Source organism: Paraburkholderia sp. SIMBA_027, from assembly GCF_046535315.1.
In the GTDB taxonomy this organism is placed as follows: domain Bacteria; phylum Pseudomonadota; class Gammaproteobacteria; order Burkholderiales; family Burkholderiaceae; genus Paraburkholderia; species Paraburkholderia tropica.
This window is the reverse complement of record NZ_JAWRWY010000006.1, coordinates 397,725-455,395: the sequence shown is the minus strand read 5'-3', so window position 1 is coordinate 455,395 and position 57,671 is coordinate 397,725. Positions and strand designations below refer to the sequence as shown.

At 65.6% G+C, this 57,671-nt stretch carries 42 protein-coding genes, 1 tRNA gene and 2 riboswitches (2 of these 45 cut by a window edge); of the genes, 18 read left to right on the top strand and 25 right to left on the bottom strand.

Features of this window, described 5'->3' with window-relative positions:
• The 5 genes from SB764_RS14655 to flhD all read right to left on the bottom strand — a co-directional run.
• Window positions 1–137, bottom strand: the beginning of a protein-coding gene (locus tag SB764_RS14655; protein ID WP_065065597.1) for a response regulator. It extends 238 nt beyond the left edge of the window; the window shows 137 of its 375 coding nt (coding positions 1–137); its start codon is at window positions 135–137; its stop codon lies off the left edge, out of view.
• A gap of 58 nt (window positions 138–195) precedes the next feature.
• Entirely contained in the window at window positions 196–1,356 is a 1,161-nt protein-coding gene (gene motB / locus SB764_RS14650; protein WP_183038402.1) for a flagellar motor protein MotB, read from the bottom strand.
• 13 nt (window positions 1,357–1,369) lie between these two features.
• Window positions 1,370–2,230 carry a flagellar motor stator protein MotA gene (motA, locus tag SB764_RS14645; protein ID WP_074982811.1) on the bottom strand — a complete coding sequence of 287 codons (861 nt, stop codon included), beginning with the start codon at window positions 2,228–2,230 and terminating at the stop codon, window positions 1,370–1,372.
• A 317-nt stretch (window positions 2,231–2,547) separates the two neighbouring features.
• The gene (gene flhC, locus SB764_RS14640) at window positions 2,548–3,069 is read right to left on the bottom strand and encodes a flagellar transcriptional regulator FlhC (RefSeq protein ID WP_410863907.1); all 522 of its coding nucleotides are present in this window, start codon (window positions 3,067–3,069) and stop codon (window positions 2,548–2,550) included.
• A gap of 301 nt (window positions 3,070–3,370) precedes the next feature.
• Window positions 3,371–3,688, bottom strand: coding sequence for a flagellar transcriptional regulator FlhD (flhD, locus tag SB764_RS14635; RefSeq protein WP_065065249.1), 318 nt, complete (start codon window positions 3,686–3,688; stop codon window positions 3,371–3,373).
• A 597-nt stretch (window positions 3,689–4,285) separates the two neighbouring features.
• Between flhD and SB764_RS14630 the strand changes: the two genes are divergently transcribed.
• Complete coding sequence (locus SB764_RS14630; RefSeq protein WP_065065250.1) at window positions 4,286–5,353, top strand: glycosyltransferase family 4 protein; 1,068 nt, start codon at window positions 4,286–4,288, stop codon at window positions 5,351–5,353.
• 236 nt (window positions 5,354–5,589) lie between these two features.
• Here SB764_RS14630 and SB764_RS14625 read toward each other — a convergent pair whose 3' ends face one another.
• Window positions 5,590–5,886 carry an H-NS histone family protein gene (locus SB764_RS14625; protein WP_065065251.1) on the bottom strand — a complete coding sequence of 99 codons (297 nt, stop codon included), beginning with the start codon at window positions 5,884–5,886 and terminating at the stop codon, window positions 5,590–5,592.
• Window positions 5,887–6,171: 285 nt separating this feature from the next.
• Between SB764_RS14625 and aqpZ the strand changes: the two genes are divergently transcribed.
• Both aqpZ and SB764_RS14615 read left to right on the top strand, forming a co-directional pair.
• Window positions 6,172–6,888, top strand: a complete 717-nt coding sequence (gene aqpZ / locus SB764_RS14620; protein WP_074982813.1) for an aquaporin Z — start codon at window positions 6,172–6,174, stop codon at window positions 6,886–6,888.
• A gap of 125 nt (window positions 6,889–7,013) precedes the next feature.
• Window positions 7,014–7,688, top strand: a complete 675-nt coding sequence (locus SB764_RS14615) for a histidine phosphatase family protein (RefSeq protein WP_176079565.1) — start codon at window positions 7,014–7,016, stop codon at window positions 7,686–7,688.
• Window positions 7,689–7,801: 113 nt separating this feature from the next.
• Here the strand turns inward: SB764_RS14615 and SB764_RS14610 are convergent, their stop codons facing one another.
• The gene (locus SB764_RS14610; RefSeq protein WP_065065253.1) at window positions 7,802–8,626 is read right to left on the bottom strand and encodes a Cof-type HAD-IIB family hydrolase; all 825 of its coding nucleotides are present in this window, start codon (window positions 8,624–8,626) and stop codon (window positions 7,802–7,804) included.
• 153 nt (window positions 8,627–8,779) lie between these two features.
• On the bottom strand, window positions 8,780–9,664 hold the full coding sequence (locus SB764_RS14605; RefSeq protein WP_183713035.1) for a BadF/BadG/BcrA/BcrD ATPase family protein: 885 nt from the start codon (window positions 9,662–9,664) through the stop codon (window positions 8,780–8,782).
• A gap of 211 nt (window positions 9,665–9,875) precedes the next feature.
• On the opposite strand from SB764_RS14605, the gene SB764_RS14600 reads away from it, so the two are divergent.
• Window positions 9,876–10,514 carry a DNA-3-methyladenine glycosylase I gene (locus SB764_RS14600; RefSeq protein WP_321901597.1) on the top strand — a complete coding sequence of 213 codons (639 nt, stop codon included), beginning with the start codon at window positions 9,876–9,878 and terminating at the stop codon, window positions 10,512–10,514.
• Between the two features lie 151 nt (window positions 10,515–10,665).
• On the opposite strand, the gene rpsU is transcribed toward SB764_RS14600, so the two are convergent.
• The 7 genes from rpsU to SB764_RS14565 all read right to left on the bottom strand — a co-directional run bounded on the left by rpsU (window position 10,666) and on the right by SB764_RS14565 (window position 20,778).
• Complete coding sequence (rpsU, locus tag SB764_RS14595) at window positions 10,666–10,878, bottom strand: 30S ribosomal protein S21 (RefSeq protein ID WP_006401410.1); 213 nt, start codon at window positions 10,876–10,878, stop codon at window positions 10,666–10,668.
• A gap of 418 nt (window positions 10,879–11,296) precedes the next feature.
• The gene (locus SB764_RS14590; protein WP_065065256.1) at window positions 11,297–12,238 is read right to left on the bottom strand and encodes an aldo/keto reductase; all 942 of its coding nucleotides are present in this window, start codon (window positions 12,236–12,238) and stop codon (window positions 11,297–11,299) included.
• Between the two features lie 228 nt (window positions 12,239–12,466).
• Window positions 12,467–13,567, bottom strand: coding sequence for a UDP-galactopyranose mutase (gene glf / locus SB764_RS14585; RefSeq protein WP_110327870.1), 1,101 nt, complete (start codon window positions 13,565–13,567; stop codon window positions 12,467–12,469).
• A 13-nt stretch (window positions 13,568–13,580) separates the two neighbouring features.
• Window positions 13,581–17,138: a tetratricopeptide repeat protein gene (locus tag SB764_RS14580; RefSeq protein ID WP_410863880.1), complete on the bottom strand. Its 3,558-nt coding sequence runs from the start codon at window positions 17,136–17,138 to the stop codon at window positions 13,581–13,583.
• A gap of 346 nt (window positions 17,139–17,484) precedes the next feature.
• Window positions 17,485–17,784, bottom strand: a complete 300-nt coding sequence (fliT, locus tag SB764_RS14575; RefSeq protein WP_065065259.1) for a flagellar protein FliT — start codon at window positions 17,782–17,784, stop codon at window positions 17,485–17,487.
• Between the two features lie 20 nt (window positions 17,785–17,804).
• Window positions 17,805–19,391: a flagellar filament capping protein FliD gene (gene fliD / locus SB764_RS14570; RefSeq protein ID WP_065065260.1), complete on the bottom strand. Its 1,587-nt coding sequence runs from the start codon at window positions 19,389–19,391 to the stop codon at window positions 17,805–17,807.
• 157 nt (window positions 19,392–19,548) lie between these two features.
• Window positions 19,549–20,778 (bottom strand): flagellin, encoded by a 1,230-nt coding sequence (locus SB764_RS14565; RefSeq protein WP_065065261.1) that lies wholly within the window; start codon window positions 20,776–20,778, stop codon window positions 19,549–19,551.
• Between SB764_RS14565 and SB764_RS14560 the strand changes: the two genes are divergently transcribed.
• Window positions 20,777–21,028, top strand: coding sequence for a hypothetical protein (locus SB764_RS14560; protein WP_124262279.1), 252 nt, complete (start codon window positions 20,777–20,779; stop codon window positions 21,026–21,028). The genes SB764_RS14565 and SB764_RS14560 overlap by 2 nt on opposite strands.
• Window positions 21,029–21,207: 179 nt before the next feature.
• Window positions 21,208–23,340, top strand: a complete 2,133-nt coding sequence (locus SB764_RS14555) for a tetratricopeptide repeat protein (protein ID WP_410863877.1) — start codon at window positions 21,208–21,210, stop codon at window positions 23,338–23,340.
• Between the two features lie 111 nt (window positions 23,341–23,451).
• Here the strand turns inward: SB764_RS14555 and SB764_RS14550 are convergent.
• Window positions 23,452–23,527 (bottom strand) — tRNA-Arg (locus tag SB764_RS14550).
• Window positions 23,528–24,009: 482 nt separating this feature from the next.
• On the opposite strand from SB764_RS14550, the gene SB764_RS14545 reads away from it, so the two are divergent.
• Complete coding sequence (locus SB764_RS14545) at window positions 24,010–24,921, top strand: c-type cytochrome (RefSeq protein ID WP_410863876.1); 912 nt, start codon at window positions 24,010–24,012, stop codon at window positions 24,919–24,921.
• A 99-nt stretch (window positions 24,922–25,020) separates the two neighbouring features.
• Here SB764_RS14545 and SB764_RS14540 read toward each other — a convergent pair whose 3' ends face one another.
• Window positions 25,021–27,111, bottom strand: a complete 2,091-nt coding sequence (locus tag SB764_RS14540) for a UvrD-helicase domain-containing protein (RefSeq protein WP_410863874.1) — start codon at window positions 27,109–27,111, stop codon at window positions 25,021–25,023.
• Between the two features lie 361 nt (window positions 27,112–27,472).
• On the opposite strand from SB764_RS14540, the gene SB764_RS14535 reads away from it, so the two are divergent.
• The 8 genes from SB764_RS14535 to SB764_RS14500 all read left to right on the top strand — a co-directional run bounded on the left by SB764_RS14535 (window position 27,473) and on the right by SB764_RS14500 (window position 39,136).
• Window positions 27,473–28,534, top strand: coding sequence for an oxidoreductase (locus SB764_RS14535; RefSeq protein ID WP_110327866.1), 1,062 nt, complete (start codon window positions 27,473–27,475; stop codon window positions 28,532–28,534).
• A gap of 267 nt (window positions 28,535–28,801) precedes the next feature.
• Window positions 28,802–29,149 (top strand): hypothetical protein, encoded by a 348-nt coding sequence (locus SB764_RS14530; protein WP_065061739.1) that lies wholly within the window; start codon window positions 28,802–28,804, stop codon window positions 29,147–29,149.
• A 247-nt stretch (window positions 29,150–29,396) separates the two neighbouring features.
• Window positions 29,397–29,507, top strand: a riboswitch (glycine riboswitch).
• 56 nt (window positions 29,508–29,563) lie between these two features.
• Window positions 29,564–29,689: riboswitch (glycine riboswitch) on the top strand.
• A gap of 124 nt (window positions 29,690–29,813) precedes the next feature.
• Window positions 29,814–30,932 (top strand): glycine cleavage system aminomethyltransferase GcvT, encoded by a 1,119-nt coding sequence (gene gcvT / locus SB764_RS14525; RefSeq protein WP_183713023.1) that lies wholly within the window; start codon window positions 29,814–29,816, stop codon window positions 30,930–30,932.
• Window positions 30,933–31,002: 70 nt separating this feature from the next.
• The gene (gcvH, locus tag SB764_RS14520) at window positions 31,003–31,383 is read left to right on the top strand and encodes a glycine cleavage system protein GcvH (RefSeq protein ID WP_065061741.1); all 381 of its coding nucleotides are present in this window, start codon (window positions 31,003–31,005) and stop codon (window positions 31,381–31,383) included.
• A 97-nt stretch (window positions 31,384–31,480) separates the two neighbouring features.
• The gene (gene gcvP / locus SB764_RS14515; protein ID WP_410863871.1) at window positions 31,481–34,459 is read left to right on the top strand and encodes an aminomethyl-transferring glycine dehydrogenase; all 2,979 of its coding nucleotides are present in this window, start codon (window positions 31,481–31,483) and stop codon (window positions 34,457–34,459) included.
• A 366-nt stretch (window positions 34,460–34,825) separates the two neighbouring features.
• Window positions 34,826–35,827: an alginate lyase family protein gene (locus SB764_RS14510; RefSeq protein WP_231957661.1), complete on the top strand. Its 1,002-nt coding sequence runs from the start codon at window positions 34,826–34,828 to the stop codon at window positions 35,825–35,827.
• Window positions 35,828–35,928: 101 nt separating this feature from the next.
• Entirely contained in the window at window positions 35,929–37,317 is a 1,389-nt protein-coding gene (locus SB764_RS14505) for an L-serine ammonia-lyase (protein WP_074982832.1), read from the top strand.
• 88 nt (window positions 37,318–37,405) lie between these two features.
• A complete protein-coding gene (locus tag SB764_RS14500) occupies window positions 37,406–39,136 on the top strand; it encodes a thiamine pyrophosphate-binding protein (RefSeq protein ID WP_322003557.1) in 1,731 nt (576 codons plus the stop codon).
• Between the two features lie 141 nt (window positions 39,137–39,277).
• On the opposite strand, the gene SB764_RS14495 is transcribed toward SB764_RS14500, so the two are convergent.
• Both SB764_RS14495 and putA read right to left on the bottom strand, forming a co-directional pair.
• Entirely contained in the window at window positions 39,278–40,426 is a 1,149-nt protein-coding gene (locus SB764_RS14495; protein WP_065061745.1) for a branched-chain amino acid ABC transporter substrate-binding protein, read from the bottom strand.
• Window positions 40,427–40,518: 92 nt separating this feature from the next.
• On the bottom strand, window positions 40,519–44,460 hold the full coding sequence (gene putA, locus SB764_RS14490) for a trifunctional transcriptional regulator/proline dehydrogenase/L-glutamate gamma-semialdehyde dehydrogenase (protein ID WP_065062242.1): 3,942 nt from the start codon (window positions 44,458–44,460) through the stop codon (window positions 40,519–40,521).
• A 288-nt stretch (window positions 44,461–44,748) separates the two neighbouring features.
• Between putA and SB764_RS14485 the strand changes: the two genes are divergently transcribed.
• Window positions 44,749–44,898: a hypothetical protein gene (locus SB764_RS14485; RefSeq protein ID WP_167371403.1), complete on the top strand. Its 150-nt coding sequence runs from the start codon at window positions 44,749–44,751 to the stop codon at window positions 44,896–44,898.
• A gap of 49 nt (window positions 44,899–44,947) precedes the next feature.
• On the opposite strand, the gene SB764_RS14480 is transcribed toward SB764_RS14485, so the two are convergent.
• Together SB764_RS14480 and hemE are read right to left on the bottom strand one after the other, a co-directional pair.
• Window positions 44,948–47,305 (bottom strand): primosomal protein N', encoded by a 2,358-nt coding sequence (locus SB764_RS14480; protein ID WP_410863867.1) that lies wholly within the window; start codon window positions 47,303–47,305, stop codon window positions 44,948–44,950.
• A gap of 438 nt (window positions 47,306–47,743) precedes the next feature.
• The gene (gene hemE, locus SB764_RS14475) at window positions 47,744–48,835 is read right to left on the bottom strand and encodes a uroporphyrinogen decarboxylase (protein ID WP_065061747.1); all 1,092 of its coding nucleotides are present in this window, start codon (window positions 48,833–48,835) and stop codon (window positions 47,744–47,746) included.
• 309 nt (window positions 48,836–49,144) lie between these two features.
• Between hemE and SB764_RS14470 the strand changes: the two genes are divergently transcribed.
• Window positions 49,145–49,978 (top strand): transporter substrate-binding domain-containing protein, encoded by an 834-nt coding sequence (locus tag SB764_RS14470; protein WP_110327861.1) that lies wholly within the window; start codon window positions 49,145–49,147, stop codon window positions 49,976–49,978.
• A gap of 892 nt (window positions 49,979–50,870) precedes the next feature.
• On the opposite strand, the gene SB764_RS14465 is transcribed toward SB764_RS14470, so the two are convergent.
• Window positions 50,871–52,622 (bottom strand): AMP-binding protein, encoded by a 1,752-nt coding sequence (locus SB764_RS14465; RefSeq protein WP_183713009.1) that lies wholly within the window; start codon window positions 52,620–52,622, stop codon window positions 50,871–50,873.
• Window positions 52,623–53,087: 465 nt separating this feature from the next.
• Here SB764_RS14465 and SB764_RS14460 point away from each other — a divergent pair, with 465 nt between their 5' ends.
• Window positions 53,088–55,004 (top strand): hypothetical protein, encoded by a 1,917-nt coding sequence (locus SB764_RS14460; protein WP_410863865.1) that lies wholly within the window; start codon window positions 53,088–53,090, stop codon window positions 55,002–55,004.
• A 99-nt stretch (window positions 55,005–55,103) separates the two neighbouring features.
• On the opposite strand, the gene SB764_RS14455 is transcribed toward SB764_RS14460, so the two are convergent.
• The 3 genes from SB764_RS14455 to atpG form a co-directional block, all read right to left on the bottom strand.
• Entirely contained in the window at window positions 55,104–55,529 is a 426-nt protein-coding gene (locus tag SB764_RS14455) for a F0F1 ATP synthase subunit epsilon (protein ID WP_065061750.1), read from the bottom strand.
• Window positions 55,530–55,630: 101 nt separating this feature from the next.
• Window positions 55,631–57,025, bottom strand: coding sequence for a F0F1 ATP synthase subunit beta (gene atpD / locus SB764_RS14450; RefSeq protein WP_065061751.1), 1,395 nt, complete (start codon window positions 57,023–57,025; stop codon window positions 55,631–55,633).
• Window positions 57,026–57,111: 86 nt separating this feature from the next.
• A protein-coding gene (atpG, locus tag SB764_RS14445; RefSeq protein ID WP_065061752.1) for a F0F1 ATP synthase subunit gamma crosses the window boundary here: on the bottom strand, window positions 57,112–57,671 show its 3' portion. Its footprint extends 325 nt past the window's final position; 560 of the gene's 885 nt are visible here — the last part of the coding sequence; the start codon falls outside the window, past its right edge; it ends in the stop codon at window positions 57,112–57,114.

Genomic DNA, 57,671 nt, shown 5'->3' with positions numbered 1-57,671 from the left:
CGCTGCGCGAGCGCATGCTCGAGACCGTCCTCGCCGTCGTTGGCCACCGTGACCTCGTAACCCGCCGAGCCGAACGCCGCACGCAGGATCTCCCGCATGGACGCCGAATCGTCGATCGCCAGAATATTTCGGATCATCCGTTCCTCGTTCGCGCTTGCCACGCCGCCGTTGTCCCGTTGCTGTCGTTCCCCGGCCTCACGGCGCCTCCGACCTGGCGGGCAACGCAGGCGCCAGCTCGGGTGCGACCGCCGGTGCTACATTCGGCGCGGGCGGTGCGACGGCCGCCGCCGGCGCGAGCTTCGCAGGCGCGGCCGACAGCAGCGGCGGCAGCTTCTGCATCGCCGGCGCGCTGCTGTTTGCCGAACCGGCCGCGCCGCCAGCCGGGCCGCCCGACATCAGCGCGCCCGCAGACAGCGCCTTGCCGGAGCCCGCCGCGTCGTCGGACAGCGTGGTCGTGGTCGAGTCGTCGTGCATCAACGCCTCTTCCGACTTCTTGTTCAACACGATGATGCTGATGCGCCGGTTCTCGGGATCGAGCGGATCGGCCTTGTTCAGGTTCTGCGTCGACGCAAGACCCAGCACGCGCAGCACCTTCGCCTCGTCCATGCCGCCCGCGATCAGCTCGCGGCGCGACGCGTTCGCGCGGTCCGCCGACAGTTCCCAGTTGCTATAGCCCTTCTCGCCGCCCGCGTACGGCACGGCGTCGGTGTGGCCTTGCACGACGATGCGGTTGGGCACGTCGTTGAGCGTCTTGCCGATCGCCTGCAGGATGTCGCGCATGTACGGCTCGACCACGTCGCGCGCCGTCGCGAACATCGGCCGCTTCTGCGAGTCGACGATCTCGATGCGCAGGCCCTGCAGCGTCGAATCGATGCGGATCTGCTGCTTGAACTGGCGCAGCACCGGATTCGCCTCGATCGCCGCCATCAGCTTCACTTGCAGATCGTGCAGGCGCACCTGTTCCTGGCGCTCGAGCGAGCCTTGCTGCGTCTTCGAAGCTTCGTCGTCGTTGTGCTTGACCGTGCTGCGGTCGGTGCGCGCGGTCATGCCGTCGCTGCGGCGCGTGACGCCGTCGTCCTGCGAGGAGATGTCGCGCCCGCCGCCCTTCACGATCGACGAGTCTTCCGCGCTGCGATCGCCGCCCCACAGCGTGACCTTGAGCGGCTGGTTGAAGTAGTCGGCAATGCCCTTCAACTGCACCGTCGAGGCCGAGCTGAGCAGCCACATCAGCAGGAAGAACGCCATCATCGCGGTCATGAAGTCCGCGTAGGCCAGCTTCCATGCACCGCCGTGGTGGCCGCCCTTTTTCGGGGCGACGCGCTTCACGACAATGGCGCGGTCCTTGTTGTTGCTCATCGGGCCGCCCGCCTTATTTCGCCTTGACGCGGCGCACGTGTTCTTCCAGTTCGGAGAACGACGGGCGCTCGGTCGAGAACAGCACCTTGCGGCCGAATTCCACGGCGATCGCCGGCGCGTAGCCGTTCAGGCTCGCGAGAATCGTCACCTTGATGCACTGGAACATCTTGGTCGACTCGGTCACGCGCTGCTCGGCGAGCGAGGCGAGCGGGCCGATCAGACCGTACGAAAGCAGAATGCCGAGGAAGGTGCCGACGAGCGCCTGGGCGATCATCTCGCCGAGCACCGCGGGCGGCTTGTCGGCCGACGCCATCGTGTGCACCACGCCCATCACCGCCGCCACGATACCGAACGCCGGCATCGCGTCGCCCACCTTCGAGAGCGCGTGCGCGGGCGCTTCGCCTTCGGCGTGATGCGTTTCGATTTCCTCGTCCATGAGGCTTTCGATCTCGAAAGCATTCATGTTGCCGCCGACCATCAGACGCAGGTAATCGCTCAGGAATTCGACGATGTGCTTGTCGGCCAGGATCTTCGGGTACTGCGTGAAGATCGGGCTCTTCTGCGGATCGTCGATATCCGCTTCGAGCGTGAGCGTCCCTTCCTTGCGCGCCTTCGCGAGCAGGACATAGAGCAGCGCGAGCAGCTCCATGTAGACGTCCTTGTTGTACTTCGCGCCCTTGAAGAGCGTCGGAAGGACGCCGAGCGTGGCCTTGATGGTCTTGATGCCGTTGCCGAGAATGAACGCGCCGACGCCCGCACCGGCGATCATCAGCACTTCCACGGGCTGCATGAGCGCGCCGAGATGGCCGCCCTCCATCGCATAGCCGCCGAAGACCGACAACAACGTCACGAGTGTTCCCACGATAATCAGCACTGCCGGACCCTCACTGGAAGAATGCGCCGCGGACCGTCATTGGCCCGCGCCCTTAGTTGGGTTTACGGCACCAGTGCGAAAAACTTTGGGATTGGATCCGCACGCGACCCTCGCAGACGCAAACGCTGGAGGGCCGGATCGCCGGAGCGCGCCGCGCGGCGCGGGCGGCGAGGGGCAATCCGGCGCAAGGCGGCGGGGTGAAAGGCGCGGTGAAAAGCAGGACGCAAACCGCGACGGTGCCGGACGTGGCGTACAGCGGCAATCTGTCGCCCTTTCTGGATGCGCGGGATCGGGCCGAAGCACGCGCGCACCCGCACTCAGGAAGCGTGAACCGCTTCGGCGTTGCGGCGCGTGCGCCCTGCGCGCGAAGGCGGCTGGCACAGTCCGCAGACGAAGCTGCGTTGCGGATCGTGGGCGTGCGCGACGAAACGGCCGCCGCAGCGCGAGCACGACGTCAGCTGCAACAGACCGGAGGCGAAGTAGCGCACCAGCGTCCAGGCGCGCGTCAGGCTCAGCGCGGGCTCTTCGTCGTGCAGACGCATGTGTTCGAGATAGAGCCGGTAGCTCTTCACGATCGCGCGCACGGTGTCGCAGCGTCCCTGTCCGCTCATGAACAGAAACGTGTTGTAGAACAGCGAGGAATGCACGTTGGGCTGCCACGTCATGAACCAGTCGGTCGAGAACGGCAGCATGCCCTTGGGCGGCGATTCGCCCTTCACTTCCTTGTAAAGACGGATCAGGCGGTCGCGCGACAGCGAGGTTTCCGCTTCGAGCATCTGCAGGCGTGCACCGAGTTCGATCATTTCGATCGCCAGTGCGATTTCCTTGACCTCGAGCACGACACTGCGCGGCGCGCCGCGGCTTGCGCCCTTAGTGGTGCCCTTCGCCGCGCCCTTCGTCGCGGGTTGGGTGGACGGCTTCGCCGCGGGTGTGCCGCTGTCCTGCAGGGTGTCGCCGGTGCTGATGTTCGTATCCGCGGAACCGGCCGCGGAATCCAGCAGTGCGCAGGGCGCAGCCTGAGAGACCGCGCCTGCCGCGGCATGCGTCGCCGTTAGTGTCGCCATAGACCCCCGAATGGATCACGCGTGGATCCTGGATGGGCGCGGCGCCAGCGGGCCGCGAGGTAAGCCGGGCGGCAGGTCAGTTGACCTGCTCGACGCCCTGGCCGGCCATGAGGATGGCGGAATGCGTTTGCGCGGCTTTGCCCTTGTCGGCGAGTGCGCCAAGGATGGCGTGATCGTCGAAGCGGAAGCGGCACAGCAGTTGATTCGATGCGGCGAGGCGCACCGTCTGCGCGAAGGTGAGATTGGCCAGCACGTCGGCCAGCTGCTCCGAGATGCCCATACGGAACATGCCCGTCGGCCGGTCTTCGCGCAACAGACGTTGCGCGAGCAACAGGTACGACAGATTCACTTCCTTGATCTCGCTGAGCATGTCGCTTTGCGTCGTCGCGCTCATGGATACCCCCGAATTCGAAACGTAGCGGCTGGTCAGGCCTGGTGCGGAAACGTTTGCTCGTTCGACGCAGCGCGGACAGCGCAAGGCGAGGCGAACGGCCCGTTTAGTGGTCGTCCCCGCATTGTGGCTAGGGTGGCCCCAAATGAAAATCGGAAGGATGCCGCGACGCGATGCAAGAAAAACACCGCTTAATGTGTAGGTGTTTTTCTGACAAAGAAGCAAAAGGGGCGAGAGGAAGGGCAACTAACGATGTTATTGGCATAACCGCCGCATTCCTCTGGAGATTATAAAAGCGAATTCATTGACGCGTAACAGAGATATGCACGGTCATTCGCCTTTATTTCAGAGGGCCGGAACCTATTGATTTTTCGGGAATGCGGTTTGCTCATTCGCTGCGCCTCGCACGTCACGCTTTGCAACGCGTCCTTACAGCCGGTGTTTCCCGCTGTAACAACATTAAGGGATTGCAAAACAACTCGTCACGCGTTCTCAAATCTTCATAATCGGACTCAGGGATAACCCCAAACCGCATGACCACCGCAGTGACCGCGTTCACCAAACGCCTTTCACGCGGTCTTTGCCAAGGAGATCAGACCTATGCGAATCGCCCAAATTGCGCCACTTTACGAAGCCGTTCCGCCGAAGCTCTACGGCGGCACCGAGCGCGTCGTGTCCTATCTGACCGAAGCGCTCGTCGACCTCGGCCACGACGTGACGCTGTTCGCCAGCGGCGATTCGGTCACCTCGGCAAAGCTGGAGGCCGCCTGGCCGCGCGCGCTGCGCCTCGACCCGACCGTGCGCGACGCGCTCGCGCCGCACATCGTGCTGCTCGAACGCGTGCGCCGCATGGCCCACGAGTTCGACGTGCTGCACTTCCACCTCGACTACCTGCCGTTCCCGCTGTTCTCGACGCTCGACACGCCGTTCGTCACCACGCTGCACGGCCGTCTCGACCTGCCCGAATTGCAGCCGGTGTTCGACTCGTTCCCGCAAGCGCCGGTGATTTCGATCTCGGACTCGCAGCGCCAGCCGCTGCACCAGGCGAACTGGCTGAACACGATCTATCACGGCCTGCCGAAGGATCTGCTCACGCCGCGCACCGACAAGAAGCCCGAGTACCTCGCGTTTCTCGGCCGCATCTGCCCGGAAAAGCGCGTGGACACGGCTATCAAGATCGCCGCGCTCTCCGGCCTGCCGCTGAAGATCGCCGCGAAGGTGGACAAGGTCGACCAGGACTACTTCAAGACGGAAATCGAGCCGCTGCTTTCGCAGGCGCACGTGGAGTTCGTCGGCGAAATCAACGAAGCGCAGAAGCCCGAGTTCCTGTCCGGCGCCAAGGCGCTGCTGTTCCCGATCGACTGGTCGGAGCCGTTCGGTCTGGTGATGATCGAAGCAATGGCGTGCGGCACGCCGGTGATCGCGTTCAACCGCGGCTCGGTGCCCGAGGTGATCGAGCCGGGCGTGACCGGTTTTATCTGCGAAGACGCGCAGGGCGCCGTGGCCGCGCTGCAAAACATCGACTCGCTCTCGCGCGACACCATTCGCGCGGAATTCGAACGTCGTTTCACTTCGCACACCATGGCCAGTAATTATCTCGAAAGCTATTCGACGCTGATCGAAGCGGCTCGCCGTCCGATGTTGCGCCGTGTCGCCGCGGGAGGCTAATCAGGCTGCATGCCCCTTTCTGAGATAAATGCCCGGAAAGGGGAAGAAACCGCAAAGTGAATCGTTTGCGCACAGCGTAATTGCGATTTGCATCAACGATTGCCAACGAGCATTAGCATTGCTTTGCCGTCAGTCGAAAAAAGAGCCGCATGAATCATGCGGCTCTTTTTATTGGATAAGCAAATACGCGATGCGACGAAAACGACGCGCGCGCGGGCGACCGGACGCCCTCGCGATCAAGCGATCAGATATCGCTCGCGGTTCTTGCCCGCGATCCATTTCGGCGGCTTGCCGCGCCCGCTCCACGTGGCGCCGGACTTCGGGTCCTGATAGCGCGGCGGCAGCGGCGCCTTCTTGGGCGGGCGTCCGCGCCGGGCGGCCACGGCGAAGCCGAGGTCCTGCGCGGACAGGCCGTACTCCGCGATCTTCTCCCGGATCATGGTGATGACGTCCGAGATTTCGGTGCGCCGCGCCTCGTCTGCCTGCTCCTGCAGACGTGCGATCTGGGCTTTGAGTTCTGAATATTGCGACATTTTTCCCTCCCCCCTTCTTTGTCAATGTAACCGACTCGAACGGAGATTAGACGCAATGCGGCGAATTAGCAATCGCTATTAATACTGTTTTATAGCGATATTCGATAAATAGCCATTTGGCACTGTCGATGAAATTCGGAACGCATCTGTCGCAATAATGAGAACAATTACATCAGAATTGACAATCCTTGACACCCACACTTTACGCGACTGCCTAGAATCTGGCATTTCCTGGAGCCGGTGCAATAAGCGGCCCCATCAAATGACTTATTGAGGCGTCACACAATGCACTTATCCAAACGGCTTTTCGCCGAGATGTTCGGCACGTTCTGGCTCGTACTCGGCGGCTGCGGCAGCGCGGTGCTCGCCGCCAGCTTCGCCGGCCCGGTTCACGGTCTCGGCATCGGCTTCGTGGGCGTCGCACTCGCGTTCGGCCTCACGGTGCTCACAATGGCATTCGCCATCGGTCATATCTCGGGCTGCCACCTGAACCCGGCCGTCAGCGTCGGCCTCACGGTTGCGGGCCGCTTTCCGGTACGCGACCTCGTGCCGTACATCGTCGCGCAGGTCATCGGCGCGACCATCGGTGCGGCGGTCATCGCGTGCATCGCCTCCGGCAAGCCGGGCTTCGACCTCGTCGCCAGCGGTTTCGCCACCAACGGTTACGGCGATCACTCGCCGGGTCATTACTCGCTCACCGCTGCCTTCGTCTGCGAAGTCGTGATGACCGCGTTTTTCCTGTTCGTGATTCTCGGCGCGACCGACAAGCGCGCGCCCGCCGGCTTCGCACCGATCGCGATCGGCCTGTGCCTCACGCTCATCCACCTGATTTCGATTCCCGTCACGAATACCTCGGTGAATCCGGCGCGCTCGACCGGCCCGGCGCTCTTCGTGGGCGGCGAAGCCATCTCGCAACTCTGGCTGTTCTGGATCGCACCGATCATCGGCGCGGTGATCGCGGGCGTGGTGTATCCGCTGATCGCGGGTCGCCGCGACGCCTGATCGAACGCTGTCACGCCATGTGCGGGCCTGCGCCCGCACGCGACAATCACGGGCGCTGCGGCGCCCGTTTTCGTTGGCTCGGCTAGAATCGGACGACCCGATCACCCCGAAATCAAGGCGCCAGCATGACGCATTTACGATATTCGACGCTGGCGCACCGTGCGAAAAACTGCGCGATCGTCGCGGCCCTGGCTGTGACCGCGCTCTCGGGCGCACGCAGCGCCGAGGCAAAAACCGGCCAGGACGTCGAGACGCTGATTTTCGTGCGTCACGGCGAGAAGCCCGACGCGGGGCTCGGCCAGCTCAATTGCAAAGGATTGAATCGGGCGCTCGCGCTGCCCGCGGTGATCGCCGCGAAATACGGCAAGCCCGACGCCGTGTTCGCGCCCGATCCGGGCGAGCAGAAAGACGATCGCGGCCACGCTTATTACTACGTGCGCCCGCTCGCGACCGTCGAGCCAACCGCCATCCAGTTCGGCTTGCCGATTCAAACGCCCTACGGCCATTCGCACACCGACGCGCTCGAAAAGACGCTGCTCGATCCGGCGTGGAACAAACGCACCGTGCTGATCGGCTGGGAACATCGCGAGATCGAATCGCTCGTGCGCAAGATCGTGGCGGAGCACGGCGGCGAGGCGGCCGACGTGCCGAAATGGAAGAGCGCCGATTTCGACAGCATCTACGTCGTGCGTATCGACTGGAGCGGTGAGCAGCCGCGCGCGAGTTTCTCGCACGACCGCGAAGGTCTCGATGGACGCGCCGACGACTGTCCCTGCGCGATGCTGCCCGCGTCGCAATAACGGCTATAAAGGCGCCGCATTCTTCAACGCCGCGCCTTTACATCGGCAATGCCGACACCCGCGGAAATCGCGAAAAAAATAACGCGGAATGAACGCTGAAATGCGCGCCGGAATCAGCGCGCGATTTCGTCTTCGATTGCGAACAGCTTGCGCAGGTGATGCGCCACGCCCGCTTCGAAGTTATTGCCGATGCGCGGCACCTGCGGCAGGCGCGTGATCAGATCGGGATTCGCGTTGTTCATCATGAACGGATGACCCGCCGTTTCGAGCATGTCGATGTCGTTCATGTTGTCGCCGAACGCCACACAACGCGCGGCCTGCTCATTGAGACGCTCGAGCACCACGCGCAGCGCACGGCCCTTCGACACGCCGGCCACCATCACTTCGAGACAGTCGGGCAGCGAGTAGGTGATGTAGAGCGCGTCGCCGAACTCGCGCTCGAGGCGGCTGCGCACATGCGCGAGATCGGCCGGCTCGCCGATATACAAGGCCTTCGCGATGCCCGCGCTGCCGAGCGTGGCCAGGTCGTCCGTCACGCGGTACGTGAAACCCGAGTCCTGATGGAATGCGAGCAGCTCGCGCGCGTCGCGGTCGATGAACCATTCCTTGTCGGTGTAGAGGCTCACGATCACGCGGCCATGCGCGCCGACGGTGTCCGGCGCGACGAGGCGGCGGATCATCGGTTCCGGCAAATTGCTTGCGTGAATCAGCGCGTCGTCGGGAGCGTGCACACGCGCGCCGTTCGAGGTGATCAGGTACGCGGGCACGCCCAGCACGCCGCGAATGGCCGCGACATCGCAATAATGGCGGCCGGTCGCGATGATGAACCGGATGCCCTGGGCGTCGAGCGTTTGCAGCGTGGCAACCGTGAACGGATCGACCTGATGGTCGGCGTTGAGCAGCGTTCCGTCGAGATCGGTTGCGATGACCTTGTACATGGCGATTCTGGCGGAGAGCGGGGAAACCCTGAATGCTAGCACCTTGTGCCTGGCGGCGTGGCAGCGGCCCGGCGAGGCCCGGCACGCTGCACGCGCCGCGCGCTGAACCCGGATCGAGCGGATTCGACCCGATTCAGGCGCATTCCGGCGCATTCAGGCACGCCCGAGCCGAACCGCTTCGCGCTGCGCAAGCCGCAACGCGCCGCTCGCGGAGTCGGCCAGCGGCGCACGCAGACGCTCGCGCACGGCTTGCGGCACCCATTCGCGCAACGGCTGACCGAGACCGCCCGCAAGCGCGGCGGGCAGCGACGCGGCAGGATCGAGCGCACCGATCAGGCGCGCGATGGCTTCGCCGGCTTCAGCGAGCAGTTTGCGCACGAAAGGATGCTCGCGATGCGCGAGCACGACGGGCGCGAGACTCGCGTAGGCGGTCTGGTTGGCCGCGCACTGCCAGACGATCAGACTCTCGCGGTCGCGCGATTGCGTCTGCGCGAGCAGCGCCTGCGACAGCGCGTCGGGCTCGACGCGTCCGTCGAGCGACTGCTGCGCCCAGACGATCGCGCGCAGACCGAACCACGCGCCGCTCGCCTCGTCGCCCGAAGGAAAGCCGAAGCCGCCCGCGATACGGCAATCGCCGCGCGCGTCGAGCGCCGCCGCGATGCTGCCGGTGCCGAGCGCGACCACCACGCCCGGCTCGCCGCCGTGTGCGCCGAGCAGCGTGGTGTAGGCGTCGCTCTCGACAGCGAGGCCCGCAACCGGCGGCGCCGAGCCGAGAAACGCGGCGAGCCAGTCGGGATTGTTTACGCCCGCGAGGCCACAACCGAGCACGCAATGCGACCAGTCGAATGCGGCACCGGCCTGCGCAAACGCGCCGCGCGCGCCTTCCTCGATCGATTCCCACGCTCGCACGATACCGAGGCCCAGTCCCGACGGTCCCGCCGATGCACGCGCGACCTCCACGCCTTGTGCGTTGCCGAGCGCGACGCGCGTGCCGGTGCCGCCGCCGTCCACGCCGATCAACCAGGTATCTGTCTGCATAGTGTTTGCCGCGCCGCGCGCGCCGTTGAATGTCGAATCAAGGGTGAAGCGATGGACCGCGTCGCCGCAAAATCCCGCCGTGCCGCAGAGACTAACGGCTTGGCGCGGTTCGCACAATTAGCCGGACGGCCAGGTGGCGCGGCGAGCGCGATCCGCTATGCTTGGCGCGATCGGATATCACCGCACGCGCCACCGGCCAGGAGAATTCACCGTGACACACCGCTGCAACTGGGTGACGAGCGACGCACTCGCGCAATACCACGACGAAGAGTGGGGCGTGCCCTCGCGCGACGACCAGCACCTCTACGAAATGCTCATCCTCGAAGGCGCGCAGGCCGGGCTGTCGTGGTCCACGATCCTCAACAAGCGCGAAGGCTATCGCCGTGCGTTCGCGGGATTCGACGTCGACAAGGTTGCGCGCTTCACGCCGAAGCACGTCGAAACGCTCATGCAGGACGCCTCGATCGTGCGCAATCGCGCCAAGATCGAGTCGGCCATCCTCAACGCGCGCGCCGTGCAGCAGATTCGCGCGGAGCACGGTTCGCTCGCGCAGTTCATCTGGTCATTCGTCGACGACACACCCATTCAGAACGATCTCGCGTCGTATCGCGACGCGCCCACGTCCACGGATGTTTCGGACGCGCTCAGCAAGGCGCTCAAGAAGTACGGCTGCAAGTTCATCGGCACGACCATCTGCTATGCGTTCATGCAGGCAGTGGGCATGGTGAACGACCACGAACGCGATTGCAGTTGTCGGGACGCCTGCGCCGCGCTTGGCGGCGTAAAGAGCAAAGCGAAGGCCAAGAGCAAGGCCACACCCGCGAAATCGCGCGCGCAAGCCGGCACCTGAGCGAATTCCGGGCGTGACGGTTAACTAGCGGGGCAGATAAAGCGGCGGCGTGACAGCGCGAGAAAAACCGCGCAGAAATGCAAACGGCGGCGCAGCTTCTTGCGAAGCATGCGCCGCCGTCTGGCGGAACGCCGAAGCGTTGAAAAAGCTCTTAGTGGAGCTTCTTCGGCAGCATCTGGCTGCGCAGGCGCTTGTGCAGGCGCTTGACTGCAGCTGCCTTCTTGCGCTTACGCACGGCCGTCGGCTTTTCGTACGATTGGCGCTCACGCAGTTCAGCGATCAGGCCGTTCTTTTCGATTGCGCGGCGGAAGCGGCGGATCGCCACTTCAAACGGCTCGTTTTCCTTCAGAAGAATCGTCGTCATGTATTTCCTAACTCAAAACACTTGATATGTTCAAAGGCGCGAATGTCGAATGACGTTTCGCGCGCCGGCCCTCCGGTCGTTCGCCACGCTGGGGCGGAACGAGAGGCAAGGCGGCCACGGAGGCCGGAAAAGAGAAGTAGGGGGTTCACAGCGGAACGCGATCAGGTTGACCTTGCTGCAACACACCTGACCGCCGGTTTGCGGCCGCCAACAGTAACGAACACGGCAACAAAACAGGCAAAGATCTCAATTCACTCTCAATGATATCAGGAAAATATCCAGCAGACCACACTTTCTTGATTCTACTCAGTGACTTGCGTGGCGGGCGGCCTCGGGCGCGCCCGCCATGTCCGTTAGGACACCTGGATTAACCGGCCGGCGCGGCGCGCGCGGCTTTCGGCTCGGCACTGGACGGCCGTCAGGCGCTCGCTTCGTTGAGCGCCTGGATATCCGCCGGATCCAGCTTCAGGCGCACGGCGGCCACGAGGCTCTCCAGTTGCTCGAGCGACGTCGCGCTGGCGATCGGCGCCGTAATGCTCGGGCGCGCGATCAGCCACGCAAGCGCCACGGCCGCGAGCGTGCTGCCGTGGCGTTCCGCCACGAAATCGAGCGCCGCGAGAATGCGGATGCCGCGATGATCCAGATACTTCTCCACGCGCGAGCCGCGCGCGCTTTTCGACAGATCCTCGCGCGACCGGTACTTGCCCGACAGAAAGCCGCTTGCGAGGCTGTAATAGGGCACGACCGCAACCTGCTGGGCCAGCGCAACGGGTTCCAGATCGGCCTCATAGGCGGCGCGGTCGTACAGGTTGTACTCCGGCTGCATGATCTGATACTTGGGCAGATTGTGTTTCTGCGCGACGGCGAGGGCTTCCTCGATGCGCGCGCCCGTGTAGTTCGACGCGCCCGCCACCCGAATCTTGCCGGCCTCGATCAGTCGCTGATACGCGCCGAGCGTTTCTTCGAGCGGCACCTTCTGGTCGTCTTCGTGCGAGAAATACACGTCGATGTAATCGGTCTGAAGGCGACGCAGCGAATCTTCAACGGCGGCTTCGATATTCGCGGCCGACAGCCCCGGATGGCGCGGCCACTTGGCAACCTTGGTGGCGATCACGACCTTGTCGCGCTTGCCGCTGCGCGCGAGCCATTTGCCGATGATCGTCTCCGACTCGCCGCCCTCGTTGCCCGGCACCCAAGCGGAGTAGACGTCGGCGGTATCGATGAAATTCAGGCCCGCGTCGGTGAACGCGTCGAGAATCGAGAACGAGGTGGCTTCGTCGGCGGTCCAGCCGAACACGTTGCCGCCGAACATGAGCGGTGCGACCTGCAAGGCGGAAGTGCCGATCCTGCGTTGTTCCATGGTGGCTCCAGATTGAGGTGGGCAAACGGCTGCGGGCCAGCCGCGCGGGCGGACCCGAGACGGCTGAGCATACGCCGCCTTGTGTCGGCTTGCAGCGAGCCGTCGCACAACGCCTGGCACCGTCGCGCGGAGGCCATGACCGTCCGCGCCCGCGTCGATGCGCGCCGCCCGTGCGCTAGCCGCGCCTTGCGTCCTCACACCTCAACACGCGCACCGCCGCGCGTCCCATCAAGCCGAAACCCGGCTGCAAAACGCCAGCGCGGCCCCGACGATCTGGTGCATGTCGTAGTAGCGATACTCCGCGAGTCGTCCGCCGAAATGGACCTTGTGACCCAGCGCGTCCGCCAGCGCACGATAGCGTTGGTAGAGCCCATCGTTCGTGTCGTTGTTCACGGGGTAGTACTCGATCTGGCCGCGCTCCCAGGCCGCAGGATATTCGCGCGTCACCAGCGTCTTGTCGGCCTTCAGGCTCAGATCGAAATGCTTGTGTTCGATGACACGTGTCCACGGCACGGACTGCTCCGTGTAGTTGATGACAGCGTTGCCCTGAAAGTCGCGCACAGGGAGAATCTCGCGCTCGAAACGCAACGAGCGATACTCGAGCGTGCCCAATCGATAGTCGAAGAACGCATCGAGTGCGCCGGTGTAGATGACCAGGTCATACGCGCGCATCCACGCGTCGCGATCGGCGTTGAAGTCGACGCCGGTTTCCACCTCGGCACGTTCGAGCATCTTTTCGATGATGGCCGTATAGCCGCCGACAGGAATGCCCTGATACCGGTCATTGAAGTAGTTGTCGTCGAACGTGAAGCGCACCGGAAGCCGCTTCACCGCGGCGGCCGGCATGTCGCGCGGATGCCGCCCCCACTGCTTTGCCGTGTAGCCTTCGATGAACAGCGTGTAGAGCGTCGGCCCGATCGCGGAAAGACAGAACTCCTCCATATTCGCAGGGTTGTCGTTCGCCACGAGCTCGGCCGCGAGGCGCTCGCGCGCCGCTTCCGGCGTACGCGTGCCGAACACCTGGTACAGCGTCAGCAGATTGATCGGAAAGCTGTACAGCGCGTCGCCATGCGCAACCTTGACGCGATTGACGTAATGATTGAAGTCCGCGAACTGACGCACGTAATTCCAGATCTTCTCGGAATTGGTGTGAAAGATGTGCGCGCCATAAACGTGCTCATGGCAATCGGCGGCTTCTTCGTATCGCGTGAAGACATTGCCGCCAATGTGCTCGCGCTTCTCGATCACCTTGCACGTATGGCCTTGCCGACCCAGCTCATACGCGCAAATCGATCCATACAGGCCGGCGCCAACGATAAGAATATTCATCTGACGAGGTGCTTCAGGTGCGTGACTGTTTTTCGAAGAAGGCCGTCTTGACCTGCAGTGCGAACTCGTCCACTTCCAGCAGGACGCGCTGTCGATACAGCCGCTGCTTCGCGAAATGCTCGGCATGGCGGGCCAGCACCGTGGTGATCTTCGCGTGCAGCAGCCCGCTTTCGATGTCCTGTTCGCGGAACAGATAGAACGAATCGAGCGGATGATCCGCATAGCAGCTCGCGGCGCCGCGTTCGTGCAGGAACACCACCGCACCGGAAACGGCCGCTTCGCGCGGCACGCGATCCTTGCCCGGATGGTGGCCGAAGTCGATATAAACGGCGCACTGCGCGAGCGTCGCGCGGACCTGCTCGCGCGACATGTTCTGGATCAGCGCAAACGGCAGATCGGGATGCTTGCCGACGAACCGCGATGCCAGCGCGCCGCCTTTGCGCGGAAAGAGCCCGATAAGTTTTCGCGGGGGCGCCGACGCGCTCAGGTCCGCGTCCAGATAGTCGCGATTGATGAAGTCGAACAGCGGAAGAATTTCGCGTGCGCCGTGGCGTTCGAGGAAGCGGCGCGCGTAATCCGACTGGTAAAGGTGGAGGATGCCCGGCTCGCTCAGCAGCTCCGCGGCATAGGCCGGGTCGGCCAGTTCAGGTATCGAGCCGATCGCGTTATCCACCGACAGCCACCAGACGGCACGCTTCGCGCCGGGGAACTTGCGCGCGCGCGCGGCCTGGACCTCGGGGAAGATGATCAGCGTGCTGGGCGTCAGCGGCGCCTGTTTCAGCGGAGTCGGCGCATAGCGCGCGTAAGCGGCCTCGAATTCGGCGTTGGGCGCATAGGCCGCGCGCAAGACGCTGCCGTCCTCGATCAGGCTCGAGCCCTGACCGTAGTACGCCATCTCCGCGTTGCCGCCGTTGGCGTTGATGACATGGGCCAACTGGTGCAGCGCTTCCGGGCCGCCCGTGGTCACGACGGGGCACAGCACCACGACCTGCTCGTAGCACGGTCGCAGCGCCGCTGGCTGGCTGGCCGGAACGGCGCCCGCCTGAGCGATGGCCGACGTCGCGGCAATCGCTTCGGCGACGGCAGCGCCCTGCGCGCCCTCGGTGGACGTCGGACGCGCTTCGCGCGCGGGTGCGGGGACGGCCGTCGGCGCCGGGGCCAGTTCGGCCGGCACCGCCTCGACCACCATCGCAGCCGATGTCCGGTCGACTTGCGCCTCCACCTCGAAGTGCTCCGGCGCGAGGCCATCGCACCAGCGCTGCCACATGATGCGGAACGCCCGCGACGCGGCATGGGCGATCGCCTCCGCGTCGATCAGCACGGACTGGCGGCAATATTCGCGCAGCTCGCTGCGCACGATCGCGAGCGCGGTCGGGTCCGCGGCCAGCGCGGCGCACTTGCGCACGAAGTCGTCCTTGTCCTGCGCGACGAACGCCGCATCGAGACCGAGCAGCGAAAGCCAGCCGGTGCTGCTGCGGCTCGCCATCGAGTCGCCAGGCAGCGTCATGGTGGGCACGCCCATCCACAGCGCCTGCATGGTCGTGGTCGAATTGCCGAACGGGAACGTGTCGAGACTGACGTCGATCAGATTGTGCTGCTGCAGATAGGTCGTGACACCCGCGCGCTTCAGGAAGCTGATGCGGCTCACCTCGATGCCTTCGTCGGCGAACATCTGCGTCAGTTTGATCATCTGATCCTTGGCCGCCACCGCGCCGATGATCATGCGCGAATCCGGCACTTCGCGCAGCACGCGCGCCCAGAGCGCCACGACGTCATTGCTGATCTTGACGATCCGGCTGAAGCTGCCGAACGTGATGTAGCCGTTTTTCAGGGCCGGCAGTTCATTGACGTCCGGCGCGTCAGGGTGCGGCTTGAACGGCGCGAGCGCCGGCAGGAACACGAGCTTTTCCGAGAAACAACGCTCGAACGACTCGAACGGCGTGACGAAGCGGTCCGACAGATAGTAGTCGACGGAATCCAGACCCGTCGTCGACGGATTGCCGATCCAGCTTGCCTGCACCGGTGCCGGCTTGTGCGCGAAGGCGACCAGCCGGTTGCGTCCGGTATGGCCGGACAGATCGATCAGGATATCGATGCGATCGTCGCGGATTTTTTGCGCCACCGCCTGATCGTTCATGCCGAACACTTCGGTCCACGTCTGCGCGTGGCGGCGAATCCGGTCCGTGAACGCATCCGTCATCAGGTAATTCGAGTAGATGTGCAGCGACAGGCTCGAATCGCGCGCCAGATGCTCCAGCACCGACAGGAAAAAATACGCAACGGGGTGGTTGATCAGGTCGCCCGACACGAAGCCGATCCGGAGTTGCCGCGCCGGATCGCGATCGTTGGCGTGCGGGACGCGCTTGCCGAGCAGCGGCGCTTCGTGACGCGCGGCGAATTCGCGGAACTCCGCAAACAGGCTGGCTGCGTCGAAGTCGGGCTTGTGCATCAGATAGAACAGCAGGTTGCTGTGCGTCGACGCCTGCATCGGCGCCAGTTCGAGCGCGCGGCGATAGGTGGCTTCCGCTTCGTCGAACAAGCCGTGCTTGCCCAGCGCGGTCGCGAGCGCGTCGATTTCGATGGCATTGTTCGGCGCAAGCTCGACGGCGCGCCGCAGTTCGGCGAAGCCTTCGTCGATCCGGCCCAGTTCCAGCAACGCGGAACCCAGGTTGCGATGCAGCGCCGCGTTCTCGGGATGCTTTTCGAGCACCCGCTCACAGTGCGCCGCGGCGCGGCCGTACTGACGCGCCACCACCAGCCGGTCGGCCAGCACCAGCTGCGCGGCGAGATGATTCGGCAGCAGGCGGGCGGCGTGTTCGGCCGCCTCGACGGCCTCGCCATAGTGGCCCGTGCTCTGCAAAATGCGCCCCAGTTCGATCCAGCAATCGCCGTGCGACGGGTATTGCTGCGTCAGGCGACGTCCGGCCTTCAGCGCCGCGTCGAGCTTGCCGCTGCTGACGAGTTGCTGGAACTGGCGAATTTCCTTGGCGCTCGCGCGGCGAACGTCGAGTTTCACGCGCTTGTCCGCTTCGTCGGACTCAGGCGCGGCTTCTTCGGATGCGCTTTCGGCCACCGCCTCGGGCGCGCCCTCATCGTCGGCGCTCGCCTCGGCCTCGACGGCGGTATCCGGCGCAGGCGCAGCCGCGACCGGCGCTTCGTCTTCCCCTTCGATGCGCGCACGCAGCGTCTGCACGGCCGGCTCGGGCAAACCGTGCTGCCGCGCGAGTTCGAGCGCCATGCGCGCCGCCTCGGTCTGCTCGCTGGCAACCAGGGCGTTGATGTAATAGACCCAGATTTGACCGTTCTTCGGCACCTGCCCGAGCGCCGCCTCGAAATGCGGCACGGCATCGGCGGGGCGCCCCGTTTGCATGAGCAGCACGCCGAGGTGATAGTGCGCGTCGGCGTAATCGCCCGCGATTTGCAGCACGGAGCGATAGAGCGCGGCGGCCGCGTCGTACTGCTGCTGGCGATGATGTTCGATCGCGCTCTGCATGGCGAGCGCCACGTCGCGATTGTGCTGCGCTTCGGCCGCAGGCGAGGCCGGGCGATCCGGAGTAAGGAAGGCGGTCATGACAAAAGGCGCACGTGCGTCGGAAAGTCGGAACCGTCAAATTATGAGGCGGGGGTTCGCGCGTCGATGGGCCGAGCTAGCGCCAAAACGGGCGCTAATTTGCCCTCCAGGCGCGTTTCGCGCGAGAAATCCGGCGAAAACACGCGGAGACCGAAGAGAATTGGGGAACGCCAGATGGCGGGCAGTCGCGACCCGCTTTTCTGCCGCGCCGGGCGCGCGTGCGGGCGGCTCCCGGACGGCACGAAAAACCCGCCCATTCACGACGGACGCAAAAAAGCCCGCGCAAGGCGGGCTCGATGACGATGCGTGCGCCGCGCAGGGCGCAGCGGGCAGCGCTTCAGTAATGTCAGTAGCGCGCCATGCTCAGATAACGCCCCGCATTGCGGCTTGCCTGCATGCTCGCCTGGTACTCGCTGCCGAGCGCGACCTGCGCGGAACGCGCGGCTTCGACGATGCGTGCGTCGATCTCGTGGATCATCCGCAGACGCGCCATGAATTCCTGCGGCGGCTGCGCGCCGAGCGACATCAGCAACGGGGAGCGTTCCATCGCAAGCTGCGTTGCACGTTCCCACTCGCCGACGGCGGCCGCCTGCTCGAGGTCTTTCGTCATCGCCCAGATGCGCTCGATCGTGCTTGCGTTCTGCATGGTTCGCTCCCTGCCGGGCGTTAGCTCTTGTTGGTGGCCAGCGCACCTGCGCTGTTGGTGCCGCCGAACAATTGCGTGAGGTACTGCGAGTTGTTGTTCATCGTCGCCATCAGCGTGTCGAGCGCGGAGAACTTCTCCGTGTACATGCTGGTGAGCTGGGCCTGCCACGAGGTGAGCTGCGTCTGCTGGTTCGTGAGGCTCGTCAGATCGGAGTTGATGGCGTCCGTCCGGTTCTGGATGATACCGCCGGCCGAGGTGTAGTTCGTGATGCTGTCGTCGAGCTGCGCGGCGATGCCGGTCGTCGGATTGAACAGCGACGCCACGACCGACTGGTTGTTCTGCAGCGCGTCGCTGAGCGTCGTGTCGTCGACCGACAGCGTGCCGTCCGCCTGCAGCGTGATGCCGATCGCGGCCAGCGTCGACTTCGCCGTGCCGGTGCCCACGCCGCTGCCCACGATCTTCGCGAGCTGATTCTGGATCATGTTGACCGTCGAATCGCCGAGCAGCACGCCCTGCGAAGTCGAGGTCGACGAGTACGCCGTCAGCGAGTTCACCGTCGTGACGAGCGTGTTGTAGAGCGTGACGAAATTGTCGATCGCCGCGGATTCCGCGCTGGTGTCCTGCGCGATCGTCAGCGTCTGCGTCGTGCCGACCGCCGCCGACGTGAGATTCACCGTCACGCCGGTCAGGGCGGACTTCACGGCATTGGTGTCGCTGGTCACGCCCACGCCGCCCAGCGTGAAGTACGCGCTCTGGGCGGCCTGCGTCTGGGTCCAGCCCGAACCGGAAATGGTCGACTGGCTGGGGTTGTACGTCTTGCCGCTGCCGTCCGTCGCGGTGAGGTCGCTGGCGCTCGAAATCGTTCCGCCGGCGGTCGTCGTCACGGCGAGGTTGTTCAGCGCGTCGGCGTTGCCGCTCGAATCGGTATTGGTGTCGTTGACCTTGATGCTGATGCCGTTCGACGCGCCGGTCGAGGACGATTGCAGCACCAGGTGGGCGCCGTCCGAGCCGGTCACCACGGTGGCGATCACGCCAGGATTGTCGCTGGCCGAATTGATCGCCGACGCGATGCCCGCGATCGTGCTGTTCGAGCTGGTCAGGTTGATCGTGCTCGACTTGCCGTTGACGGAGAGCGTCATCGTCGCCGGGCCGGATGCGAGGCTCGTGGTCGCGGTGTAGCCCGCCGAGGTGAGCACCTGGGTCGTGGCGACCTGCGAAACGTTGAGCGAGTACGAACCCGCGATGGCGCCGGTGGTCGCCGAGGCGGTCACGCCGGTGCCGCTCAGCGTGGTGGAGAACGTGCCGAGCGTCGCGCCGTCGCTGAGCGGTTCGACGGCTGCCTGCAACGCGGAAAGTGCCGCGGAGAGCGTGCCGTAGGCCGAGATCAGCGTGTTGTCCTGCGTCTGCGTGGCGGCGATGGTCGCAGCCTGCCCCGCAGTCTTCGCATTGACGAGCGCGGTCACGAGCGAATTGGTGTCCATCGACGAATTGGTCGAGCCGCTGATGATCGACTGGGCGGCTGACTGCACCGTTGCGTTGGCGGCGGCTGTCGTGGTAGCGACGGCACTCGCGATCGCGCTGGTGGTGGATCCGGTTACGGTGGACATGAAAAGGCTCCGTGCGTCGGCAAGGCGGGTTAGCGCGGTTTAACGTGCGGTTTGAAAACAGTAATGCTGGAAACGACAATCGGGAGGCGAGCCTCCCGACGGGTGCACGGCCGGCGCGCATCAAACCGCGCGCCGGGTGCCTGCAGCCGGAAGCGCCTTACTGGAGGAGCTTCAGGATCTGCTGCGGCTGCGAGTTCGCTTGTGCCAGCACCGAGATACCAGCTTGTTGCAGAACCTGTGCCTTGCTCAGGTTGGCGGTTTCCTGCGCGAAGTCCGCATCCTGGATCGACGACTGTGCGCTTGCCAGGTCGGTCGACTGAGCTTGCTGCGTCGAGCCGATCGCGCTGAAGCGGTTTTGTGCCGCGCCGAGCGTTGCCTGCAGGTTGTTCAGCGTGGTCAGCGCGTTGTCGATCGATTCCATCGCCATGCTTGCGCCGCTTGCGGTGCTGATGTTGATGTCCGAAACCTTCGACGTCGTGTTGAGGTAGTCGATCTGTGCGCCGACTGCGTCGTCAGCTGCCGACGTGAAGCCGACGCTGGTGCTCGCACCCGACATGGCGGTGTCGATAGCCGAAGCGAACGTCGAACCTGCTGCACCTGCCGAAGCTGCGCTCGAATCGATGACGGCGTTGCCGTTCGCATCCGACGTGACGCCTGCGCCCGAGAACGCAGCCGAGACGTCCGCGTAGCTGACAGCCTGGTTGTTCTGGTCCGTCAGGGTGAAGCCGCCGCTGCCGTCCGACAGAACGTTGATCGTCGTGATCGTTGCCGGGCCAGCCGTCGTTGCGCCGCCAGCGTCCGAGCTCAGCGCGCCGGTCGAGTCGAGCGACAGGTTCGTGAACGAACCCAGCGTGTTGCCAGCTTGCGGAACGCCCGTGCCGAGGTTGGCCGACGACATGTCTTGCGACAGGTTCAGCGTGATCGACTGACCGACGTTTGCGCCGACCTGGAACGTGACCGTGCCCATCGAGCCGTCGAGCAGGTTCATGCCGTTGTACGTCGTTTGCGACGCAATACGGTTCACTTCCGAGATCTGCTGCGTCACTTCCTTCTGGAGTGCCGCGCGATCGTCGTCCGTCATCGAGCCGTTCGCTGCTTGCGTAGCGAGCTGGCGGATACGTTGCAGGCTGCTCGTCAGCGAAGCCAGACCGCTCGATGCGGTTTGGACCATCGACGTACCGTCGTTCGAGTTCGACACGCCTTGATTCAGACCGTTGATCTGGGTCTGCATGATGTTCGAGATCGCCAGACCTGCTGCATCGTCCGCTGCGCTGTTGATGCGCTTGCCCGACGAGAGGCGCGTGATCGCCTGCGAAAGTGCGCTACCCGAGCCCGTCAGATTCTGCTGCGAGACGAGCGAGTTGATGTTGGTATTGATTCCAAGCATGGATATTCTCCAGATGGGGCCAGTCAGCCCTGGTAACGGCAGCGGTGCGATGGCCGGCCGCCTTGTTTGTGATAACGACCCTGGCCGGAAAATCTTTAGCACCTTCCTGAATCTTGCTTGCAGGGGAGCCGCGCCATCCCCGCCGATGCGCCGCGTGGCGGGCTTTCCCGGCGATCGCACCGTGCTCGACGAAGATGCGCGCCGATGGCTTCCTGATACGGTTTTATATGCGGCAATGCGAATTGCGTAATTGAAACGCCATTGCTCCGGCATTGCTCCGGCATTGCGACGGCATTCACCTTACAGCCTGAAAAGTGATTAATGCGCCCGCGCGATTGCCGGAATTGGGCGGTGCTCCGCGCTCAATTCCGGCCGCCGCGGCACGCGCGCTTCGCTTAATCTGGGCGTCCTGCTCCTGCCTCGACCACCGTGACCGCAACACGCACGCCCCTCCGCTCGCACGACGCCATCCTGCGCGACGCCACGACGCTCTGCGCCGGCCAGCAATTCGCCGATGCCCTGGCCCTGCTCGCCCCGATCGTCGGCGAAACGGCAAGCGCCAATGACGCCGCGCTCGCGCACGCGCTCCAGCTCGCCGCCACCTGCGCGTCGGGCGCGGGCGAGCCCGAACGGGCGAAAGCGTTCTGGGTGCGCTGTAGTGAAGCGGCGCCGGATTTCGCCGAGGGCTATCGCGGACTGGGCGCGACGCTGGCGCAACTCGGCCAGCTTGCCGAAGCGGAAGCCGCCTATGAACGCCTGACCGAGCTGCGCCCCGACGACATCGACGCTCACCATCATCGCGGCCTCGTGTTGCAGCGTCTTGGCCGCTACGCCTCGGCGGAGGCCTCGCAACGCGCGGCGCTCGCACTGGAACCGGGACACGTCGGCGCGCGCTACCACCTCGGCGCGGTGCTGCACGACCAGCGCCGGCTCGACGAGGCCGAAGCGGCGTATCGCGAAGCGCTCGCCGCCGATCCACAGTGCGCGATGGCGAGCAACAGCCTCGGCAATCTGCTGTGCGAGCGCGGGCGGTTCGACGAGGCCGAAGAAGCGTATCGTCAGGCGCTGCTCGCGCAACCACAGTTCCCCGAGGCGCTGAACAATCTGGCCGCGCTGTTCAAGGCGCGCGGCCGTCTGCCCGAAGCCGAACTGGCCTGCCGCCTCGCATTGCAGATGCGCCCCGACTTCGCCGATGCACTCAACAATCTCGGCTGCGTGCTCACGGCGCTCAAGCGTCTGCCCGAAGCGGAAAACGCCTTCCGGCAAACGCTCGCGCTGCGCCCCGATTTCGCCGACGCGCACTACAACCTCGGTTGCGTGCTGCACGCGACCGAGCGCGTGGCCGAAGCGGAATCGGCCTATCGAGAAGCGCTGCGGCTCGCGCCGAACCGCGTCGAAGCGGCCAACAATCTCGGCTGCACGCTGCTCGCGCTCGGACGTCTGCATGACGCGCTCGCCGCGTTTCATCACGCGCTCACGCTGCGCGCCGACATGGCCGAAACGCACTTCAACATCGGCAGCATCATGAAGGAGCTCGGCGAGCTCGATCACGCCGAAAGCGCCTATCGCCGCGCGCTCGTGCTGCGCCCCGATTACGGCGATGCGATGTTCCGGCTCGCCACGCTGCTCATCAGCGTGGGGCGTTTCGAGGAAGGCTTTCTGCTATACGAATGTCGCTATGGCATGCCCGGCTTCGCGCCGCACGCCACGCAGTCGATGCTGCCTTGCCCGCGCTGGCAAGGCGAGCCGCTGACCGGCAAGACGCTGCTGGTCTGGCAGGAAGACGGACTCGGCGACATGTTGCAGTTCGGCCGATATCTGCACGCGCTGAAGGCACGCGGCACGGCGCGCGTGGCCTTTGCGTGCGTTGCGCCGCTGCATCGCCTGTTCGCGGAAGTCGAAGGCGTCGACGTCGTGCTCAGCCACGAAGCCGCGCTCGCGCGCGCGAACGAATTCGATTGCTGGATCAGTCCGCTGAGCGCGCCGCTGCGACTCGGCACCACACTCGACACGATTCCGCCGCCGCTGCGCATCGCGCAGTGTCCGTCACGCGTCGAACATTGGCGCGCGCGACTCGCCGATCTCGGCGCGGGACATCGCATCGGTCTCGTCTGGAAAGGCAATCCGAAACATCACAACGACGCGCACCGCTCGTTGCCGATGCTCAACGCACTCGCGCCGCTCTGGGGGCTGCCGGGCGTCAAGTTCGTGAGTCTGCAAAAAGGCGCGGGAGAGGACGAAGCACTGTCGTTGCCCGCCTGCTTTCCGATCCTGCCGCTCGGCGCCGATCTCGACGATTTCACCGACACGGCCGCGCTCATTTCGCAACTCGATCTCGTGATCTGCGTGGATACGTCGACCGCTCATCTCGCGGCCTCGCTCGGCAAACCGTGCTGGGTGCTGCTGCCGTCGTACGACGTCGACTGGCGCTGGATGCATGGCCGCGACGACTCGCCGTGGTATCCCGAGACGGTGCGGCTGTTCAGACGAGGACGCGAGGAGCCGTGGCCCGCGGTGGTGGAGCGCATGCGCGCGGCGTGTGCGCAGTGGCTGGGTGTGTGAGGGGAGCGCAAAAAACAAAGGCCCCAGGCTTGCGCCATAGGGCCTTGCTTGATGCGGGTCGGTGCGGCTTTGTGCAGTTTGATCTGCTACTCCGACGTGATACGCAAATTTTGGCGCGCCCGGCTGGGATCGAACCAGCAACCCCTGCCTTCGGAGGGCAGTACTCTATCCATTGAGCTACGGGCGCGTGACTCGCGCGAACTGGCGTGGAGGAGAAACACCCAGGCTCATTCGTGCGAAAGCGCTGCCAGCCAGACCGCAAAATACGGGGATAGCAGCGCCGTAGAGACCGAGAGGATACCCGGTTTCGATGACAACGTCCACCGCGCGCGGGCCGCCGGGACCGGGCCGGCAGCGGTGTACGCGCACCCCCAGGCAAACGCACCCACACGCGCAAACCCATGCGACGACACCCGCGCCCGATGCGCTATGATCCGACGCTTTTTAAGCAGCAGCCGCGTACCAAGGCCAACGCCCCACCGCGCCCAACCCCCGGTAAAGCAGGCAAGACAAGCGCATCGATGCGGGTAAACGCCCGCTTAAGCGCCCCCGCGCACCGCCACCGGGCGCGAAACCTTGCGTCTATAATCGTTCCTGTTTGATCATTCGCAAGGCCGTTGCCGTCCTGCTGTACCGCTCACCACAATACCAACGGGAGTCGAGACAAGCATGAGCGAAGCACCCCACGGAGCCCCGATCAAAACGCCCGGCCAGTTGATCGCCGCTGTCATCGCCGGGTTTGCCGTCCCTATCGTCATCATCGTTCTGCTCGCCTACTACGTCGACAACACGACGCGCACCGGCGCGGGCACCGACGAACTCTCCGCCCAGCAAGTCGCCTCGCGCATCGCGCCGATCGCCCAGGTGTCGATCCGCGACGCCAACGCGCCGCGCGTCTACAAGACCGGCGAGCAGGTCTACCAGGCCGTCTGTTCCGCCTGCCACGCGAGCGGCGCGGCGGGCGCGCCGAAGTTCGGCAACACGGGCGACTGGGCGCCGCGCATCGCCCAGGGCTACGACACGCTCTGGCACACCGCGCTCTCCGGCAAGGGCGCGATGCCGCCGCGCGGCGGCACCAGCCCCGACGACTACAGCGACTACGAAATCGGCCTCGCCGTGGCCTACATGGCCAATCACGGCGGCGCGAACTTCCAGGATCCGCCCAAGCCCGCGCCGGGCGCGGCGAACGCGGCGTCGGGCGCAGCGGCGGCAGCGCCGGCCGCATCGGGCGCCGATGCGAACGCTGCCCAGGCCTCCGCCGCCGCGGCCGCCATCGCCGCGATCCCGCAGGCCGCTTCGGGCAACCCTGCGGCAGGCGGCGCGACGCAAAGCGCCGACGCCGCGCAGGCCGGCAAGGCGCTCTACACGCAGGTCTGCCAGGCGTGTCACGCCGCGGGCGTGCTGGGCGCGCCGAAGTTCGGCAACAAGGACGACTGGGCGCCGCGCCTCAAGGACCCGATGGACACGGTCTACAACTACGCGCTGCACGGCAAGGGCGCGATGCCGCCCAAGGGCGGCTCGAACGCCTCGGACGCCGACGTGAAGGCCGCCGTCGATTACATGGTGAGCGCCGCGAAGTAAGCCGCGCGCCGCAAACTGCGTAACAAAAACAAAGGGCCGCATCGACACTCGATGCGGCCCTTTCCCTTTCAGCCGGACGCGTGCGCGCGGGCGATCAGATCAGCCCTTCTGCAACAGCGCCTTCAAACTCGCGAGCCGGTCTTTCGGCGACATCGGCGCTTCCTCGGCGGTCGGCGGCGGCGCTTCGTCGAGTCCCATTTCGGGGATGAAGCGCGACGGCTCGCACACCACCGTCTCGCGCGCCCGCCTGCGCTTCTTGCACCAGTTCAGATGCAGGCTGCGCTGCGCGCGCGTGATCGCCACATACATCAGGCGGCGTTCTTCCTCGATGCGCGAATCGTCGACGATGTCGTCTTCCGAGCCGCCGCGATGCGGCATGATGCCTTCCTCGACGCCCACCAGGAACACGTGCGGATACTCCAGCCCCTTCGACGCGTGCACGGTCGACAGGCGCACCGCGTCCGGGTCCTCTTCCTTGCCTTCAAGCATCGACATCAGCGCGACGGTCTGGATCAGGCCCATCAGATTCTTGCCGGTGTCGGCGAGACCGTCGGTGTTGTCGTAACCCGTCGCCTCGCTGTCTTCGCCGATCTCCTGCTCGGGCTTGGTGCCCTTGCGCTTGAGCCACTCGAGGAATTCGAGCACGTTCTGCCACTTCGACTGCGCCTGGCGCTCGTCGAAGGCGTCGTAGAGATACGCCTCGTAGTGGATCGCGTCCATCAGTTCGTCGAGCACGACGGTCGCCGGATCCTTCACGGCTCGCTCCGCCAGACGCTGCATGAAGTCGCAGAACACGCGCATCGGCTCGACCTGGCGCGCGGACAGCCGCGCCTCGATGCCGCCCATGTACACCGCTTCGAACAGCGACACCTTCGCCTGCCCCGCGAACGAGCCGAGCGCTTCGAGCGTGGTGTTGCCCACGCCGCGGCGCGGCGTCGTGATCGCGCGGATGAACGCGGGATCGTCGTCGTGATTGGCGATCAGACGCAGATACGCGCAGATGTCCTTGATTTCGGCCTTGTCGAAGAACGACTGCCCGCCCGACAGCACGTACGGAATGCGCTCGCGGCGCAGCACCTGCTCGAAGATGCGCGCCTGGAAATTGCCGCGATAAAGAATGGCGTAGTCGCGGAACTGCGCGCGGCGCTCGAACTTGTGCGCCGAGAGACGGAACACGACCGATTCGGCTTCGTGCTCCTCGTCGTTGCAGGGCGTGACGGTGATCGTGTCGCCCATGCCGTGCTCGGACCAGAGCTTCTTCTCGAACAGCTTCGGGTTATTGGCGATCACGTTGTTCGCCGCCGTGAGAATGCGCACGGTCGAGCGATAGTTCTGCTCCAGCTTGACCACGTGCAGCTTCGGATAATCCTTGCCGAGTTGCGCGAGATTTTCGATGGTCGCGCCGCGCCAGCCGTAGATCGCCTGGTCGTCGTCGCCCACGGCCGTGAACGCCGCGCGCGGGCCCGCCAGCAGCTTGAGCAGCTCGTACTGGCAAGTGTTGGTGTCCTGGTATTCGTCGACCAGCAGATAGCGCAGCTTGTTCTGCCAGCGCTCGCGCACCGGCTCGTTCTTCGCGAACAGTTCGGCGGGCAGGCGGATCAGATCGTCGAAATCGACGGCCTGATAGGCGTGCAGCGTCGCCATGTAGTTGCGGTAGACGATGGCCGCCTGATGCTCGTCCTCGTTCGACGCCGTCGCGAGCGCCTGCTCGGGCATGACGAGACCGTTCTTCCAGAGCGAGATGATCGACTGGATCTTGCGGATGAAACCCTTGTCGGTCGAGCCCACCTGCTCCTGGATCATGGCGAAGCAGTCGTCCGAATCCATGATCGAGAACTGGGGCTTGAGTCCCAGATGCTCGGCTTCCTGGCGCAGGATCTGCACGCCCAGCGAGTGGAACGTACAGACGGTCAACTGGTTCGCCGGCACCTTGCGGCCTTCCTTGCCGGGCGTCGTGAGCGTCTTGCCTTCGAGCAGTTTGCCCACGCGCTCGCGCATTTCGGCGGCGGCCTTGTTGGTGAAGGTGACGGCGGCGATATGGCGCGGCTCGAAGCCTTTCGCTTCGATCAGATGGGCGATCTTCTGCGTAATGACGCGCGTCTTGCCGCTGCCCGCGCCGGCGAGCACGAGACAGGGACCGTCGAGATAGCGCACCGCTTCGTTCTGGGCGGGATTCAGGCCTGCGGACATCGTTGCTGGATTGGAAAAACGGGTGGTACTGCCGGGTAGCGTGCGGCGCAAACCCTGCGCATGATGCAGACGATGCTCATGGCGCGGCGGCCCTTCACGCGAGAGCCGCGATGTTAACACGATGCGGTGTCGCGCCGATGCCGCCCCGCTAACGGCGCGACGCCGCATCCCGCGCGCATCAGGTCACAGCGTCGTGTCACAACGACACGCCGCGTCGACCAGCCGATCCAGCCGCACGCCGATCCGTCCCCGCAGCGCCCCGCCACGCGCGCCGTCGTGCGTGCCACAATAACGGGCTCCCGCCACCCGCGGCATCGCTACCCGCCGTGCCGCTCCCACGCTGGAAAGAGGACGCGCTTACATGACAGCACCGCTGCAAATCGGCCTGATGGGCTATGGCTTCGCCGGCCAGACCTTCCATGCACCCGTGATCGCCCATAGCGGCACGGCGAATCTGCCCGTCACGCTTGCCGCCATCGCCACGAGCCAGGCCGAGCGTGCGCAGGCCGACTATCCGGACGCCGCAATCGTCCCCGATCTCGACGCGCTGCTCTCGCTCGACGCGATCGAATGCGTCGTGATCGCCACGCCCAACGACACGCACTACGAACTCGCGCGCCGCACGCTGGAGCGCGGCAAGCACGTGCTCGTCGACAAACCGGTCACGCTCACCGCCGAGGAAGCGCGCACGCTCGCGGCCATCGCGCAGCAGCGCGGCCTCGTGTTCGCGCCGTTCCACAACCGTCGCTGGGACGGCGACTTCCTCACAGTCAAGCAGCTGATCGCGAACGGCGAGCTGGGCCGCGTCACGCATTACGAATCGCACTTCGACCGCTTCCGTCCGCAGGTGCGCCAGCGCTGGCGCGAGGACGCGACGCGCGGCGGCGGCCTGCTCTACGACCTCGGGCCGCATCTGATCGACCAGACGCTCGCGCTGTTCGGCGCGCCCGAGTCGGTCACGGCCTTCGTGCACACGCGCCGCGACCACGCCAGCGCGCCCGACTACGCGCACCTCGTGCTGCGCTACGACGGCCTCGACGCCGTGCTGCACGCGAGCGCGCTGGCCGCGTACGCGCCGCGTTTCGCGATTCACGGCACGCGCGGCAGCTACCTGAAAAACGGGCTCGATACCCAGGAGGACCAGCTGAAGGCGGGCCTGCGCCCCGGCCAGCCCGGTTTCGGCGACGGCAACGAAGCGGGCCGACTGCACGTCATGGCCGACGACGGCCAGGAGTCCGACCGCGACGTGCCCAACGCCGCGGGCAATTACGCCGACCTGTACCGCGCGCTCGCCGCCGCGATCCGCGAGGGCACGCCGTTCCCGGTGAGTCCGCAGGACGCCGTCGACGTGATGACGATCGTCGAGCTGGCGATGCGCAGCGCCGAGGAAGGCCGCACGATCGCCTTCACGCGCGCTCAGTGAGCACGCAGCGCGAACCTCGCGCGAACCGACTGCCCGGCGAGGCCGCGCGGCTTGCAAACCGCCGACGCGTCTGAAAGGTCCATACAAACGGTTACAAGTCTGCGCCGCCGTGCGGTCATCGCACGGCGCGCGCGACGCGTTTGCCGACGAACAACGCCAGAAACAGAGCGATAACGTTCTGCATCTTCCGGGGTGCAGGGTTCGTGGCGCGCGCCAGCCCGCCCCGGACCGACAACAAGGAGAGTCTCAATGACCCGATTGAATTGTGTGAACCGTGCCATCCGCCTGAGCTGCGCCGCCGCGCTGATCTCGACGCTCGCCGCATGCGTCGTCACCCCGCCCGCGCAGCATTCCGGCTCGAATCCGCATGAACTGGCCGTCGACCGCCTGCATCAGGTCGACGCCCGCATCGACACCCTGGGGCGCCGCATCGACGCGCGCGTGAACCAGGGCTACTATCCGCCGCCGCAGGGCGCCGCGCTGCATCACCGCCTCGACACGATCCGCGGCGAGGCGCACGACATGGCTGCGCAGCACGGCGGCGGCATCTCCGGCGACGAGCAGCACGTGCTCAACCAGGAGCTCGATACGGCGGCGCGCGCCATCGGCGAATAAGCCCGCGCAAAACCACCGCGATCACATGGGCCGCCTCGCGCGGCCCGTTTCTTTTTTTGGCGCGCATGCGCGGTCGCGCGCGAGCGGTTCTTTCGGGGCCGCATGCGCGCAAGCCTTGCCGGGCGGCGTTCGGCGCATGGCCCGCCAGCACGCGCGGCCGGCTGGCGCAGGTTCCACTCCCGTTCCGCCGCCACGGTGCGCCTAATTTTTCCGCATTGACACAGCCCGCCGGCGTCCAGCACAATCGCTGCGCGCGCCGGGAGAGCGCGACGTTCGCGAGTCGAGTCAATTTCGAATCGCAACGCCGCCGCCGAAGGGGCAACCCACAAACTCTCAGGCAAAAGGACCGTGCGCGCCGGACCGCTGCTTCGCCTGTTTCGCACCCGCGTGCGAGACGCGCGAGACGGCACTCAGGTCCGCAACTCTGGAGAGCGGCAGTAGAACGGCGGAGGGATCGTAACCCTGGCGTTCAGGCTGCCCACCGAAGGGGCGCGCGTCGATCGACGCAATCTCTCAGGTACCGAGGACAGAGGGGCCATGCAAGAACCGACCACGGGCATCGTGCCTGCGGCGAGTCCTGCATGGCCTTTTTCGTTTTCGCTCGAATTCCGGCGGGACATTCCCCCGGAGTCGCACGAAAACCCTCGCGACCGCCTGAGGCCTCATGACCGAACTCAAACGCACTCCGCTGAACGACACGCACCGCGCGCTGAACGCCCGCATGGTCGATTTCGGCGGCTGGGACATGCCCGTCAACTACGGCTCGCAGATCGACGAACATCGCGCCGTGCGCACCGACGCCGGCATGTTCGATGTCTCGCACATGTGCGTCGTCGACTTCTCGGGCGCGAAGGCGCGCGAATTCTTCGCCCACGCGCTCGCCAACAACGTCGCCAAGCTGACGACGCCCGGCAAGGCGCTCTATTCCTGCATGCTCAACCCCGAAGGCGGCGTGATCGACGACCTGATCGTCTATTACTTCGCCGACGACGCGTTCCGCACCGTCGTCAACGCGGGCACCGCCGACAAAGACATCGCCTGGTTCGAGAAGCTCAACGCCGAAGGCGGCTTCGGCCTCACCATCACACCGCGCCGCGATCTCGCGATCGTCGCCGTGCAAGGCCCGAACGCGCGCGAGAAAGTCTGGGCCGTCGCGCCCTCCTCGCGCAGCGCCACCGAAATCCTCAAGCCCTTCAACGCCGCGAAGATCGACGCCACGCCGTTCGGCGAGCTGATGATCGCGCGCACCGGCTACACCGGTGAAGACGGCTTCGAAATCGTGCTGCCCGCCGCCGCCGTCTGCGAGTTCTGGGACGCGCTGCAACGCCAGGGCGTGAAGCCCTGCGGCCTCGGCGCGCGCGACACGCTGCGCCTCGAAGCGGGCATGAACCTCTACGGCCAGGACATGGACGACAGCGTCTCGCCGCTCGACGCGGGCCTCGCCTGGACCGTCGACCTGAAGACGCCGCGCGAGTTCGTCGGCCGCGCCGCGCTCGAAGCGAACGGCACGCGCTCGACCTTCGTCGGCTTGATCCTGCAGAAGGAAAACGGCAAGGCCGGCGGCGTGCTGCGCGCTCACCAGAAAGTGCTGACGCCGCACGGCGACGGCGAGATCACGAGCGGCACCTTCTCGCCGACGATGCAGGAATCCATCGCCTTCGCGCGCGTGCCCGAGGGCGTGCAGCCGGGCGACGTCGTGCAGGTGCAGATCCGCGACAAAGCCCTTCCCGCAAGCGTGGTAAAACTGCCGTTCGTGCGCAACGGCAAGGTGCTGGTCGCCTGATCCGCAAGGATTCCGGCGCGCACGCCCACCCTCTTTTCAAGTCATAAACGAACCACGCACTGGAGCAACCATGAGCATCCCGGCCGATCTGAAATACACCGAATCGCACGAGTGGATCCGCACCGAAGCCGACGGCACGCTGACCGTCGGCATCACCGATCACGCGCAGGAAGCGCTCGGTGACATCGTCTTCCTCGAACTGCCCGAAGCCGGCCGCGCCGTCACGGCGGGCGACGCCATCGCCGTGATCGAATCGGTCAAGGCCGCCTCGGACATCTACGCGCCGGTCTCGGGCGAGATCGTCGAATCGAACTCGGCGCTCGTCGACGCCCCCGAAGGCGTGAACGGCGCGCCCTACGAGTCGTGGCTCTTCAAGATCAAGCCGGCCGCCGACGCCAAGCTCGACGCGCTGATCGACGCCGCCGCCTACGAGAAGGCCATCGGCGCCTAAACCCCGGGACGGCTTTCGCAGAAGGCCCGTCCCAACGCACAGGCGCGGCGGCATCGCGGCACTACGCGACGCGCCGCCCGCGCCGGCAGGAAACCTCATGAAGCTCGAACACCCGGATCGTCTGATGAACACCTCGCCCACGGCTCTCTCGCTCGCGGCGCTCGAAGCGCACGACGCCTTCGCCGCCCGCCACATCGGCCCCGACACGGCCGACCAGCAAGCGATGCTCGACGCGCTCGGCTTCGCGTCGCGCGCGGCGCTGATCGACGCGGTGATTCCGGCGAAGATCCGCCGCACCGAGACGCTGCCGCTCGGGCCGTTCTCGCAGCCGCGCTCGGAAGCCGAGGCGCTGGCCGCGCTGCGCGCGCTCGCGGACAAGAACCAGGTGTTCCGCTCGTACATCGGGCAGGGCTATTTCGACACGCACACGCCGGCCGTCATCCTGCGCAACGTGCTCGAAAATCCGGCGTGGTACACGGCCTACACGCCGTACCAGCCGGAAATCTCGCAAGGCCGTCTGGAGGCGCTGCTGAACTATCAGCAGATGATCGTCGACCTGACGGGCCTCGCCATTTCCAACGCATCGCTGCTCGACGAAGGCACCGCCGCCGCCGAAGCGATGACGCTCGTGCAGCGCGTGGGCAAGTCGAAGTCGAACGTGTTCTTCGTCGCCGACGACGTGCTGCCGCAAACGCTCGAAGTCGTGCAGACGCGCGCCAAACCGATCGGCATCGAAGTGAAGGTCGGCCCCGCCGCCGAGGCCGCGCAGGCGAACGCCTTCGGCGTGCTGCTGCAATATCCGGGCGTGAACGGCGACGTGCGCGACTACCGCGAACTCGCCCAGGCCGTGCACGCCGCGGGCGGCGCGGTGATCGCCGCCGCCGACCTGCTCGCGCTCACGCTGCTCACGCCGCCCGGCGAATGGGGCGCGGACGTGGCCGTGGGCAACTCGCAGCGCTTCGGCGTGCCGATGGGCTTCGGCGGCCCGCACGCCGCCTACCTCGCGGTGAAGGACGACTTCAAGCGCCAGATGCCGGGCCGTCTCGTCGGCGTGACCGTCGACGCGCAGGGCAACCCGGCGCTGCGCCTCGCGCTGCAAACGCGCGAACAGCATATCCGCCGCGAGAAGGCCACCTCGAACGTCTGCACGGCGCAGGCGCTGCTCGCGATCATGGCCAGCATGTACGCGGTCTATCACGGTCCGCAGGGTCTGAAGCGCATCGCGCAGCGCGTGAACCGCGTGGCCGCCATTCTGGCCGCGGGCGCGCAGAAGCTCGGCTACACGCTCGTCAACGCGTCGTTCTTCGACACCATCACGTTCGAAGCGGGCGCGCGCACTCAGGCGCTGCATGACGCGGCGCTCGCGCGCGGCATGAACCTGCGCCACGTGAGCGAAACGTGCGTGGGCGTCTCCGTCGACGAAACCACCACGCGCGGCGATCTGGCCGATCTGCTCGCCGTGTTCGCGCAAGCCGCGTTCGCGGGCGAGACGCCGTCGGTCGACGCGCTCGACGCCGACCTCGCCGCCGCCAACGCCGCCACCTTCCCGGCCGCGCTCGCGCGCGAAAGCGCTTATCTCACGCATCCGGTCTTCAACCGTCACCATTCGGAAACGGAAATGCTGCGCTATCTGCGCAGCCTGTCGGACAAGGACCTCGCGCTCGACCGCTCGATGATTCCGCTCGGCTCGTGCACGATGAAGCTCAACGCCACCTCGGAAATGCTGCCGGTGACGTGGCCCGAGTTCGGCCAGATTCACCCGTTCGCGCCCGCCGAGCAAACCGTCGGCTACCGCGAAATGGTCGATCAGCTCGAACAGATGCTCGTGGCCGCGACCGGCTACGCCGCCGTCTCGCTGCAACCGAACGCCGGCTCGCAGGGCGAGTACGCCGGTCTGCTGATCATTCAGGCGTATCACGCCTCGCGCGGCGACGCGCATCGCAACGTCTGCCTGATTCCCGCTTCGGCGCACGGCACGAACCCGGCTTCCGCGCAGATGGCGGGCATGCAGGTCGTGGTGGTCGCGTGCGACGCGCAAGGCAACATCGATCTCGCCGACCTCAAGGCCAAGGCCGAACAGCACGCGGCGAAGCTCGCGGCGATCATGATCACCTACCCGTCCACGCACGGCGTGTTCGAGGAAAACGTGCGCGAAGTCTGCGAAATCGTGCACGCGGCAGGCGGCCAGGTCTACGTGGACGGCGCCAACATGAACGCGATGGTCGGTCTCGCGGCGCCGGGCCAGTTCGGCGGCGACGTCTCGCACCTGAACCTGCACAAGACCTTCTGCATTCCGCACGGCGGCGGCGGCCCGGGCGTCGGTCCGGTCGCGGTCGGCGCGCACCTCGCGCAGTTCCTGCCGAACCAGCTTTCGTCGGGCTACAAGCGCTCGACCGATCAGGGCCACGGCATCGGCGCGGTCAGCGCGGCGCCGTACGGCTCGGCCTCGATCCTGCCGATTTCGTGGATGTACATCGCGATGATGGGCGCGGCGAACCTCACCGCCGCGACCGAAACCGCGATCCTCAACGCGAACTACGTGGCGAACAAGCTCGCGCCGCACTTCCCGGTGCTGTACAGCGGCCCCGGCGGCCTCGTCGCGCACGAATGCATTCTCGATCTGCGCCCCATCAAGGATGCGAGCGGCATCACCGTCGACGACGTGGCCAAGCGCCTGATGGACTACGGCTTCCACGCGCCGACCATGAGCTTCCCGGTGCCGGGCACGCTGATGGTCGAGCCGACCGAGTCGGAGTCGAAGGAGGAGCTGGACCGCTTTATCGACGCCATGATCGCGATCCGCGAGGAAATCCGCGCCGTGGAAGACGGTCGCGCCGACGCCGAGGACAACCCGCTGCGTCACGCGCCGCACACGGCCGCCGTGGTGGTCGCCGACGGCTGGGCGCACGCCTACTCGCGCGAGCAGGCGGCGTATCCGCTCGCGTCGCTGGTCGCGCGCAAGTACTGGCCGCCGGTCGGCCGCGCCGACAACGTCTACGGCGACCGCAACCTGTTCTGCTCGTGCGTGCCGATCGACGCTTACGACGATCAGGCCGACGGGACCGCCGGCGAATGAGCGTAACCGTCGGGTAACCGGCCATGACCGCCGCCATGCCGCCGCACGACCTCCGGTCGACGCGGCGGCGCCGTGCGGCCGGCCCGGCGACCCGGCGTGCGCCCCGCCCTGCGACGTTACTTTCGTTACATTTGCCGCCGCGAAACTTCGCCAAAGCTCGCCAAACCGTTAACATCACACACCTGTCAGCCTTGAACCAGGGAGTCGCGCATGGCGCGGAAGGTGGGAACGGCCTTGGCCGGAAATCCGGCGATCACGCAGGCCAAGGGCCGCTTGGCGCGCGGCGGCGCGCGCACGCTCGCGGCGGCCTGTTTCGTGAGTGCGGGCCTCGCGGCCCTGAGCGCGGCGCAACCGGCGCGCGCGGCGATGAACTTCTGCGCGGCACCGGCCCTGCAGACCAGCGAACGCACCAATTCGGACCCCGGCGTGAAAGCGCTGGTGGCCGAAGTGCAGGCGCACGTGAACGACGTGCCGCATCCGCTCGCGCGGCTGCACACGGAAGGCACGCTGCCGCACGAGGGCATCTACGACCAGAGCGTCGAGGCCGAGAAGGAACTCGACCTGATGCGCAACGCGGCGCTCGCCTGGCGCGCCACGAGCGACGACCGCTTCCTGAAGCTCGTCGACCGCTTTCTGTACGCGTGGGTCACGACCTATCAACCGAGCTTCAATCCGATCGACGAAACGCGCTTCGAAGCGCTGATCCTCGCGTACGACATGACCGCGAGCGCGCTGCCGGTGAAAACGCGCAACGCGACCATGCTGTTTCTGAACAAGTTCGCGAACGGCTACATCCAGCAGGTGGACGCGCAGCCGCGCCCGCTCAAGGGCACGTTCGCGAACAACTGGCAGAGCCATCGGGTCAAGCTCATTGCGATGACGGCGTTCACGCTCGACAACCGCAAGATGATCGCGACGGCGCAGCGTCTGTTCGTCGAGCATATCGGCGACAACGTCGCGCCCGACGGCTCCACGCTCGATTTCACCGAGCGCGACGCGCTGCACTACGTGACCTACGATCTGCAGCCGCTCGTGACGGCCGCGCTCGCCGCGCGCCGCCACAACCGCAACTGGCTGCCCGAACGCGCGGCCAACGGCGCCACGCTGGCGAGCGCGCTCGACTGGCTCACGCCGTACGCGCTCGGCGAGAAGACGCACGAGGAATTCGTGCATTCGAGCGTGCCGTTCGACGCCAAGCGCCGCGAGGCCGGTTTGCCCGGCTACACCGGCGCATGGGATCCGAAGAACGCCGCCGAACTGTTTCACCTGGCCGCGCGGCTCGATGGCCGCTATGCGCCGATCGCCCTGAAACTGGCACCCACGCCGCCCGCGTGGCTTGCCGTCTGCCTGCCGTTGCCGGCGCGCTGATCGCGCGTGACGGGTTGCAGCGGTGGCGCATGAATTCGATGTCGCGCACCACACCGCGCAGCATCCCCTGAAACCGACACGATCAAGCAGGAGCAGTACCCATGGCAGTCAGCGTTTTCGACCTTTTCAAAATCGGCATCGGGCCGTCCAGTTCGCATACGGTCGGACCGATGCGCGCGGCCCTGATGTTCGCCGAAGGACTCGAGCGCGACGGGCTGCTCGCGCCCACCGCCTCCGTGAAGGTCGAACTGTACGGCTCGCTCGGCGCGACCGGCAAAGGCCACGGCACCGATCGCGGCGTGATGCTCGGCCTGATGGGCGACGCGCCCGACACGGTCGATCCCGAGACCATCAACGCGCGTCTCGAAGCCGTGCGCGCCTCGCGCCTGCTCGCGCTGCTCGGCCATCACACGATTCCGTTCGTGATGAAGGAGCACATCGCCTTTTATCGCCAGGCGCTGCCCGAGCATCCGAACGGCATGAAGCTGCGCGCGCTCGACGCCAACGGCGAGACGCTGCGCGAAAGCACTTATCTCTCGGTCGGCGGCGGTTTCGTCGTGACGGCGGGCGCGCCGAACACCAAGGTGCTGGCCGCCGCGCAGCAGATGCCGCATGCGTTCACCTCGGGCGCCGAACTGCTCGCGCTGTGCGCCTCGACCGGCAAAAGCATCGCGCAACTGATGCTCGAAAACGAGCGCATCTGGCATAGCGACGAGGAAATCCGCACCGGCCTTCTGCGCATCTGGGACGTGATGCAGGCGTGTGTGTCGCGCGGCTGCGGCATCAACAATCCCGATGCCGACGGCACGCTGCCCGGCCCATTCCAGGTCAAGCGCCGCGCGCCGCAGCTTTATCGCGCACTGACCGCGCATCCCGAACGCGCGCTGCAAGACCCGCTCTCGATGATCGACTGGATCAACCTCTACGCGATCGCCGTGAACGAGGAAAACGCGGCGGGCGGCCGCGTCGTCACTGCGCCGACCAACGGCGCGGCCGGCATCATTCCCGCCGTGCTGCACTACTACGTGCGCTTCACGCCGGGCGCGAACGAGCAAGGCGTGATCGATTTCCTGCTCACGGCCGCCGCGATCGGCATTCTCTACAAGCTCAACGCGTCGATCTCGGGCGCGGAAGTCGGCTGCCAGGGCGAAGTGGGCGTGGCCTGCTCGATGGCGGCGGGCGCGCTCGCCGCCGTGCTCGGCGGCACGCCGCTGCAAGTGGAAAACGCCGCCGAAATCGGCATGGAACACAACCTCGGCCTCACCTGCGATCCGGTCGGCGGCATGGTGCAGATTCCCTGCATCGAGCGCAACGCGATGGCCTCGGTGAAAGCCGTGAACGCCGCGCGCATGGCGCTGCGCGGCGACGGCGCGCACTACGTCTCGCTCGATTCGGTCATCAAGACGATGCGCGAAACCGGCGCCGACATGAAGACCAAATACAAGGAAACGTCGCGCGGCGGACTCGCGGTCAACATCGTCGAATGCTGATGTGAGCGTGCGCGGCTGCTGACGTCACCCGAAGCGACTCGAAACGATCCACCTGATTCACGAAAAGAACGAAGGAGAGGGCATCGCCATGCAGCAGCCGAACGAAACGACCCGCAGCGATCACGACCACCACGCGAGCGTGACCGGCGCGCGCCTCGTCGTCGATGCGCTCGTCGCCAATGGCGTCGAGCGCGTGTTTTGCGTGCCCGGCGAGAGCTATCTTGCCGTGCTCGACGCGCTCGCCGACGAAACCGCGCGCATCGACACGCTCGTGTGCCGTCACGAAGCCGCCGCCGCCAACATGGCCGAAGCGGTCGGCAAGCTCACGGGCAAACCGGGCGTCGCGCTCGTCACGCGCGGTCCGGGCGCGACGCATGCCTCGATCGGCGTGCACACCGCGTTTCAGGATTCGTCGCCGATGATCCTGCTGATCGGCCAGGTCGCGCGCGAGCAGATGGACCGCGAGGCGTTTCAGGAAATCGACTATCGGCGCATGTTCGGCCAGATGGCGAAGTGGGTCGCGCAGATCGACGACGCGCGGCGCGTGCCCGAATACCTGAGCCACGCCTTTCATGTGGCGATGTCGGGGCGTCCCGGTCCGGTCGTGCTCGCGCTGCCCGAGGACATGTTGAGCGACGCGATTCCCGCCGCCACGGCGCAGCCCACCGCGCCCGCCGCGCAGCGCGTGCAGGCGTCGCCCTCGCAGGCGCAGATCGAGCGCGTGCGCGAGCTGCTCGCGAACGCGAAGCAGCCGTTCGTGATCGCGGGCGGACACGGCTGGACGCCGCAGGCGTGCGCCGATCTGCAACGCTTCGTCGAAAACTGGCAGTTGCCGGTCGGGCTCGCGTTCCGCTTTCAGGACACGCTCGACAACGATCATCCGAACTACGCGGGCGACGTGGGGCTCGGCGCGAATCCGGCGCTGAGCGCGCGCATCCGCGAAGCCGACGTGCTGCTCGCGCTCGGGCCGCGTCTGGGCGAAGCCACCACGGCGGGCTACGCGCTGCTCGACATTCCGAAGACGAAGCAGACGCTGATTCACGTGCATCAGGGCGCGGAAGAACTCGGCCGCGTCTATGCCGCCGATCTGCCGATCGTCTCCGGTCTCGCGGAATTCGCCGCGCAACTGGCCGCGTTGCCCGCGCCGGATTCGGTGGCCTGGACCGGCAGCGCGACGCAGGCGCACGAGGCGTATCTCGCGTGGCGCGCGCCGCGCCCGATGCCCGGCGACGTGCAGCTCGGCGAAGTGATGCAGCAACTGCGCGCGCGCCTGCCCGACGACGCCATTGTCACCAACGGCGCGGGCAATTACGCAACGTGGCTGCATCGGCATTTCGCGTATCGGCATTTCCGCTCGCAGCTTGCGCCCACCAGCGGCGCGATGGGTTACGGCGTGCCCGCGGCCATCGCGGCGAAGTCGCTTTATCCGCAACGCGCCGTGGTCGCGCTCGCGGGCGACGGCTGCTTCATGATGGCGTCGTCCGAACTCGCGACCGCCATGCAATACGGGCTCAACGTGGTGTTCATCGTCGTGAACAACAGCCACTACGGCACGATCCGCATGCATCAGGAGCGCAATTATCCGAACCGCGTGCACGGCACGCAGCTCACCAATCCAGATTTCGCGGCCTTCGCGCAGTCGTTCGGCGCGCACGGCGAAACGGTCACGAGCACGGCGCAGTTCGCGGGCGCGCTCGATCGCGCGCTGAATGCGGGCAAGCCGGCGCTGATCGAGATTCGCGTGACGAAGGAAGCGAGCACGCCCGCCGCCACGCTCGAACAGGTTCGCGAACAGGGACGCAAGGCGCGTGCGCAGTAACACGCCGGGATATAGTTAGCGATCCTGAATAGCCTCACCTTTCGCGCGACGCGATTCAAATGCAAACAAAAAGCCCCGCAGGTTTAAAGCCTGCGGGGCTTTTTTTACAGCGTCGAACCGCTCGAAGCGGTCAGGCAGCGATTACTTGCCGCCCACGCTTTGCAGCGTCGTCCACTTGCCGTCGACGACCTTGTACAGCGTGATGCCGCCGTTCTTCAGGTCGCCCTTCGCGTCGTACGCGAGGTCGGCCGAGGTCACAGCAGGCATGCTGGTCTTCGCGAGGAACGGCAGGTACTTCGCCGGATCCGTCGAGTTGGCCTTCTTCATGGCTGCGAACATGGCCATCGCGCCGTCGTAAGCGTACGGCGAGTACGTCTGGACGTCTTCACCGAAGCGCTTCTTGTACTTCTCGACGTAGTCCTTGCCGCCAGGCATTTCCTCGAGCGGCAGGCCCGCCAGCGAGGCCACGGTGCCGTTGGCTGCGTCGCCCGCGATCTTCAGGAACGTCGGCGTGTGGACCATTTCGCCGCCCATCAGCGGCGCCTTGATGCCCAGCGACTTCATCTGCTTGACCATCGGCGCGGCTTGCGAATCGGCGCCGCCGAAGTAGACGAGGTCGGGGTTCATCGCCTTGGCCTTCGTCAGGACCGACTTGAAGTCGACGGCCTTGTCGTTGGTGTATTCACGGTCGATGATATTGCCGCCCGCCGCCTTCGCAGCCTTCGCGAATTCGTCGGCAAGACCCTGGCCGTAAGCCGTGCGGTCGTCGATCACGACGATCTTCTTCAGGCCCAGGTTCTTCACCGCGAACGCGCCGGCCACCGAGCCTTGCTGCGTGTCCGAGGTCATCATGCGGAACGTGGTCTTGAAGCCTTGCTGCGTGTACTCGGGCGCGGTCGCCATGGCGATCTGCGGGATGCCTGCGTTCGCGTAGATGCGCGAAGCCGGGATCGTCGTGCCCGAGTTGAAGTGGCCGAGCATGCCCTTGATGCCGTCGTCGACGAGCTTTTGCGCGACCGTCGTGCCCGTGCGCGGGTCGGCCTGGTCATCGGCCGAATCCAGCACGAAGTGAACCGGCTTGCCGCCGATCACCGGCTTGGTCGCATTCATTTCCTCGACGGCGAGCGTGATGCCGTTCTGGAAGTCCTTGCCGTAGTGCGCCTGCGCACCCGTCATCGGACCTGCGAAACCAATCTTGACGTCCTCCGCCTGCTGCGCCTGCGCGGTCCCCGCCAGCGACAGGGCCGCAACCAGCGCTGCGCCTGCCAGCTGCTTCATCGTGTGTTGCATAGCTTCTCCTTGGTACCAGGTATCAAATGAGCGGCTTCGGCGCGAGCCTTGCCGCTTCCTTGTCTTGAGACGACCGACAGTATGGACTGTGCTTAGCCGATCGTCATCAGATTTGCATTACCGCCTGCCGCTGCGGTATTCACGCTCACCGAGCGCTCCGTGAGCAGTCGTTCGAGCGCGTAATCTTCGTCGCCGTTGGCGAGCGCATGCGCCGCCACGCCCTGCACCGAGACGATCGGACCGCCGCGCTTCGCCACTTCCTTCACGAGGCCGAGCAGTTCGTCGCTGTCGCCTTCGAACAGCACGGCGTCGAATTCGGCATCGGCCGTCTTCTTGATCGCAACGTGCGCCTTCAGCGACGCGGGCAGCGCGTTCACCAGCGCTTCACCGGCCGCGCCCTGGAACAGCGCGCGGTTGCCCGTCGCCAGCACGACCGCGAGTTGCGCGCGCGCGCCGGTCGGCGTCGAGGCCACGCACAGCACCGTGCCGCGCGCGGACAGCGTGTAGGTGTTGCGCTCGCCCGTCGGGCCCGGCAGCACCGCCGTGGCGCCCGCGAGCACGTATTCCAGATAGCCTTCGCAACGCGCCGCGAGCGCCGGTTGGCGTTCGGCGATCAGCCAGTCGCGCAGCACCGCGAGATTGCCTTGCGCCGACTGCGGACGCTCGCCGTTCTCGCCTTGCGGCATGTCGACCACCAGCGCCTTCGTGAGCGATTGCGGCAGACCGGCCGGACGCTTGGCCAGCAGACGCGACAGATACAGCGCGCCGCCCGCCTTCGGACCCGTGCCCGACAGACCTTCGCCGCCGAACGGCTGCACGCCGACCACCGCGCCGATCACGTTGCGGTTCACATAAATGTTGCCGACATGCGCGCGGCCCACGACGTGCGCGATCGTTTCATCGATACGCGTGTGGATGCCGAGCGTGAGGCCGTAACCGGTCGCGCGGATCTGTTCGAGCAGCTTGTCGAGCTGGCTGCGGCGATAGCGGATCACGTGCAGCACCGGGCCGAACACTTCGCGCTTGAGTTCGTCGAGGCTGTCGATTTCGATCAGCGTCGGCGGCACGAAAGTGCCTGCGCCGCAGCTGTCGGCCATCGGCATCTGCGTGACCTTGCGGCCCTTCTCGCGCATCGTCGCGACGTGCGTGTCGATGCCGCGCTTGGCTTCCACGTCGATCACCGGACCGACGTCGGCGGACAGACGATCAGGATTGCCAATCGCCAGTTCCTTCATCGCGCCCGTGAGCATTTCGAGCGTGCGCTCGGCCACGTCGTCCTGCAGACACAGCACGCGCAGCGCCGAGCAGCGCTGGCCCGCCGAGTCGAACGCGCTTTGCAGCACGTCGGCGACGACCTGTTCCGCGAGCGCCGACGAATCGACGATCATCGCGTTCTGGCCGCCCGTTTCGGCGATCAGCGGAATCGGACGGCCCTCCGAATCCAGACGCTGCGAAAGCTGCTTGTTGATGAGGCGCGCGACTTCGGTCGAGCCCGTGAACATGACGGCGCGCGTGCGGTGATCGGCGACCAGCGCCGCGCCCACGGTTTCGCCGTCGCCCGGCAGCAGTTGCACCGCGCCGGCGGGCACGCCCGCTTCGCGCAGGATGCGCACGGCTTGCGCGGCGATCAGCGGCGTTTGTTCCGCGGGCTTCGCGAGCACCGTGTTGCCGGCGGCGAGCGCGGCGGCGACCTGGCCCATGAAGATCGCCAGCGGGAAATTCCACGGGCTGATACACACGACCGGACCGAGCGGACGATGCGTGTCGTTCGAGAATTCCTCGCGGATCTGCGTCGAGTAATAGCGCAGGAAATCGATCGCTTCGCGGATTTCCGCCACCGCGTTCGGCAGCGACTTGCCCGCTTCGCGCACGATCAGGCCCATCAGCGTGTGCATCTGCGCTTCGAGCAGATCGGCGGCGCGCGCGAGGCAGTCGGCGCGCGCATCGACGGGCGTCGCCTGCCAGATCGGCGCGGCGGCCACGGCGTGCGAGAGCGCGGCGCTCACGTGCTCGCTCGTCGCTTCCACCACGGTGCCGACCAGATCGCGATGATCGGCCGGATTGCGTACATCACGTGCGGTGCCTTCGGCGAGGTCGATATCGGCGAGCATCGGCGCGGCGCGCCACGGATGATGCGCGCTCGCCAGCAGCGCCGACGACAGCGACGCGAGGCGATGTTCGTTCGACAGATCGAGGCCCATCGAATTCAGACGCTCGCTGCCGAACAGTTCGCGCGGCAGCGGAATCTTCGTGTGCGGCGCGCCCGGCGGCACGACCTTCGCGGCGTCGTCGACGGGGTTCGTCACGAGTTCCGCGACCGGCACGGTTTCATCGGCGATACGGTTCACGAACGAGGTGTTCGCGCCGTTTTCGAGCAGACGGCGCACGAGGTACGCGAGCAGCGTTTCGTGCGTGCCGACCGGCGCGTAGACGCGGCACGGACGGTTCAGCTTGCCTTGCGCGAGCGGGCCGGTGACTTCTTCGTACAGCGGCTCGCCCATGCCGTGCAGGCACTGGAATTCGTACTGGCCAGGATAGTAATTGTTGCCCGCGAGGTGATAGATCGCGGCCAGCGTGTACGCGTTGTGCGTGGCGAACTGCGGGTACACCGCGTCGGGCGCGCCGAGCAGCTTCTTCGCGCACGCGAGGTACGACACGTCGGTGTAGATCTTGCGCGTGTAGACCGGATAGCCTTCGAGGCCGTCGACCTGCGCACGCTTGATTTCCGTGTCCCAGTACGCGCCCTTCACGAGGCGCACCATGATGCGGTGACGGCTGCGGCGCGCGAGATCGACGATGTAGTCGATCACGAACGGGCAGCGCTTCTGGTAAGCCTGCACCACGAAACCGATGCCGTTCCACCCCGCGAGTTCCGAGTCGAAACAGAGCGCTTCGAGCAGGTCGAGCGAGAGTTCGAGACGGTCGGCTTCTTCGGCGTCGATATTGAGGCCGATGTCGTAGCGGCGCGCGAGCACGGCGAGTGCACGCACGCGCGGCAGCAGCTCGTTCATCGTGCGTTCCTGCTGCGCGCGCGAGTAGCGCGGATGCAGCGCGGAGAGCTTGATCGAAATGCCGGGGCCTTCGTAGATGCCGCGTCCGCCCGCTGCCTTGCCGATTGCGTGGATCGCCTGTTCGTACGAGGCGTAGTAGCGCTGCGCGTCGGCTTCGGTCGTCGCCGCTTCGCCGAGCATGTCGTACGAATAGCGGAAGCCGCGTGCTTCGAACTTGCGGCTGTTCGCGAGCGCTTCCGAGATGTTCTCGCCGGTGACGAACTGCTCGCCCATCAGGCGCATCGCCATGTCGACGCCCTTGCGGATCAGCGGCTCGCCGCCCTTGCCGATCATGCGCGTGAGCGCCGACGACAGACCCGTTTCGCTATTCGTCGTCACCAGCTTGCCGGTGATCATGAGGCCCCAGGTCGCGGCGTTCACGAACAGCGACGGCGCGTGGCCGACGTGCGATTTCCAGTCGCCCTTGCTGATCTTGTCGCGGATCAGCGCGTCGCGCGTGGCGCGGTCGGGAATACGCAGCAGCGCTTCGGCGAGACACATCAGCGCCACGCCTTCCTGGCTCGACAGCGAAAACTCGTGGATCAGGCCTTCGACGCCGCCGCCCGTGCGCTTGGCGCGCAGCGTTTCGACGAGCTTCGTGGCGAGCTTGGTGACGTCGCCGGTGAGATTGGCGGGCAGACGCGCCTCGCCGATCAGGAACGGCACGCACTCCGGCTCCGGACGACGGTACGCCGCCGTGATCGCCGCGCGCAGCACCGACTGCGGTTGCACGTTCTGGGCGAACTCGAGGAACGGATGCGAGGCGTACTCGTCCGGGCCGTCGGTGGAACCGTCGCCCAGATCGGTAGCGCCGACGTGGCCGTTCAGCTCCGGCGGCAGCTGGCCGTGCTCGATTTTTTCGAGGTAAGCGAAGATGGCCTGCTTGATGAGCCAGTGCGGGGTGCGCTCGAGGCGCGTGGCGGCATCTTTGAGCCGCGAGCGGAGGAGGTCGTCGACCTTGACGCCAAGGGTGGTGCTAGCCATGTTTCCTTCGTATGCCGGCTGACCCGCACCGGCCAAGACTAAAAAAGTTGGCGAATCGTACCCCTCCAATTAAAAAGGTGCAACCATTCAAAATGCCTGGTTGCACCCCGCGAGAAGGCCCGTGGGGCCTGGGTTTGCGCCAGATGCCCGCCAGCCGTGGCGGCGCGTCTGCACTCGGTATTTTCCCTGGCCCACACTTTCTGGGTAACCCTAATCGTTTCTGTCGCCGTGCCGTTATACAAAGAACAACGGGGAGCCGGACGTTCGAACCGGCGCGAGGACCAAAAAATGGAAAAGTGGCTGGTGGTGGCAGGTGTCTGGAGCATGTGCGCACTGTGCGCCGTGCTGTTCATCCGTGGCGCGACGGCGCCGGAAACGCGCAAGCTGCGTGTCGTGCGCGCCAGTCAGGGCGACGCGGCGGGCGGAACGCAGCGCTAAGACACAGCGGCGTCGTATCGACATCGCGATCGGGCGGCGGGGGTTGCCCTCAAATATCGAGCGGATCGACTTCGAGATTCCAGCGCAGCACGCCGCGTAGCGCGCGCAGCGCGGGTTGCCACGCGTGCAGCGTGGCCTGCAGGGCCGCGCGCGACTGGCTCTCGATGAGCAACTGCGCGCGGTGCACGTTCATGACCTTCACGATCGTCAGCGGCACGGCGTCGTAGGCCATCACGCGCGACGCGGCCGGAATGGCCGTGAGCGCCGCGGCCGCTTCGGCAAGAAACGCGAGCGCCGCTTCGAGCGTGCGCCCCTCGGCGCGCAGCAAGGCCTGATAGACGAACGGCGGAAGATGCGCGTCGCGACGCTCCTTGACCTGCGAATTCGCGAAACCCACGTAATCGTGGCGCGCGAGCGCGTGATAAATCGCGTGGCGCGGATAACGCGTCTGCACCAGCACCTCGCCGGGCAGCCCGGCGCGGCCCGCGCGGCCGCTCACCTGCATCAGTTGCGCGAACAGGCGCTCGCTCGCGCGAAAATCGTGCGAGAACAGCGCGTTGTCGGCGTTCAGCACGCCCACCAGCGAGACGCGCTGGAAGTCGTGGCCCTTCGCGACCATCTGCGTGCCCACGAGGATGTCGACTTCGCCCGCGTGCACATCGGAGAAAAGCGCCTGCGCGCTGCCTTTGCGACGCGTGCTGTCGGCGTCGATGCGCAGCACGCGCGCGCCCGGCACCGCGCTCGCGAGCGCTTCCTCGATACGCTGCGTGCCGCGTCCCATCGGCGCGATATCGACGTTGCCGCACTCCGGACACGAATGCGGAATGCGCGATTCCCAGCCGCAGTGGTGGCAGCGCAGCGCGCGTTCGGGCTTGTGCAGCACGACGTAGGCGCTGCAGCGCGGACAGCCGGCAACCCAGCCGCAGGCGTCGCAGGCGAGCGTCGGCGCATAGCCGCGCCGGTTCAGAAAAATCAGGCTCTGCTCGCCGCGCTCCAGGCGCGCCTTCATGGCCGCGATCAGCGGGCCGGACAAGCCCTCGAACGACGCGCGCCCGCGCCGCCGCTCCTCTTCCAGATCGATCAGCTTGACAGTCGGCAGCACGGCGTCGGCCATCGCGCGGCATGACAGCGTGAGACGCGTATAGCGGCCCTGATCGGCCTGCCACCAGCTTTCCAGCGACGGCGTGGCCGAACCCAGCACGACCGGAATCGCAAGCTGCTTGGCGCGCCACACGGCCAGATCGCGCGCCGAGTAGCGCAGCCCTTCCTGCTGCTTGTAGGCGGGATCGTGCTCCTCGTCGACGACGATCATCGCCAGATGCGGCAGCGACGCCATCACGGCCAGCCGCGTGCCCAGCACGATGCGCGCGCGGCCCGTGTGCGCGGCGAGCCAGTGGCGCGCGCGTTCGCCCTCGGCGAGACCGCTGTGCATCGTGACAATCGCGCCGTCGGGCAGCACGCCCGCGAAGCGCGTGCGGAACGCCGCCTCGAACTGCGGCGTGAGATTGATTTCGGGGACGAGCACCAGCGCCTGCGCCTCGGGCTCGCGTTCGAGCCGCGCGGCCAGCGCGCGCAGATAGACCTCGGTCTTGCCGCTGCCCGTCACGCCATGCAGCAGGAACGGCGCGAAGCCGCTCGATTCGACAATCGCCTCGACGGCCGTTTGCTGCTCGTCGCTCAGGCGGTGCAGCGCGGCCGGCTCTTTCGCCCCGTTCGCGCCGTTAGCCCCGTTCGTTGCGCGGGCATCGACGTTTCCATTCGTGCCGACGGACAAATCGGCACTGTCGGCGTCGTCGGTATTTTTTACGGTCGGGATTTGCCCGGATGCGCGCGGCGCGGCGCCGAACTCGACGCACTCGTACTCGACCCAACCCGCATCGCGCCACGATTCGAGCGTCGCGGCGGCCTTCGGATGCAGCGCGCGCGCGTCGGCGAGATCGAGCTCACCGGCGGCCACGAGCGCCTCAGCCAGACGGCGCAGCGCCGCCGCGCGGGCGGGCAGGGCTTCGGGCAGCGCTTCGCGGCCCGCGGGCAGCAGCCGATAACGTTCCTCGGGCGCCAGCAGGCGCGGCCAGCGCGGCGGGTCGCGCAACGCTTGCGGCAAGGCCGGCAACGCGACTTCGCCCAATCCGCGCTGGTAGTAATCAGCGGCGAACTCCACCAGCGCGAGCCATTTTTCCGACAGCGGCGGGCACGACGCGCAGACCTCGATGACGTCGCGCAGCTTGTTCGCGGGCACCTCGCTGTGAGCACTCACTTCCACGATGAGGCCCACGGACTCGCGTCGTCCGAATGGCACGCGCACCAGCATGCCCGGACGCGGCTCGGGCCAGCCGCCCGGATAGCGGTAGTCGTAGAGCGCGTCCAGCGGGTGATCGAGCGCGACACGCGCGAAACGCGTGCTCATGCAGCGCCCCCGCTCGCGGCGGCAGCGCTACGTGTGCTGGCGCACCGACGCCCGAACTTAAAGTAAAACTTCACTTTGCGCGCTAAGTTTTGGATTCCGCAGAACAATCGCGCTCCCCGCCGTCTCGCCTGTGGATAACTTTGTTGAGAACTCGATGTCGACGCGCCGCGCCAGCCATTTTGGCGTGCCTATGTGGGAAACCGCACAAAACGCCATGGAGCGGCGAAAGCCTTATCTGTCAAGGGTCTGATTGATTCTTTCGAGACCGTTCTCGCTCGCTGCGGCAATTTTTCCCTCTTGCGCGCCGCAACGAGACAAGTGTGCATAAGTCAACGCTTGACAGACCCCGAAGGGCGTCTGGCTGGCCTCTTTAGCCCGGTCTTACCCTGATGCCCGGAGCCCAGGCCCCGCCCTGCGCGCTGCGTTGCAACAAAAACGTCACGCGGACGCGGCGTGCAGCGCGCGGCTATGACGATGCACTTCGTCGACGAGTTCGGCGACGCTTTCAGGCGGCGTGAACTGCGAAATGCCGTGGCCGAGATTGAAGACGTGACCCGGATGCGCGCCGAAACTGTCGAGCACCGCGCGCGCCTGTTCGCGAATCGCCGCCGGCGACGCGAACAGCACGGTCGGGTCCAGATTGCCTTGCAGCGCCACGCGATCGCCCACGCGCTCGCGCGCGCGGCCGAGGTTCACGGTCCAGTCGAGACCGACCGCGTCGACGCCCGTATTGGCGATCTCGTCGAGCCACAGCCCGCCGCCCTTCGTGAAGGTGATCACCGGCACGCGTTCGCCGTCGTGCTCGCGCTTGAGCTGGTCGACCACGCGCTGGATATAGGCCAGCGAGAAACGCTGATAAATGCCGTCGGCGAGCGCGCCGCCCCAGGTGTCGAAAATCATCACGGCCTGCGCGCCCGCTTCGATCTGCGCGTTCAGATACGCGGCCACGGCCTGCGCGTTGATCTCGAGAATGCGCTCCATGAGGTCCGGGCGCGCGTACAGCATCGACTTCACGGTGCGGAAATCGTCCGAGCCGCCGCCTTCGACCATATAGCACGCGAGCGTCCACGGGCTGCCCGAGAAGCCGATCAGCGGCACGCGCTGACGACCCTCGCCGTCGGTGAGCGCGCGGCGGATCTCGCGCACGGCATCGGTCACGTAGCCGAGCGTCGCGCCGATGTCGGGCACGGCGAGCTTCGCCACGTCTTCCTCGGTGCGCACCGGATGCGCGAATTTCGGACCCTCGCCCGCCTGGAACGACAGGCCAAGACCCATCGCGTCCGGAATCGTGAGGATGTCCGAAAAGAGGATCGCGGCGTCGAGCGGATAGCGCTCGAGCGGCTGCAGCGTGACTTCGGTCGCGTAATCGGGATTCTTCGCCAGGCCGAGGAAACTGCCCGCGCGGCTGCGCGTCGCGTTGTATTCCGGCAGATAACGGCCCGCCTGGCGCATCAGCCAGATCGGCGTGTACTCGGTCGGCTGACGCAGCAATGCGCGCAGGAAGGTGTCGTTCAGAAGGGTGTGGGCCACGTGCGGAGGCGCTTGCGCGCGAGATTCGGAAGCAGACCGCTATTTTACCGGACCGACGCGTACGGCATGGCGCCGATGGTCGGCATAAGTGCGACGCGAGGACTCAGGGGCGGCATCAGGGGCGGCATCGGCACCATGTTCAGCGCGACGTGGCATGCGCGCATCGGGCCGCCGCTCGCGGTTTGCCGCGCGCGATGCGGCGCGCTACCAGGTCTGTCCATGCTTAACGCGTGATGGCGAGCGGGCTATGATCGACCGGCTTTCCGGATCATGACATCGCATCCATCAAAGGACGAGGAGACACGCAGCATGAAGAACAACAAGGCGCTCGCCGCCGCCGGCGCACTCGTCGCCGCCTTGCTCGCCGCGCTCGCGGGCACGCCCTGCGCATTCGCACAATCGAACGCGAATCCGAATGTGAATCCGAACACGGCCGCCGCGCCCTCGCGTCTCGACGAGGTGCTCGCGCGCGGCACGCTGCGCGCCTGCACGACCGGCGACTACAAGCCCTATTCGTTCTACAAACCGGACGGCACCTTCGAAGGCATCGACATCGACATGACCGAGTCGCTCGCGAAGTCGCTCGGCGTGAAAGCGGAGTTCGTGAAGACCACGTGGTCCAATCTGATGACCGACTTCCTCGCGAAGTGCGACGTGGCCGTGGGCGGTGTCTCGACCACGCTCGAACGTCAGAAGCGCGCGTTCTTCACCGAGGCCTATCAGGTCGACGGCAAGACGCCCATCGTGCGTTGCGACGATGTGAACAAGTATCAGACCGTCGCGCAGATCGATCAGCCATCCACGCGTGTGATCGTGAATCCGGGCGGCACGAACGAGCGCTTCGCGAAGCAGTTCTTCCCGCACGCGAACCTCACCGTCTATCCCGACAACGTGACGATCTTCAAGCAGATCCTCGCGGGCAAGGCCGACGTGATGGTCACCGATGCTTCCGAAACGCTCCTGCAACAGAAGCTCAATCCGGGCCTGTGCTCGGTGCATCCGGACAAGCCGTTTCAATACGGCGAGAAAGCGTGGATGGTCCCGCGCGGCGACGTGGTGTTTCAACAGTACGTCGATCAATGGCTGCATCTTGCGCGTGCAAGCGGCGAGTATCAGTCGATCTCGGACAAGTGGCTGAAGTGAAACGCAAGTGATGCGCAGGTCACACGCAGATCGCGTCGCGCGCGCACGATGGATCGATGCAGCTTGCGTGATTTGCTGCATCCGCATCATTCGATGCCGCGCGCGCCGCGCGAACATTCGTTAAACGATATGACGAGTTGCAACGACACGTTGCATTTCGACATGTTCCGTCCGTGAACCGCGCATACACGGCCCTGTGCGGATGCTGCATGCATTCACGTGGCCGCGCGCGGCATTCATGTGACGAAAACGGCGTATCGCCCGCATGGCGGGACTTTCTTCATGCGATAAGAATTTTGCTTCACGCTAACGTTTGCGCGCGCGCTGACAGCACAGGAAAATGCCGGTAAAAATGACGGTCGAAAACCGCTCCGGATGGCAAAAAATCCCTCGGAGCCTTATCTGGCGGGCGTTACAACCTGAAACACTTTGTTACCGCCAAGGTTCATTAATTCGCCCACAATGCCTTCAACGGTTTCAACACGGATGTGGCTTGGTGCCAGTGTGAGCGGACACGATACACCAGCCGGTCGGCTTTATGCCGAAGCCCTCCTTAGGGGCATCCTTGCTGGAGCCGTGACCGGCGTCTCGTACGTTTCATCAGCCGGCTCCTCCTTTGGTCTCCTCGCGCTAACCCCGTAGCGTGTGGTTTTTAGCGGGCTCCAGGCCCGCTTTTTTTTCGTCCGCGTTTTTCCTTCCTCGCGTTTTTCTTCCGGTTTTCCTCGCGCTTTTTCCTGATTTTTCGCTGATCGTTCGACTATTTGCGTCGCCGCACGCGCATCGTCCGGATTCAATTACTTCGGCATCCGGATGATTCAATCGCCCGCGGCCATGCGCCTGGCGCGCGACGGCGCGACTCGCCCTGTCGCGCACGCCCGCACGTCTTGCAGGTTCAAGCCGTCTTCTGTTCGTCGATCTTCAACTCGTCGATCATCTGCGCGCGCATCACGAACTTCTGCACCTTGCCCGTCACCGTCATCGGCAGTTCGTCGACGAAACGGATGTACTTCGGGATCTTGTAGTGCGCGATTTGCCCCTGGCAGAAAGCCTGGATCTCCTCGGCCGTCGCGCCTTCGCCCGGACGCAGCACGATCCACGCGCACACTTCCTCGCCATACTTCGCGTCCGGCACGCCGAACACCTGCACGGTCTGCACCTTCGGATGGCGGAACAGGAATTCCTCGATCTCGCGCGGATAGATGTTTTCGCCGCCGCGTATCAGCATGTCCTTCAGGCGGCCCACGATGTTGCAGTAGCCTTCGGCGTCGAGCGTCGCGAGGTCGCCCGTATGCATCCAGCCGTCGATGATCGACTCCGCCGTCTTCGCTTCGTCGCCCCAGTAGCCGCACATCACCGAATAACCGCGCGTGCACAGCTCGCCCGTCTCGCCCACTGGCACGACGTTGCCGAGCGGATCGACGATCTTCACTTCGAGATGCGGCTGGATGCGGCCCACCGTGGTCGTGCGCTTGTCGAGCGGATCGGTGGTCGCGCTCTGGAACGAGACCGGACTCGTTTCCGTCATGCCGTACGCGATGGTGATCTCGGCCAGATGCATCTTCGAGACCACGCGCTTCATCGTTTCGATCGGACACGGCGAGCCCGCCATGATGCCCGTGCGCAATCGCGAGAGATCGAAGCTCGCGAAGTCCGGATGGTCGAGCTCGGCGATGAACATCGTCGGCACGCCATGCAGCGCCGTGCAGCCTTCCTCGGACACGGCTTCGAGCGTCGCGCGCGGATCGAAGGCCTCGCCCGGAAACACCATGTTCGCGCCGACCGACACGCACGCCAGCACCGCGAGCACCATGCCGAAGCAGTGATACAGCGGCACCGGGATGCAGAGCGAATCGTCCTCGCTCAAACGCATGGCCATCGCGATGAAGCGCCCGTTGTTGACGACGTTGCGATGCGTGAGCGTCGCGCCCTTCGGATTGCCGGTCGTGCCACTCGTGAACTGGATATTGATCGGATCGTCGGGCGAGAGCGTCGCGCCGAGCGCGTCGAGCCAGGCCGAACCGTCGCGCGCGAGCCGAACGCGGCCCATCTCGATCAGCTCGCTGAAGTTGAGCATGCCGGGCGTCGCGGTATCGCACATGCGGATCACCGTGCGCAACGCAGGCAGGCGCGCCGCATGCAAATCGCCGGGCTGCGCGCTCGCGAGTTCGGGCGCGAGCGTTTGCAGCATCTCCAGATACTGCGAGGTCTTGAAGCGCTCCGCCGCCACGATCGCCTTGCAGCCGACCTTGTTCAGTGCATATTCGAGCTCCGCGAGCCGGTAAGCCGGATTGATGTTGACCAGCACCGCGCCGATGCGCGCCGTCGCGAACTGCGTGAGCAGCCATTCGACGCGATTGGGCGACCAGATGCCCACGCGGTCGCCCTTCTCGATGCCCAGTTCCGCGAGACCGGCCGCCATCACGTCGACTTCGGCCGCGAACTCGCGCCAGTTCCAGCGTATGCCCTGCTCGCGGAACACGACGGCGGGCCGCTCCGGAAAGCGGCTGACGGTCTCGTGCAGGAATTCACCGATGGTGGCGTCGGAGAGCGGCGTGGCGGCTGTCCCGCGCACGTAGGAAAGACCGTCCTGCGGCGCGATGAGCGCTTCGCGCGCGGCCGCCGCGCCTGCTGCGTCGATTGCCATGGTGGCTGTCTCCTGCGGGAGCCGCGCTCCCGGTTGAAATGATTTTGAAATCTATTCTCCACCGCGATGCGCGGCGGCGGCATCAAGTTTTACCCGCAGCGCACGCGGGCAGGACCGCTCGCGCCGCTTGGGGCGGCACGCTCGAAGGCATGATTTCGCATTACCTTTCCGTAAACGTCAAGTAGTTTGAACCCAGGTTTGTGCGGGGCGCGGAAGGCGGCCCGACGCCGTCTCGCCCGCAGCAGGTCGCGGCGGCGGCTTTATTCGCGCGCAAGGTTTGGCGCTTTTCCCGCGCCGCATCGCGACATCGCGTCGCGCACTCTCAAGCGTCTGATGGACTTCGGCACCGATTCGTAATGCAATCGCCGCTGCCTTACAGCCGTCTCACGATGTTTTGACTTCTGCCGATTATTTCGTAGTTCTTATCAACCTGTTGCGTAGGAAATCTCCCAACCTGGAGTCCTGATGAACCCCACCGCTACCTGCCGTCTGAAACTCTCGAAAAAAATCTGGGCCGGCGTGCCCGGATCCGATGCCAACGGCTATTCCGATCCCGCCGATACGATCCAGTACGCGTTCGGCGTCGTGCCCGAAGGCACGCATTTCCGCGATTTCGCCCGTGCGGACGGCTCGGTCGACACGTATCGGCTGACCGGCGGCATCCTCATGGTGACGGGCGACAACACGACCGACGTTGCGCTCGCACCGGGGCGCTACTGGCTGTACGAGTTCGTGATCGGGCGCGATGCGGATGGCGTCACGCCGCGCTATTACCAGCGCACCGGCTGGGATTTCACCGCCGTGGTGGACGGCGAACGGCGTTCGCCCGTCGACGACAACGACGGCGCCGTGCTCTTCGAAGTCGGCGCACAAACGCGCGAGATGAGCATCGTCGCCATCAACAAGGCCGTGTGCGTCGAACTCGACAAGCGCTTGAGCAGCGGCACCGGGCGCACGAACGGCGTGCTGTTCTTCGGCACGAGTTCCTATCTCGGCCTCACGCAACTGGGCTCCGCGAATTTCGACGGTAACGCGGTGGTCCGCGTCGGCATCACCGGCATGGATGGCAAGGTGCGCCTCGACGGCTTCACGTCGGGCAACAACGTCTTCATCCACGAAGTCGTGCCCAAGGCGAGTTACGACGCGGGCGTGCGGCCACAGAAGATGGACGTGTACCGGCTCGACGGAACGCTCTGGTATAGCGCCGGATTCCCCGACGCGCACGAAGTCACGCAGGACGAACTCGACGCGCTGCTGCGCAATCCCAAGTTCACCGAAGCGGGACGCGCGCTGATCCACACGAATCTGCGCGTGGGCGACTGGCTGTTCACGAACCAGAACTACTTCTACGAGCGCCAGGGACTGATGCGTGTCGAGGTGACGAACAACACCGGCAAGAAGGGCAAGCTGCGTCTGTCGAAGAAGATCTGGGCGGGCGTGCCGGGCGCCGATGCCAACGGCTATTCGAATCCCGACGACACGATTCAGTACACGTTCGGCGTCGTGCCGGCGGGCACGCATTACGGCGACTTCGCGCTGGCCGACGGTGCGGTCGATACGAGCAAACTGATCGGCGGCGTGTTGACGGTGGTCGGCGCGAACGTCGTCGAACTGATGCTGGAGCCCGGCCAATACTGGCTCTACGAGTTCGTGATTGGCCGCAATGCCGATGGCGTCTCGCTGCGCTATTTCCAGCGCACCGGCTGGGACTTCACCGCCTTGATCGACGGCGAGCGACGCGCCCCCGTGGACGACATCGACGGCGCGGTGGCCTTCGAGATCGGCGCGCAAACGGCGCAGGTCGAGATCGTCGGCATCAACAAATCGGTGAGCGTGCAGATCGACAAGCGCTTTACGCCTGGCGCGCAGGACAAGGAGAAGGCAGGCGTGCTGTTCCTCGCCACCAGCTCGTATCTCGGCGTCTTGCCGATCGTGAGAGACGCCATCGGCGCGAGCAATAGCACGGCGATCTTGCGCCTCGGCGTGACGGGTCCGAACGGCTCGGTGCGGCTCGACGGCTTCACGTCGGGCAATAACGTCTTCATCCACGAAATCGTGCCGCAGGATGCCTACGACGCGGGCATCATGCCCGTCAGCATGAGCGTCTACGGACTCGACGGCACGCGCGTCTTCACGTCCGAATTCAAGCTTCAGGGCGCGCTGCGCGAGGGCGAGAACTGGCGCGACGACGAGCATCAGCGCCGCCTCACCCAGGCCGACCTCGACGCCCTGCTCGCCGAACCCAAGCTCACGCGTGCGGGCCGCGCACTGATCCTCGAACACGTCCGCGCCGGCGACTACCTGTTCTCGAACGTGAATTACTTCTCGGAGCGTCAGGGCGTGATGCGCGTCGAAGTGCTGAACGACAGCGGCCGCGGCTAAGCTGCCCGCTCGCGTCGGCCCATAAAAAAAGCTCCCCGGCGCGATCGCCGGGGAGCTTTTTCGATTCGGTCACACGCGCCTCGAAGGCGCGTGCGGGAATCAATGCTGGTGTTGCTTGCGCAGACGCTGGATCGCCGCGAGTTGCGCAACGGCGTAGGCCAGTTCGGCCTGCGCGGTGGCGTACTCGAGGTTCGAGCCGGCGTTCTGCAGCGCCTCTTCGGCGCGCTTGCGCGCTTCGGCGGCCTTCGCTTCGTCGAGATCCTTGCCGCGGATCGCGGTGTCGGCGAGCACCGTCACGGCGCCCGGCTGCACTTCGAGAATGCCGCCTGCGACGAACACGAACTCTTCATTGCCGTCCGCGCCCACGATACGCACCGCACCCGGACGAATCCGCGTGATGAGCGGCGTGTGGCCCGGCAGAATGCCCAGCTCGCCCGCCTCGCCCGGAAGCGCGACGAACTTCGCCTGGCCGTCATAGATGCTCTCTTCGGCGCTGACGACGTCTACCTTGATGGTTGCTGCCATATGTGTCGAACTCCTGGGGTCAAGGGGTTGCGGCGGCGAGATCCGTCAATGCCGATAAAACCAGCGCGACACATCTCGCCTCGTTGCCTGCAACGCGACCCTTACTGGATCTTCTTGGCCTTTTCGAAGGCTTCGTCGATCGTGCCGACCATGTAGAACGCCTGCTCCGGCAGGTGATCGCACTCACCTTCCACGATCATCTTGAAGCCGCGGATGGTTTCCTTCAGCGGCACGTACTTGCCCGGCGAGCCCGTGAAGACTTCCGCGACGTGGAACGGCTGCGACAGGAAACGCTGGATCTTACGTGCGCGAGCGACCGACAGCTTGTCGTCCGGCGACAGTTCGTCCATGCCCAGAATTGCGATGATGTCACGCAGTTCCTTGTAGCGCTGGAGCGTCTGTTGCACGCGGCGCGTGATCGAGTAGTGCTCTTCACCGATCACGTTCGGGTCGATCTGGCGCGAGGTCGAGTCGAGCGGGTCGACTGCCGGGTAGATACCCAGCGAGGCGATGTCACGCGACAGCACGACGGTTGCGTCCAGGTGGCCGAAGGTCGTAGCCGGCGACGGGTCGGTCAAGTCGTCCGCAGGGACGTACACGGCCTGAACCGACGTAATCGAGCCCTTCTTGGTCGACGTGATGCGCTCTTGCAGCTTGCCCATTTCTTCAGCCAGCGTCGGCTGATAGCCCACTGCCGACGGCATACGGCCGAGCAGTGCCGACACTTCCGTGCCAGCCAGCGTGAAACGGTAGATGTTGTCGACGAAGAACAGCACGTCGAGGCCTTCGTCACGGAAGTGCTCGGCCATCGTCAGACCGGTCAGCGCGACGCGCAGACGGTTGCCCGGCGGCTCGTTCATCTGGCCGTAGACCAGCGCGACCTTGTCGAGAACGTTCGAGTCCTTCATTTCGTGATAGAAGTCGTTCCCTTCGCGGGTACGCTCGCCAACACCGGCGAACACGGAGAAACCACCGTGTTCCTTAGCGATGTTGTTGATCAGTTCCATCATGTTGACGGTCTTGCCCACACCGGCGCCACCGAACAGGCCGACCTTGCCGCCCTTTGCGAACGGGCAGATCAGGTCGATGACCTTGATGCCGGTTTCGAGCAGTTCCGCCGACGGCGACAACTCGTCGAACGCCGGAGCCTTCTGGTGGATCGCGCGCGTCGTTTCGCTGACGATCGGGCCGGCTTCGTCGATCGGACGGCCGAGCACGTCCATGATACGGCCGAGCGTCGGCTTGCCGACCGGCACGCTGATGGGCTTGCCCGTGTTCTTCACCACGGTGCCGCGGCGCAGGCCGTCCGACGCACCCAGACAGATGGTGCGCACGACGCCGTCACCGAGCTGCTGCTGCACTTCGAGGGTCAGTTCCGACCCGTCGAGAATGAGCGCGTCGTAGATCTTCGGCATGCTCTCGCGCGGGAATTCCACGTCGATCACCGCGCCGATGCACTGTACGATCTTGCCTTCCGGCAAAGCAGTTGTACTCATCGATTTTCCTTTAGATACCTGAATTCTTCACTCGCCTGGCGGCACACACCGGGTACGCCGGCGCGGATTCGCGTTCGCTATTCGGGTCAGACGGCTGCTGCGCCGCCCACGATTTCCGACAGTTCCTTCGTAATCGCGGCCTGGCGGCTCTTGTTGTACGAGAGCTGCAGTTCGTTGATGACCGTCTTCGCGTTGTCCGACGCCGCCTTCATCGCGACCATACGTGCCGATTGCTCCGACGCCATGTTTTCCGCGACGGCCTGATAGACCAGCGCTTCGACATAGCGGACCAGCAACTCGTCCACGACGGTTTGCGCGTCCGGCTCGTAGATGTAGTCCCACTGCGACTTCGGCGTCGCGCCATCGTCCTGACCGCCTTCGAGGCGCTCGTTCGACAGCGGCAGCAGCTGCTCGATGACCGGCTCCTGCTTCATCGTATTGACGAAGCGCGTGTATGCGAGATACACGGCCGAGAGCTTGCCTTCCGAGTACTGGTCGAGCTGCACCTTGATGGCGCCGATCAGCTTTTCCAGATGCGGCGTGTCGCCGAGTTGCACGACATTCGACACGACTTTCGCGCGCAGACGGTTCAGGAAACCGAGGCCCTTGCTGCCGATCGCCGTAGCTTCGACCGACGTGCCGGACG

Excerpts from the sequence above, each read along its gene's own strand:
- glf (WP_110327870.1), bottom strand. The coding sequence starts at position 13,567 with ATGAATATTCTTATCGTTGGCGCCGGCCTGTATGGATCGATTTGCGCG.
- SB764_RS14495 (WP_065061745.1), bottom strand. The coding sequence starts at position 40,426 with ATGCAACACACGATGAAGCAGCTGGCAGGCGCAGCGCTGGTTGCGGCC.
- rpsU (WP_006401410.1), bottom strand. The coding sequence starts at position 10,878 with ATGACGACGATTCTTCTGAAGGAAAACGAGCCGTTTGAAGTGGCGATC.
- SB764_RS14510 (WP_231957661.1), top strand. The coding sequence starts at position 34,826 with ATGAACTTCTGCGCGGCACCGGCCCTGCAGACCAGCGAACGCACCAAT.
- SB764_RS14565 (WP_065065261.1), bottom strand. The coding sequence starts at position 20,778 with ATGCTTGGAATCAATACCAACATCAACTCGCTCGTCTCGCAGCAGAAT.
- putA (WP_065062242.1), bottom strand. The coding sequence starts at position 44,460 with ATGGCTAGCACCACCCTTGGCGTCAAGGTCGACGACCTCCTCCGCTCG.
- fliT (WP_065065259.1), bottom strand. The coding sequence starts at position 17,784 with ATGCAGAACGCAAGCACGATCGAGCGCATCTGGGCGATGACGAAAGAC.
- SB764_RS14470 (WP_110327861.1), top strand. The coding sequence starts at position 49,145 with ATGAAGAACAACAAGGCGCTCGCCGCCGCCGGCGCACTCGTCGCCGCC.
- gcvP (WP_410863871.1), top strand. The coding sequence starts at position 31,481 with ATGAAGCTCGAACACCCGGATCGTCTGATGAACACCTCGCCCACGGCT.
- SB764_RS14465 (WP_183713009.1), bottom strand. The coding sequence starts at position 52,622 with ATGGCAATCGACGCAGCAGGCGCGGCGGCCGCGCGCGAAGCGCTCATC.
- SB764_RS14545 (WP_410863876.1), top strand. The coding sequence starts at position 24,010 with ATGAGCGAAGCACCCCACGGAGCCCCGATCAAAACGCCCGGCCAGTTG.
- SB764_RS14535 (WP_110327866.1), top strand. The coding sequence starts at position 27,473 with ATGACAGCACCGCTGCAAATCGGCCTGATGGGCTATGGCTTCGCCGGC.
- SB764_RS14505 (WP_074982832.1), top strand. The coding sequence starts at position 35,929 with ATGGCAGTCAGCGTTTTCGACCTTTTCAAAATCGGCATCGGGCCGTCC.
- atpD (WP_065061751.1), bottom strand. The coding sequence starts at position 57,025 with ATGAGTACAACTGCTTTGCCGGAAGGCAAGATCGTACAGTGCATCGGC.
- aqpZ (WP_074982813.1), top strand. The coding sequence starts at position 6,172 with ATGCACTTATCCAAACGGCTTTTCGCCGAGATGTTCGGCACGTTCTGG.
- SB764_RS14480 (WP_410863867.1), bottom strand. The coding sequence starts at position 47,305 with ATGAGCACGCGTTTCGCGCGTGTCGCGCTCGATCACCCGCTGGACGCG.
- SB764_RS14625 (WP_065065251.1), bottom strand. The coding sequence starts at position 5,886 with ATGTCGCAATATTCAGAACTCAAAGCCCAGATCGCACGTCTGCAGGAG.
- SB764_RS14580 (WP_410863880.1), bottom strand. The coding sequence starts at position 17,138 with ATGACCGCCTTCCTTACTCCGGATCGCCCGGCCTCGCCTGCGGCCGAA.
- fliD (WP_065065260.1), bottom strand. The coding sequence starts at position 19,391 with ATGTCCACCGTAACCGGATCCACCACCAGCGCGATCGCGAGTGCCGTC.
- motB (WP_183038402.1), bottom strand. The coding sequence starts at position 1,356 with ATGAGCAACAACAAGGACCGCGCCATTGTCGTGAAGCGCGTCGCCCCG.
- SB764_RS14590 (WP_065065256.1), bottom strand. The coding sequence starts at position 12,238 with ATGGAACAACGCAGGATCGGCACTTCCGCCTTGCAGGTCGCACCGCTC.
- SB764_RS14540 (WP_410863874.1), bottom strand. The coding sequence starts at position 27,111 with ATGTCCGCAGGCCTGAATCCCGCCCAGAACGAAGCGGTGCGCTATCTC.
- SB764_RS14560 (WP_124262279.1), top strand. The coding sequence starts at position 20,777 with ATGGATATTCTCCAGATGGGGCCAGTCAGCCCTGGTAACGGCAGCGGT.
- SB764_RS14605 (WP_183713035.1), bottom strand. The coding sequence starts at position 9,664 with ATGCAGACAGATACCTGGTTGATCGGCGTGGACGGCGGCGGCACCGGC.
- SB764_RS14460 (WP_410863865.1), top strand. The coding sequence starts at position 53,088 with ATGAACCCCACCGCTACCTGCCGTCTGAAACTCTCGAAAAAAATCTGG.
- flhD (WP_065065249.1), bottom strand. The coding sequence starts at position 3,688 with ATGAGCGCGACGACGCAAAGCGACATGCTCAGCGAGATCAAGGAAGTG.
- SB764_RS14485 (WP_167371403.1), top strand. The coding sequence starts at position 44,749 with ATGGAAAAGTGGCTGGTGGTGGCAGGTGTCTGGAGCATGTGCGCACTG.
- SB764_RS14610 (WP_065065253.1), bottom strand. The coding sequence starts at position 8,626 with ATGTACAAGGTCATCGCAACCGATCTCGACGGAACGCTGCTCAACGCC.
- SB764_RS14615 (WP_176079565.1), top strand. The coding sequence starts at position 7,014 with ATGACGCATTTACGATATTCGACGCTGGCGCACCGTGCGAAAAACTGC.
- gcvH (WP_065061741.1), top strand. The coding sequence starts at position 31,003 with ATGAGCATCCCGGCCGATCTGAAATACACCGAATCGCACGAGTGGATC.
- SB764_RS14500 (WP_322003557.1), top strand. The coding sequence starts at position 37,406 with ATGCAGCAGCCGAACGAAACGACCCGCAGCGATCACGACCACCACGCG.
- gcvT (WP_183713023.1), top strand. The coding sequence starts at position 29,814 with ATGACCGAACTCAAACGCACTCCGCTGAACGACACGCACCGCGCGCTG.
- SB764_RS14455 (WP_065061750.1), bottom strand. The coding sequence starts at position 55,529 with ATGGCAGCAACCATCAAGGTAGACGTCGTCAGCGCCGAAGAGAGCATC.
- SB764_RS14630 (WP_065065250.1), top strand. The coding sequence starts at position 4,286 with ATGCGAATCGCCCAAATTGCGCCACTTTACGAAGCCGTTCCGCCGAAG.